Origin of the sequence: Kitasatospora sp. NPDC057595 (genome assembly GCF_042800875.1) — a bacterium.
In the GTDB taxonomy this organism is placed as follows: Bacteria; Actinomycetota; Actinomycetes; order Streptomycetales; family Streptomycetaceae; genus Kitasatospora.
The window spans coordinates 113,225-170,680 of record NZ_JBHVGL010000009.1; the positions used below are offsets into that span (position 1 = coordinate 113,225).

The window sequence follows — 57,456 nt, forward strand, 5'->3', positions numbered from 1 at the left end:
CCTCGTCGTCGTAGGCGGTCGGCGTGCAGTGCGCGGCGATGTCCGGCCCGACGATCTGCGGCCAACGGCCCATCACCCCGCCGACCGCGGCCGAGGACTCCCAGCCCCGCTCGGTCAGCAGCCGGGTCAGCGCCGCCCCCAGCGGCACCGGGTCGCGGCCGTCCGAGCGGGCCCCGCTGCGCAGTCCGTGCCGCTTCGCCTCGCGCTTCTCGCGCACCTGCTCACCGCGCTGGCGGGCCTGCGCCCGGGCCGCCCGCAGCGCCGAGCGCGCCAGGTCGGCACCGGTCGGCTCGGGGTGCTCCGCCGACTCGCTCACGGCGATCTCCTTATCCCCACCCTGTGGACAACGGTGAGCCGTCCAGCGTACGGGAGCCGGGTGGGCGCGCGGCGGCGCGGGTGGGCCACGCCGGGGGTACGGACACGGGGTGTGCGGGCCGCTCCGACGGCGGCCGGGCAGGCGGGGGTCGGGCAGGAACCGGTCGGGCGGGGCCGGGCGGAGGGGCGCCGTCGGGCCGGCGCGGGCGCGGTCAGCCGGTGACGCGCTGGACGGCGCCGTCGGCGACCGCGTACCGGGCGCCGGCCAGCGCCTTCGGCACGTCCTCGGCCACCGCCGCGGTCACCAGCACCTGCTCGCCGCCGGCCACCAGCTCGGCCAGCCGGTCGCGGCGGGCGGCGTCCAGCTCGGCGAAGACGTCGTCCAGGATCAGCACCGGCTCTCCCCCGTCGGCGCGCAGCAGCTCGTAGGACGCCAGCCGCAGCGCCAGCGCGAACGACCAGGACTCGCCGTGGCTGGCGTAGCCCTTGGCGGGCAGCGGGCCGAGCTTGAGCACCAGCTCGTCGCGGTGCGGGCCGACCAGGGTGACGCCGCGGTCGACCTCCTGCTTGCGGGCCGTCCGCAGCGCCTCGATCAGCTGTTCCTCGGCCTGCTCGCGGCTGGTCGGCAGCTCCCCCTCGAAGGAGCTGCGGTACTCCAGCGCGGTCTCCCCGCCGCCCGGCGCGAGCTGTCCGTAGGCGGCCGCGACCAGCGGCTGGAGGGAGGCCACCAGCTGCAGGCGGAACGCGGTGAGTTCGGCGCCGGCCCGGGCCAGGTGACCGTCCCAGACCTCCAGGGTGGAGAGGTCGGCGCCCTTGCCGCCGCTGGCCCGGCGGGCCATCGCGGCGGTCTTCAGCAGGGCGTTGCGCTGCTTGAGCACCCGTTCGTAGTCCTGCCGGACCCCGGCCAGCCGGGGCGCGCGGGCGGTCAGCAGCTCGTCCAGGAAGCGCCGCCGCTCCCCCGGGTCGCCCTTGACCAGGGCGAGGTCCTCGGGGGCGAACAGCACGGTGCGCAGCAGGCCCAGCACGTCGCGCGGGCGGACGTTGTCGGAGCGGTTGATCCGGGCCCGGTTGGCCTTGCCCGGGGTGATCTCCAGCTCGACCAGGGTGGAGCGGCCGCGGTCCACCACCGAGGTGCGGATCACCGCGCGCTCGGCGCCCAGCCGGATCAGCGGGGCGTCGGTGGCGACCCGGTGGCTGCCCAGGGTGGCGACGTAGCCGACCGCCTCGACCAGGTTGGTCTTGCCCTGGCCGTTGGGCCCGACGAAGGCCGTCACGCCCGGGTCGAGGGAGACCTCGGCCCGGGCGTAGGAACGGAAGTCGGCGAGCGACAGGTGCGCGACGTGCATGACGGTGGACTGCGCTCGCCTTCTGGGGTGGGACTGCGGGGACTACTTCGACTCGACCGCGTGGCCGCCGAACTGGTTGCGCAGCGCGGCGATCATCTTCATCTGCGGGGAGTCGTCCTGGCGGGAGGCGAAGCGGGCGAAGAGCGAGGCGGTGATCGCCGGCAGCGGGACGGCGTGGTCGATCGCGGCCTCGACGGTCCAGCGGCCCTCGCCGGAGTCGGCGGCCCAGCCCTTGAGCTTGCCCAGGTGCTCGTCCTCGTCCAGGGCGCGCACGGCCAGGTCGAGCAGCCAGGAGCGGATCACGGTGCCCTCCTGCCAGCTGCGGAAGACCTCGCGGACGTCGGTGACCTCGGGGGCGGCCTCCAGCAGCTCCCAGCCCTCGGCGAAGGCCTGCATCATCGCGTACTCGATGCCGTTGTGGACCATCTTGGCGAAGTGGCCGGCGCCGACCGCGCCCGCGTGCACCGAGCCGAAGTCACCCTCGGGCTTGAGGGCGTCGAAGACCGGCTGGACCTTGGCCACGTGCTCGGCGTCGCCGCCGTACATCAGCGCGTAGCCGTTCTCCAGGCCCCAGACGCCGCCGGAGACGCCGCAGTCGACGAAGCCGATGCCCTTGGCGGCCAGCGCCTCGGCGTGCTTGACGTCGTCGGTCCAGCGGGAGTTGCCGCCGTCGACGACCACGTCACCGGGGGAGAGCAGCTCGGCCAGCTCGTCCACGGTGGCCTGGGTGGCGGCGCCGGCCGGAACCATGACCCAGATGACGCGCGGGCCCTGCAGCTTGGTGACCAGCTCCTGGAGGCTCTCGACGTCGGAGATGTCGGGGTTGCGGTCGTAGCCGATGACGGTGTGGCCGGCGCGGCGGATCCGCTCGCGCATGTTGCCGCCCATCTTGCCGAGACCGATGAGGCCGAGCTCCATAGCCAAATCCTTACCTGTGGTGACGTCCCTGCGGGCGGCGCCGTTGCCGCGCCTCCTTGAGCCTACGTGCTGGAGCGGAAGGGCCTCCTCGCGGTCGGGCCGACCGGGGGAGGGTTCCACAGGTTTGTTCACAGGGCTGTGGACGGAGCCGTGGACAGAAGGCTCCCGGGCCGGACCGGTGGCGGCCGGTCCGGCCCGGGAGCGCAGCCGGCTCAGCCGGAGAGGCGGACCGGCATGATCAGGTACTGGTAGGCCTCGTCGGCCTCCGCGTCCACCGAGGCCTTGCCGCTGAGCAGCGCGGGCTTGGTCGGGGTGGTGAAGCTCAGCTGGGCGTAGGCGGAGTCGATGGCCTTGAGGCCCTCCTCCAGGTAGCCCGGGTTGAACGCGATCGAGATGGCGTCCCCCTCCAGGGAGGCGTCGATCCGCTCGGTGGCCTGGGCGTCGTCGCCGGAGCCGGCCTCCAGGGTGAGCACGCCCTCCTCGAAGTTCAGCCGGACCGGGGTGTTGCGCTCGGCGACCAGCGAGACGCGCTTGAGCGCCTCCAGGAAGGGCTGGGTCTGGATCGCCGCGATCGCGTTGAACTCGGTCGGGAACAGGCTGCGGTACTTCGGGAACTCGCCCTCCAGCAGCCGGGTGGTGGTCCGCCGGCCGGCGCCCTCGAAGCCGATCAGGCCCTCGCCCGCGCCGCCCGAGGAGAGCGCGATGGAGACGTTGTCGCCGCTGCCCAGGGACTTGGCGATGTCCTGCAGGGTCTTGGCCGGGACCAGCGCGACGGCCGAGATGTCGGCCTGCTCGGGCTTCCACAGCAGCTCGCGCACCGCGAAGCGGTAGCGGTCGGTGGCGGCCAGGGTGATCCGGTCGCCCTCGATCTCGACCCGGACACCGGTGAGCACCGGCAGGGTGTCGTCACGGCCGGCGGCCACCGCGGCCTGGCTGACCGCGGAGGCGAAGACGTCGCCGGGGACGGTGCCGGTCGCGGTCGGCATCTGGGGCAGCGCCGGGTACTCGTCCACCGGAAGGGTGGGCAGGGTGAACCGGGAGCTGCCGCAGACCACGCTGACCCGCTGGCCGTCGGTGGAGATCTCCACAGGCCTGTTGGGAAGGTTGCGCGAGATGTCGTTGAGCAGCCGGCCGGAGACCAGCACGGTGCCGGCCTCCTCGATGTCGGCCTCCAGCTCGACCCGGGCCGAGACCTCGTAGTCGAAGCCGGACAGCGCCAGGCTGCCGTCCTGAGCCGTCAGCAGCAGGCCGGCCAGCACCGGCACCGGCGGCCGTGCCGGGAGGCTGCGGGCAGCCCAGGCCACCGCCTCCGCGAGGACGTCACGCTCCACCCGGAACTTCACCGGTAACCGCCTCCTGGATCGAGCGCTCCCGCTCGCACGTCTGGTTCTTCTGATCTTGGTCTTCGGTGCGGCTGTCCGCCGAGCTCCGCCGCTCCGCTTCCAGTCGCCGAGGACAGTCTGACGTACTCCACCGACAGACGGGGCAGACGGGCGGAAGCAACTCGAACGGATGTCGGGCAGCGGTTGTCCACAGATTTCGGCCCCACCTGCTTTTGAACCAGGCGAACGGTCTATAGGTGTAGTGGTAGTAGTAGGGCCTGTGGAAACCGTGGATAACCCTGTTTGCGCAGGTCAGGCCCGGTTTTTTGTCCACAGGACATGTGGATGCGGCCTGTGGACGAACACGGCCCGCTGTGGACGGCGGAGCGTTACCCACAGGGCACGCTGAGTATCCACAGGTTATCCCCAGCGCTGTCCCCAGATCCGGGCCCGGTTATCCACGGGCCCCGGTCAACTTTTCGTGACGGCTTTCACACCTGGGCATGAACGAGGGCAGAAGCTTGTCGAACTGTGGACACGGCTGTGGACAACCTGGGGATAACCTCGCCCGGCCTGGGGACAACCGGTGGACAGCTCGGATGGCCCACTGACGGGCCGACAATTGTCCACACCCTGTGGATAACGGTTGTGCACAAGTCCACAGGCACCTGACCTGCGCGGAAGAGCGTAGCGGCGGCCGCCCTGTGGAGGAATTCTGGATAACTCACGGCGCCCGGGCCTGTGGACGGCGGAGAACCCGTCCGGCCTGTGGATTTCCGCCTCGCGCACCGGTGGCGTTCGAATCCCCGGTCAGATGTTCGGCGTGGGCTGTGGACTGGCGGAGCGTCCGTCACCGGCATCCCTGCCCCGCCGATGCGCGGTGCACACCTGTGGATATGCCGAAAGGGCGCCAGGATCGCTCCTGACGCCCTTTTCCGGCCACCCGGGGCCCGCCCGTCCGCGGGCCCGCCGGCTAGCTCTTGATGCGGTTGGTCAGCTCGGTGACCTGGTTGTAGATCGAGCGGCGCTCGGCCATGAGTGACCGGATCTTGCGGTCGGCGTGCATCACCGTGGTGTGGTCGCGGCCGCCGAACTGCGCGCCGATCTTCGGCAGCGAGAGGTCGGTGAGTTCCCGGCAGAGGTACATGGCGATCTGACGCGCGGTCACCAGCACGCGGCTGCGCGAGGATCCGCAGAGGTCGTCCACCCCGAGCCCGAAGTAGGCGGCGGTCTGCTGCATGATCACCTGGGCGGTGATCTCCGGCCCGGCGTCCTCGTCGCCGCCCGGGATGAGGTCCTTGAGGACGATCCCGGCCAGCTCCAGGTCGACCGGCGCCCGGTTGAGGTTGGCGAAGGCGGTGACCCGGATCAGGGCCCCCTCCAACTCCCGGATGTTCCGGGTGATCCGGGACGCGATGAACTCCAACACATCGGCGGGAGCGTTGAGTTGCTCCTGGATCGCCTTCTTGCGCAGGATCGCGATCCGGGTCTCCAGCTCCGGCGGGGTGACGTCGGTGATCAGTCCCCACTCGAAGCGGTTGCGCAGCCGGTCCTCCAGCGTGGTCAGCAGCTTGGGCGGCCGGTCGGAGGAGAGCACGATCTGCTTGTTGGCGTTGTGCAGGGTGTTGAAGGTGTGGAAGAACTCCTCCTGCGTGGACTCCTTGCTCGCCAGGAACTGCACGTCGTCCACGAGCAGGATGTCCATGTCCCGGTAGCGCTTGCGGAAGGTGTCCGCCTTGCCGTCCCGGATGGAGTTGATGAACTCGTTGGTGAACTCCTCGGAGGACACGTAGCGCACCCGGGTGCCCGGGAAGAGGCTGCGCGAGTAGTGCCCGATGGCGTGCAGCAGGTGGGTCTTGCCCAGCCCGGACTCGCCGTAAATGAAGAGCGGGTTGTAGGCCTTGGCCGGGGCCTCGGCGACCGCCACCGCCGCCGCGTGCGCGAAGCGGTTGCTGGCGCCGATGACGAAGGTGTCGAACAGGTACTTGGGGTTCAGCCGGGCGGCCGGCTCGTCCTTGCGGGAACCGCCGGCCGGGGGCGCGCCGGGCGGGGCGGGCACACCGGGGACCGCCGGGCGGTCGGTGGCGCGCTCGGCGGGGGCCTTGTCCGCCCCGCGGCCGGCGGCCGGGCGGGCCGCGGGGCGGCGGCCGGAGGCGGTCCGCGGGTGCTCGCCCGGACCGGGGCCGTAGGCGCCGCCGAAGAGGTCGCCCTGGGTGGTGGAGGGCGGCGCGGGGACGTGCCGCGGCGCGGGCCGGGGCGCCGGCTCCTCGGGCTCGCGGTAGGCCGGCGGCTGCTCCTGGTAGCCGGGCCAGGCCTGGTTGCCGCCCGCCGGGCCGCCGTACGGCGCGGGGTGCTGCTCGTAGCCGCCGCTCTCGTAGTGCGGCCGCTCGTAGCCCGCCTCGTAGCCCTGCTCGTAGTCCTGTTCGTAGGTCTGCGGGTAGCCCTGGTCGCCGTAGCCGCCGGCGTCCGGCTCGGACGGGTTCGGGTACGGCTCGGCGGGGGCCTGCGGGGCGGGGGTGGTCGGCACGGCGTTGGCGTCGACCATCACGGCGATCCGCACCGGGCGGGCCAGCTCGCGGGAGAGCGCCTCGGTCAGCTGCGGCAGCAGCCGGCCCTCCAGCACCTGCTTGGCCCGCTCGTTGGGGGCCGCCAGCAGGGCGGTGTCGTGCATCATCCACATGGGCTGGGTGCGCTGCACCCACTGCTTGTCCATCTCCCCGACATCCGGGTCGGCGACCAGCCGCTCGACGACCCTCGCCCAGACCGGGACGAGGTCGCTGTTGACATCAGCCACTGGTACACGCTTTCCGATGAACAAACCAGACAAGTCCTGCAACGGTAGTCAGCGAACAGAGCCGGATCAAGTCGTTGTCCACAGGCTGTGGGTAAGCGGCTCCCAGGCGGCTGGTTTGACCCTCGTGCCCCGTCCCGCGTACCGTAACCAGGTCGAGTTGTCGATGGCCGCTGCCGCATGTCCGCGGGTCCACCCGCTCCATAAGGCGCGCAGCACGGGCGCCGTGGATTGCCTCAAACCCCAGCCGAACTGGGGAGATGGGCCGGATTTCCGATACAGGGGAGATCACGCGGACGCACGGTGACGGCCAAGCGACTCCCCGTCATCCTACGATTCACCTCAGGAGCCCCCGAGTGAGCAAGCGCACCTTCCAGCCGAACAACCGTCGCCGCGCGAAGACCCACGGCTTCCGGCTGCGGATGCGTACCCGCGCCGGCCGCGCCATCCTGGCTGCCCGCCGTGGCAAGGGCCGCGCCAGCCTGTCCGCCTGATCCGCACCAGAGTCTGTTGTGCTGCCCTCCGAGAATCGGCTGCGGCGGCGCCAGGACTTCGCGACCGCGGTGAAACGCGGTCGTCGGGCCGGCAGGCCCCTGCTGGTCGTCCATCTCGCCAGAGAGGACGGCCCCGGGGACCGCACCGACCGGACCAGCGACACCCGCCCGCACGTCGCCGAGGGGACTCCTTCGGCGCGTGCGGGTTTCGTCGTGAGCAAGGCCGTCGGCCCGGCGGTCACGCGCAACCTGGTCAAGCGCCGGTTGCGCCATCTCGTACGTGATCGTCTGTCCCGGCTGCCCGCCGGTAGCCTGATAGTGGTGCGTGCGCTGCCCCCGGCCGCGTCCGCCTCGTACCAGGAACTCGAACGCGACCTGGACGCGGCGCTCAAGCGGTTGCTCAAGGCCGAGCACGCCGCCTCGGCGCCGACGGGAGCAGGGCGATGAAGTACCTGCTAATGGGTCTGATCAGGGTCTACCAGTGGACCATCAGCCCACTGCTCGGTCCGGTGTGCCGTTACTACCCGTCCTGCTCGCACTACGGCTTCGAGGCCGTGAAGACGCACGGGGCGGTGAAGGGCGGCGCCCTGACCGCGTGGCGCATCCTGCGCTGCAATCCGTGGACTCCCGGCGGGGTCGATCATGTCCCGCCGCGCAAGCATCCGGTGTGGCACCGCCGGCTGCGGGACCGGCTGAAGGGCCGGTCCGCCGCCGACCAGCCGGTGATCATGCCCCCCGCCGGTCCGGACCCAGAGGGCCCGGCGACCATTGGCCCCATGGGGCCAATCCCAATGTCCAAGGAGCCTGACCGGTGACCTTCTCCTTCCTCAACCCCCTGTACACAGCGGTGTCCTGGATCATCGTCCAGTTCCACTCGCTGTACAGCCACGTCTTCAATCCGGATGGTGGCTGGGCCTGGGGTCTGGCCATCGCCTCGATGGTGGTCGTCATCCGGATCTGCCTGATCCCGCTCTTCGTGAAGCAGATCAAGGCGACCCGGGCCATGCAGGCGATCCAGCCGAAGATGAAGGCCATCCAGGAGCGGTACAAGAACGACCGCCAGCGCCAGTCCGAAGAGATGATGAAGCTGTACAAGGAGGCGGGTACCAACCCGTTCTCCAGCTGCCTTCCCATCCTCGTGCAGGCGCCGTTCTTCACCGCGCTCTACGGCGTGCTGGCCTCGGTCGCCAAGGGCCACGAGATCGGCGTGATCAACGGCGACCTGCTGGTGAGCGCCGGCAAGGCGCACATCTTCGGCGCTCCGCTGTCGGCCACCTTCGTGAGCAGCAGCGAGGTCAGCGTCAAGATCGTCGTCGCCGTGATGATCATCATGATGTCGGCGTCGCAGTTCATCACCCAGCGCCAGCTGATGACGAAGAACGTCGACCTCAGCGTGAAGACGCCGTTCATGCAGCAGCAGAAGATGCTGATGTACGTCTTCCCGATCATGTTCGCCGTGATGGGCATCAACTTCCCGGTCGGTGTCCTGGTCTACTGGCTGACCACCAACGTCTGGTCGATGGGCCAGCAGCTGATCGTCATCCGCAACAACCCGACGCCGGGCAGCAAGGCCTGGGACGAGCGTCAGGTCCGGCTGAAGAAGGCCGGCCGGCTGAACCCGGACGGCTCGGTCATCAAGGGCCCGCTGTTCGGCCTGCTCCCCGCGAAGAAGTCGGCCGTCAGCGCCGAGACCGTGGTCGAGGAGTCGGTGCAGGTGCGCCGGCAGCAGCCGCGGAAGCAGAGCAAGTCGCAGCGCCAGCACACCGGCGGCCAGCCGGCGAGCCTGACCAAGGACGCCCCGGCCGAGCAGCCCGCCGACGCCGCCCCGGCGGACTCCGCGAGCACCGGCACGTCCGGCGGTACCGGTGCGGCCAAGCAGACCGCGGCGCGTCCGGCGGGTGCCAAGTCGGGTCCGGCCCGTCCGCAGGGCGGCCGGCAGCAGCCCAAGCGCGGCGGTCAGCGGCCGAAGAAGAAGTGACCGGTCCGCTCCGGACCGTTCCCGCGGCCCCCTGAACCTCGTTACCGGCCCACCACCCGGGCCCATCTCCGAAGGAGTCCATCAGTGACGGAAGGCATCACCTCCGCCGTCGAGGCCGAGGCCGCCGCCAGCGCCGACGAGAGCCTCATCACCCGCCTGGAGCAGGAGGGCGACATCGCGGCGGACTACCTGGAGGGTCTGCTCGACATCGCCGATCTCGACGGTGACATCGACATGGACGTCGAGGGTGACCGCGCCCTGGTCTCCATCGTCAGCGACGGCAACGACCGCTCCCTGCAGCGGCTGGTCGGCCAGGACGGCGAGGTGCTGGAGGCGCTGCAGGAGCTGACCCGGTTGGCCGTCCACCGGGAGACCGGCGAGCGCAGCCGCCTCATGCTGGACATCGCCGGCTTCCGGGCTCGCAAGCGCTCGGAGCTGGCGACCCTCGGGTCGCAGGCGGCCGATCAGGTGAAGAGCTCGGGGGAGCAGGTCAAGCTGCGTCCGATGACCCCGTTCGAGCGCAAGGTCGTCCATGACGCGGTGGCCGCGGCCGGTCTGCGCAGCGAGTCGGAGGGCGAGGAGCCCCAGCGGTGCGTGGTCGTGCTGCCGGCCTGACGGCAGGGTGACCGTCGGCGGCTTGGGCGGTCGACATGCGACACGAGGACCCGACCCCGTCCGCCACGCGCGGGCGGGGTCGTCGTCCCTTCGCGTCGTCCCTTCGCGGGGCCGTGGCCCGGCGAGAGATGTTTCACGTGAAACGGTGCAGGAGCGGGTCGGTGGATCCGGGGAGCGGAGAGTTCGAGATGGACACGGAGAGCGCGCCTGCCGGCGGGCCGGGGACGGGCGACGGCGGTCCGGGTGCCGAGGACGCGGCCGTCGGCGGGCGTCCGGCGGTCGAGCCGCCGCCCGCGCCGCCGGCCGTCGCACGGGAGGTCTTCGGCGAGCGGTACGACGCCGCGGTCCGTTACACCGAGCTGCTGGCGACCGCGGGGGTGACCCGGGGGCTGATCGGGCCGCGCGAGGTGCCCCGGCTCTGGGACCGCCATGTGCTGAACTGCGCCGTCCTCGCCGAGCTGCTGCCGGCCGGGACCACGCTCTGCGACGTCGGCTCCGGTGCCGGTCTGCCCGGTATCCCGGTGGCGCTGGCGCGGCCGGACGTCTCGGTGACCCTGCTGGAGCCGCTGCTGCGGCGCACCACCTTCCTGGAGGAGGTGGTCCGCGAGCTGGGGCTGGAGAACGTCACCGTGCTGCGCGGCCGGGCCGAGGAGATGGTCGGCAAGCTGGCGGTGGACGTGGTGACCGCGCGCGCGGTGGCGCCGATGGAGCGGCTGGCCGGCTGGGGGCTGCCGCTGCTGCGGCCGCACGGCCAGATGCTGGCGCTCAAGGGCGACAGCGCCGAGCAGGAGCTGGCCGACTCCCGGGCCGGGCTGGCGAAGCTCGGCGCGGTCGAGTGGGCGGTGATCGCGGTCGGCGAGGGCACCCTGGAGACCTCGACCCGGGTGGTCCAGGTCAAGGTGGGGGAGAGCCCGGGCGGCGTGAAGGCGGCGACCCGCCGGGCCAGGGCGGCGGCCAGGGCCGGCCGCTCCGGCGCCCCGGCGCGCGGTGCGGACCGCGGCCGGACGCCCCGGCGGCGCGGCCGCTGAGCCGGACGTGATGCCTGCCACGGGCGGGGAGGTCCTCCGACCTCCCCGCCCGTGGCGTTCCCGGGGATCGACGGCATCCGGGTGACGGGCGGGCGGACGACAGGACGACATCGGACCACCGGAGTGTCGCATCGTCAGAATTCCGACATTGCGGGCATGGTGTTTCACGTGAAACGTCGCTCTCTCCTCTCGGGAATCCTCGCGCGCAGCCGGGCGGCGACTGTTGCCGCTCCGGTTTCACGTGAAACACTGAGCCCCATGCAGGACTCGGAGACCATCGACCAGATCGATGACACGCCCATCGCGCGTGCTGCCCAGGCTGCGGTCCAGGCCATCGGCCGAGCGGGCGAGGGACTGCCCCGCCCCGCGGCCACCCGGGTGATGGTGGTGGCCAACCAGAAGGGCGGGGTGGGCAAGACCACCACCACCGTCAACCTCGCCGCCTCGCTGGCCATGCACGGCCTGCGCGTCCTGGTGATCGACCTCGACCCGCAGGGCAACGCCTCGACCGCGCTCGGCATCGACCACCACGCCGAGGTGCCCTCGATCTACGACGTCCTGGTGGAGGGCAAGCCGCTGGCCGACGTGGTGCAGCCGGTGGTCGAGGTCGAGGGACTGTTCTGCGTCCCCGCCACCATCGACCTGGCCGGCGCCGAGATCGAGCTGGTGTCGCTGGTCGCCCGGGAGAGCCGGCTGCAGCGCGCCATCGCCGCCTACGAGCAGCCGCTGGACTACATCCTGATCGACTGTCCGCCCTCGCTGGGCCTGTTGACGGTCAACGCCCTGGTCGCCGGCCAGGAGGTGCTGATCCCGATCCAGTGCGAGTACTACGCGCTGGAGGGTCTCGGCCAGCTGCTGCGCAACGTGGAGCTGGTCCGGGCACACCTCAACCAGGCGCTGCACGTCTCCACCATCCTGCTCACCATGTACGACGCCAGGACCAGGCTGGCGGCCCAGGTGGCGGAGGAGGTCCGGACGCACTTCCAGCAGGAGGTCCTGCACACCGCGATCCCGCGCTCGGTCCGCATCTCGGAGGCGCCCAGCTACGGTCAGACGGTGCTCACCTACGACCCGGGCTCCACCGGCGCGCTCTCCTACCTGGAGGCCGCCCGGGAGCTGGCGCTGCGGGCGGTGCCCGCGGGGGCCGGCGGCTCGTTGGTGGGGCAGCAGCGGGACGGTTCGGGGCAGGGTGCCCCGGGGGCACAGCACGGTACGACGGAGGGCAATCGGTGAGTGGTGGTCGCAGGGGTCTGGGACGGGGGCTGGGGGCGCTGATCGGCCCCGCCGCCCCGGCGGGCGGTGGAGCCGGGACCGGCACCGCGGCGCAGCCGGCGGCGGCCCCGGTGGTCCCGTCCGGGGCGGTCTCGCCGGCCGCGGTGCCGGTGTTGCCGTCCGGCCGGGGAACGCTGGCGGCCAAGGCGGCCGCGGAGAGCCTGCGGGAGCAGGCCGCCGGGGCGGAACCGGCGGCGCCGGCCGGCGCCTACTTCGCCGAGCTGCCGCTGGACGCGATCACCCCGAACCCGCGCCAGCCGCGCGAGGTGTTCGACGAGGACAAGCTGAGCGAGCTGGTCACCTCGATCAAGGAGGTGGGTCTGCTCCAGCCGGTGGTGGTGCGCCAGGTGGCGCCCGGACGCTTCGAGCTCATCATGGGCGAGCGGCGCTGGCGGGCCTCCCGGGAGGCCGGGCTGGAGCTGATCCCGGCGATCGTCCGGGCCACCGAGGACGACAAGCTGCTGCTGGACGCCCTGCTGGAGAACCTGCACCGGGCCGAGCTGAACGCGCTGGAGGAGGCGGCCGCCTACGACCAGCTGCTGCGGGACTTCTCCTGCACCCACGAGGAGCTGGCCGACCGGATCGGCCGCTCGCGTTCGCACGTGTCCAACACCCTGCGGATGCTGAAGCTCTCGCCGAAGGTGCAGCGCCGGCTGGTCGCCGGGACGATCACGGCCGGGCACGCCCGGGCGATCGTCGGGCTCGCGGTCCCCGAGCAGCAGGAGGAACTCGCCACCCGGGTGATCGCCGAGGGGCTCACCGTCCGGATGACCGAGGAACTCGTCCTGCTGATGAAGAGCGAGGAACCGACGCCCAAGCGCTCGGCCGCGCCCAAGGCGGGCAGGATCCTCTCACCGGCCTTCAACGACCTGGCGAGCCGGCTCTCCGACCGCTTCGACACCCGGGTGAAGGTCGAGGTCTCGCAGCGGGGCGGCAAGCTCGGCAAGGGCAAGGTCGTCCTGGAGTTCGGCTCGGTGGAGGACCTCAACCGGATCCTGGACAGCATGGCGCCCGGCGACGACGGGCTGCGGTTGTCGCAGGGCTGAGCCGGGTCGGCACCGCGGTGGCGATGATGGGTGCATGTTCCGCGTGAGCGCTGTTTCACGTGGAACATGCACCCGTCGGCGTTCGGGGGGAATGCTCGACTGTGGAGTGGACGAGGAGGTGCGGGGCATGGGACGCCGGATCGTTCCGCTGACGCTGGACAACCTCGCGGATCTGCCGTCGACCTGCCGCTCCTGTGTGTTCTGGGAGCTGGACCCGGTCAGTGGCCGGGCGGCGGTCGAGTCCGGCAAGCCCGAGCTGGAGAAGGAGGGGTGGATCTCCGCCGTCCTGCTGGAATGGGGGTCCTGCGGCCGGGTGGTCTACGTGGACGACCAGCCGGCCGGCTTCGTGCTCTACGCCCCGCCGGCGTATGTGCCGCGGGCGCAGTCCTTCCCGACCAGCCCGGTCTCCTCGGACGCCGTTCAGCTGATGGTCAGCCGGGTGCTGCCGGGCTTCCAGCGGCAGGGGATCGGGCGGGTGCTGGTGCAGACGGTGGCCAAGGACCTGCTGGGCCGGGGGTTCCGGGCGATCGAGGCCTTCGGCGCGGTGGGGCGCCGGCCGGTCAGCTGTGTGCTGCCGGCCGAGCACCTGCTGGCGGTGGGCTTCAAGACGGTCCGCCCGCACCACCGCTACCCGCGGCTCCGGCTGGAGGCGCGGACCACGCTCTCCTGGCGGGGGGACGTCGAGGGGGCGCTGGAGCGGCTGCTGGGCGGCGGGCGGAAGGAACCGGCGCTGCGGCCGTTCTGAGCACGGTTCTCCGGGCGAGCGCGGCAACGGACGAGGGCCGGCAACGGACGAGGGCGGGACTCCCGGTGGGGAGTCCCGCCCTCGCGGCGTCCTGGGGAGCGGCCTCAGATCAGGCCGTCCAGCTCGCGCAGCAGCGCGGCCTTCGGACGGGCACCGGTGATCTGCTTCACCGGCTCGCCGTTCTTGAAGAGGATCAGCGTCGGGATGGAGATGACGTTGTACGTCGCGGCGGTCTGCTGGTTGGCGTCGACGTCCAGCTTGGCGATCGTCAGCTTGTCCTTCTCGTCGGCCGCGATCTCCTCCAGGACCGGGGCCACCTGGCGGCACGGGCCGCACCATTCGGCCCAGAAGTCGACGAGGACGGGCTTGTCGCTCTTGAGGACGTCGGCATCGAACGTCGCGTCGGTCACGGTGGTGGTGGCGCCGGCCACGGTCACTCCTAAGGGTCAAACGGGAGGGGGGCTCTGCCAGGTCTACAACACCGCGCGGGGCGGTTCTGTTTCGGCCCGGCGGGGTGGGCGTGTTTCACGTGGAACACACCCACCCGGACGGTGGGGTCGGTGGGGTCAGACCGCGACGGTGGCGGCCTGGGCCTCCAGGTCGGCCAGCGAGGCCAGGTAGCGCTCGGCGTCCAGGGCGGCGGAGCAGCCGGTGCCGGAGGCGGTGATGGCCTGGCGGTAGGTGTGGTCGACGACGTCGCCGGCGGCGAAGACACCCGGGATGTTGGTGCGGGTGGAGGGGGACTCGACCTTGAGGTAGCCCTCGGCGTCGAGGTCCAGCTGGCCCTTGAAGAGCTCGGTGCGCGGGTCGTGGCCGATGGCGATGAACAGGCCGGTGACCGGGAGCTCACGGGTCTCGCCGGTGGTGGTGTCGCGCAGGGTGACACCGGACAGCTTGGGGTCGCCGTGGATGGCCTCGACCGCGCTGTCCCACTCGAAGCTGATCTTCTCGTCGGCGAAGGCGCGCTCCTGCATCGCCTTGGAGGCGCGCAGGGTGTCCCGGCGGTGGATGACCTTGACGCTGCGGGCGAAGCGGGAGAGGAAGGTCGCCTCCTCCAGGGCGGTGTCGCCGCCGCCGACCACCGCGATGTCCTGGTCGCGGAAGAAGAAGCCGTCACAGGTGGCGCACCAGGAGACGCCGCGGCCGGAGAGCGTGTCCTCGTTGGGCAGGCCCAGCTTGCGGTGCTGGGAGCCGGTGGTGACGATCACGGCGCGGGCCTTGTGGACGTTGCCCTCGGAGTCGGTGACGGTCTTGACGTCACCGGTGAGGTCCACGGCGACGATGTCGTCCGGGATCAGCTCGGCACCGAAGCGCTCGGCCTGCGCCCGCATGTTGTCCATCAGCTCCGGGCCCATGATGCCGTCCCGGAAGCCCGGGAAGTTCTCGACCTCGGTGGTGTTCATCAGCGCGCCACCGGCGGTGACGGCACCCTCGAAGACCAGCGGATTGAGGGAGGCACGGGCCGTGTAGAGCGCAGCCGTGTAGCCGGCCGGGCCGGAACCGATGATGATCACGTTACGGACGTCGCTCACTGCATCTCCTGGTTCGCATCGCGACCCGCGTTTGCTGCGGGGAGGGCGGTCCTGCTCCGCCGCCCGGGACAACGACTGACCAGTGTCTCGCATTCCCAGGAGGATCAGTACCAGGTGCCCGCACTCTGGGAGTGTCGCGCGGCCGACGGCATGGATCGCACGGGAACCATCGGTCAGCCGGCCGGGACGGTGCGGTGCAGCAGGAGCCCGCAGTCGGCGGAGCGGAGGTAGACGTCGAGCTGGTCGGAACGGCCGGGCAGGGCGTAGACGAGGAGCTCGGCGGGGGTGCCGGCGTAACTGCCGCGGCCGGTGGCCAGCAGGGCGGCGGTGCTGGGCGGCGGGCAGGCCGGTGCGGAGCGGCCGCCGCCGGACAGGCCCTGGCCGCTCCCGGCGGGCGGGGCGGCGCTCACGTCGGAGCCGCTCGCGGAACCGGCATCGGCGCCGGCGCCGATGGAGGGCTTGGCGGGCAGGACGGGCCGGCCGCCGGCGGTTTCGGCGAGCAGCTCCCGGACCTGTGCGGTGAGCTGCTCCTCCCGGTAGACGGTGCCGTAGGGGGCCGGGTCGGCCTTGGCGGCGGCCGAGGTGCTCGGGGCGGCGGCGTTGGCGGCGACGGTGGAGTCGTGCTTCGGTGAGTGGGCGGAGAGCGACAGGAAGGCGCCGCCGAGGCCGAGGACGAGCAGCGCGGCGGCCGAGCCGAGCAGCAGGGTCCGGCGGCGCCGGGGGCGGGCGGTCCGGCCCGGTCCGGTGGCGGCGGCGGGCCGGGCCGGCGGGGCGGTCGGCGGGGCCGGCAGCGGGGCCGGCAGGGGAGAGGCCGGGGAGGGCACAGCGGCGTCCTGGGCCGCCGCGGCCACGAGGGCGGCGTCGATCCGGGCGGCGACGTCGGCCGGCATGGCCGGGGGCTCGTCCTCGGCGAGCAGCAGTCGCACCTCGGCGAGCGCGGCCAGGGTCTCCCGGCACTCGGCGCAGCCGGTCAGGTGCCCGCGCAGCGCATCGGTGTCGGCGGGCGGGAGCAGGTCCTCGGCGAGGTCGGCCAGCTCGTCGACGGAGGGGTGCGCGTCCGCGGCGGGGTCGGGGGAGGAGAGGGGCGCCGTCATCGCGTGCTCGCGTCTCCTTCCAGAATCGGCCGGGCTGGGTCCGGGACTGTCCCTGTGACGGTACGGGGCCCGGGTGGGTTCCCGGGTGGGCGGCCGGCGCCGGGGGCGGCGGACGTTGTTTCACGTGAAACATCGGCGGCCCGGGCCGCGGCGCCCGACCCGGCGCCGTCCTCGGCGCGCTCTTCCGCGCGCTCCTCGCGCAGGTGCCGGACGAGTGGCAGCAGCCGGGCGCGGCCCCGGGCGCAGCGGCTCTTCACCGTGCCGACCGGTACTCCCAGCAGCGCGGCGGCCTCGGCGACGGGGTAGCCCTGCATGTCGACCAGGACGAGCGCGGCCCGCTGCTCGGCGGGCAGCTCGGCGAGCGCGGCGGACACCTCGCGGTGCACCTCGGCGCGGACCACCGGGGAGTCGGCCGGCTCGGCGGAGCCGACCAGGGCGTCCAGCCGCCGCGGGTCGTCGTCGAGCGGCTTGGTCCTGCGGGTGGCGGTGCGCCGGGCGCGGTCGAGGCAGGCGTTGACCACGATCCGGTGCAGCCAGGTGGTGACGGCCGAGCGGCCCTGGAAGGTGCGGGCGGAGCGGAAGGCCGAGACCAGGGCGTCCTGCAGGGCGTCGGCGGCCTCCTCGCGGTCGCCGAGGGTGCGCAGCGCGACGGCCCAGAGCCGGTCGCGGTGGCGGTTCACCAGGAGGCCGAAGGCCTCCCGGTCGCCCGCGACGTGCCGGGAGAGGAGCGCCGCGTCGTCGTCGCGCCCCGGTCCGTCCTCCGCCACGTCCACCCCTCGCCGTTCGTGCCGCGCCGCCGCTCCGCTCCGCGGGTCAGCCGAAGACCTTCGCGTCCAGGACGTGGGCCTGGTACTTGCCCGCGTCCTTGGTGCCGGACGGGTTCTGGGACAGGCTGGTCAGCCAGACCAGGACGTAGCGGGTGGTGACCGGCTCGTCCAGCTCGTACTCGATGGTGGTGCCGGCCTGCTTGCCGAGGACCGTGAAGTCGCCCGGCCGCGCCGTCGGCGGGTTGGCGACGTTCTTGCCCGGGACCCGGAGCTCGGCCGTGGTGGGGGTGCCGAACTTGAGGGCCACCTTGGAGACCGGCTGCGCCGAGCCGAGGTCGAGCAGCAGCCCGGTGCCTTCCTTCGTCCTCGGGAAGGGGTCGTTGTACCAGTTGGTGATCCACTCGGTGCTCGGGTCCCCGTCGATCGCCTTGGGCAGGCTGGAGGAGCCTTCCGGGCCGTCGCCCAGCGGGTTGAAGGAGATCGCCTCCTTGACCGCGATCGGCACCGGGTCGTGGGTCGCCGCGTGGGCGCTGGGGGTGGCGGTGGTGCTGCTGGGCTGGGGGACCGCGGCGGCGGTGCTCCCCGGGCGCATGCTGTCCACCAGCTGCCAGGAGGCCACGCCGATGGCGCCGAGGGCGACCGTCCAGGCGGTCACCTTGACCACCCGGCGCAGCCGCCGTCCGGCGCGCCGCACCGGGGCCGCCACCGGGGCGGGCGCGGTGCCGGGGGCGGCGACCACCCGGGTCGGGTTGGGCGCGGTCGGCAGGGCGTGGGTGTTGTGCCGCGGCGGGTTGGTGAAGACCGGCAGCTCGGGCTCGGGCTGGCGGATCCGCGGCATCAGCGCGATCGCCCGGGCGAGGGCCTCGGGGGTGGTGATCGGCTCGGCGTGGTGCGGCGGGTGGTCGAGCAGGGCCCGGGCGGCCAGCTCGGACAGGCCCTTGTGGACCCCGGCCCGGACCTGGTCGGGCGCGACCTCGCCGATGTTCCTGGGCAGGCCCTGGAGGTCGTAGCGGTCCTCGGGGTAGGGCCAGCGGTGGGTGAGCGCGGCGAACAGCAGGGCGCCGATGGCCCGGGTGTCGGAGCGCTCGGCGTCCTCGGTGTCCTCGGTGGGCAGGCCGCGCAGGGCGGCGTCCACCGCGATGCCGTTGATCCGGTACTGACCGCTGTCGGTGCGCAGCACGCAGCGCGGGGTGAGCCGCAGGTGGGCCTGGCCGCGCCGGTGGGCGGCGGCCACCGCGTCGGTGACCTGGCGGACCATCTGGTAGGCCTCGTGCGGCTCCATCGGGCCGTCGGCGAGCAGCTTGGCGAGGTCGGAGGCGTGCGGCAGCCACTCGCGCACGACGTAGACCAGCTCGCCCTCTTGGACGGCGTCCAGGACCTGGACGAAGCGCGGGTCGCCGAGCAGGGCGGCGGACTTGGCGGCGGCCAGCACCTTGCGGGCGCGCTGGTGGCCGGCGGCCATCAGGTGGACGCCGACGGCGCGGCGCAGCTTCTCGTCGACCGCGCGCCAGCTGCTGAAGGTCTCGGTGGAGGAGATGCACTCCTCCAGCCGGTAGCGGTGGCCGATGAGGTCGCCGCTGTGCCGCAGCGGGGCGGGCAGGGTCTGCGGGAGGGTGGCGGTGTCCCGGGGGTCGTGGGTGGGCTGCGGGTCCCGGGGCGGGCGCTTGGCGGCGGGGCGGTCGGTGGACCTGGCGGACCCGGCGGATTCGGCGGCCCGGCGGGCGGCGTCACCGGCGGCCAGTTCGGCGGCGATCTCGGTGGCCGAGAGCGGGGCGGTGATCTCCGAGGTCTCCTCGGCGACGGCCGGGGCCTCGGAGGCCGGTCCGCCGTCCTCGGCGGGCTCCTCGGCGTCGGCGGTACCGGCGTCGGCGTCCGTGTCGTGCTCGTCGGCGGGTTCGCCTCCGGACGCGCCCTTCGCGGAGACCGGTGCCTTCCCGGTGGCCGCCGTCTTCCCGGCGCCCGTGGAGGCCTTCCCGGCGCTCTTGGCGGAGCGCTCGTCGGTCGAGGAGCCGGCCGCGGTGGCCCGGGCCGTGCCGTCGGCGAGTTCGTCGATCGCCGCGGCCAGCGCGGCCTCGTCCGCCGCGCCGTCAGCTGCTGACGTGTCGACGACCGCCTTGGTGCCATCAGCCACCGTGGTCCAGCCTCCCCTTGTGTCGCCCCGGGCCTGAGAGAGAGTCGTGCGGAGCGCTTCGGCCGGTGGCCCCGGTGCTCCAGGACAATTGTGCCCACTGTTCTCCACCGGGTACGACCGCCGAAAGGTCTGCGCGGTTGCCTGTTGGTGGAGAGATGTGATGCAGATCGGCATCGGGCCGCCGGGCGCCGGCCCGGGACGGTCCGGGGAGCGCGGCGGCCCGATGCCGGGTCAGCGGCCCAGTCGGCCGCGCACCATACCCAGCATGGCGTTCAGCTCCTCGATCCGCAGCCGCTTGGCGATGAGCACGAAGACGGCCAGCTGGAGGCCGCCGGCCAGCACGACGGTCAGCACGGCCCCGGCCCAGCCACCGACCACCCGGGTGATCGCGAGGCTCGCGCCCAGCCCCACCAGGGCCGCCGGGACGGAGGCCGTGGCGAGCCGGGAGTAGGTCTTGCCGATCCGCTTGGTGTCCAGGCCGCCGATCTTCTTCTTCAGCTTGGGCACCGCGACCGTCACCCCGACGGCGTAGGCGAGGCCGTAGCCGAGCGCCATTCCGGTGACCGTCCACTCGGCGGGCAGCAGCACCCAGCAGAGCAGCGAGAAGCCGGCCTGGCAGGCCGCCACCCAGACGGTGTTGGAGAACGGCGTGCGGGTGTCCTCGTAGGCGTAGAAGCCGCGGAGCATCACGTACTGCGCCGAGTAGGGGATCAGGCCCAGGGCGAAGGCGGAGAGCATCAGGCCCACGTTGCGGGCGTTGTCCAGGGCGGTGTCGCCGCCGCCCACCGCGTAGATGGCCTGGCCGATGGCCGGGCCGAGCGAGAGGAAGAGGAACGCCGCCGGGACGACCGCGACGGCCGTGGTGCGCAGCCCGTAGGAGAGGTCGTCGCGCACGGCGCCGGCGTCCTCGTCGGCGGCCGCGCGGGACAGCCGGGGCAGCACCGCGCTCATGATCGAGACGGTGATGACGGCCTGCGGGAGCTGCCAGATCAGCAGGGCGTTGGAGAAGGCCGCGAGGCCGACGCCGCCGTGGCCGCCCGCCTCGGCGTCACTGCCGGCGGCGGTGGCCAGCTGGGTGATGACCAGGAAGCCGGCCTGGTTGGCGAGCACGAAGAAGAACGTCCACTTGGCCAGCCGGGCCGCCTTGCCCAGACCGTGGCCGCGCCAGTCGAAGCGCGGGCGGAAGGAGAAGCCGGCCGCCCGCAGGTAGGGGATCATCGCCAGCGACTGCACCGCGAGGCCCACCAGGGTGCCGATGCCGAGCAGTCGGACACCCTCGGGGGTGATGGTCTCCGGGGTGACGTGGGTGCCGTCGAAGCCGCCGTAGACCCAGATGTAGGCACTGAAGGTGAAGATCACCACGATGTTGTTGAGGACCGGCGTCCACATCATCGCGCCGAACCGGCCGCGGGCGTTGAGGATCTGGCCCATCACCACGTGGATGCCCATGAAGAAGATGGTCGGCAGGCAGTACCGGGCCAGGGCCACGGTGGTGTCCGCGCGGGCCGGGTCCTCCATCATCGAGTGGGCGATCAGCTGGACGAGCACCGGTGCCCCGAGCACGGCCAGGAAGACCACGCCGGCCAGGCCGACCATCACCAGGGTGAGCAGCCGGTTGGCGTAGGCGGTGCCGCCGTCCGCGTCGTTCTTCATGCTGCGGACCAGCTGCGGCACGAAGACGGCGTTCAGCGCGCCGCCGCCGATCAGGATGTAGAGCAGGGTCGGCAGGGTGTTGGCCGCGTTGTAGGAGTCACCCATCACGGCGATGCCGATCGCGCCGGCGATCACCATGGTGCGCAGGAAGCCGGTGCCCCGGGAGACCAGGGTGCCGGCCGCCATGATCGCACTGGAGTTCAGCAGCGAGGCGACCTTGCCGCCGCCGGAGGTCTTCCCGGCGTCGTCCAGGGGGGCGGCGGGGGCGGACTGCTCCTCGGCCGCGAGGTCGGCGAGCGGCTCCACCGCGGGCGGCAGCTGCACCGCGGCCACCTGCATGGTGGCCTCGTCCTCGGCGAGCGGCGGGTCGAACTCGATCGGCGGGACGAAGGGGCGGTGCCCGTCCGGACCGTGGCCGCCGGGGTGGCCGCCGGGGCCGGGTCCGTACGGGGCCTGCGGTCCGTGCTGCGGTCCGTGCTGCCCCGGGTACGCGCCGGCCGGGGGGAACGGCGCGGGCGGGGCGGGCGGGACCGGCGCGGCGGGCGGCTGGGGGGCCGCCGGCTGCTGGGCGGGGGACTGCTGGGCCGGCGGGCGGGGCGCCTCGGCGGTCACCTGGTTCCCGCCGAACAGCGCGTCCACGCCGACGTACTCGGTCGACTCGGAGTCCCAGGCGGAGTGCGCCGGTCCGGGCTGCCACTGCGGCTCACCGCCCCAGCCGGGGGCCGGAGCACCCGGCGCACCCGGACCCGCGGGAGCGGCCGGACCCGCCGGGGCGGCGTCCCGCGGATGCCCGTCGCGCCAGCCGGCCGGCGCCGGGGTGTCCCAGCCGGGCTGCACCGGCGGCACCGGCGGGGAGAACGGCGTCGGCGGCACCGGCGCCGGGTAGTCACCGCCGTGCGGCGGTAGCTGCGGCGGCACGTCGTACGCGGCCGCCGGCTGCTGCGGCGCGGCGGGCCGGGCGGCCCGCAGGCCGTACGGGTCCTGCTCGCCAGGACCGCCCTGGTACGCGTCGGCCGCGTACGGGTCCTGGGCGTAGGTGTCGGCCACGTACCAGTCGCCGGACGGCGACTCGGCGCCCGGACGGACCTCTCCGCGGCCCGGAGGCCGCTCCTCGCTGCGCCCGGTCATGTCACCTCTTCGCTGTCGTGGGGGAGGCCGCCCCGGGGTCGGGCGGTATCGGCGGTGTCAAGGACCAACCTTCTCATCACTGGTGGCCCGATCCCGGCCATCCGCGCTGCCGTGGTGCGGTGTCCGAGCGGCCGGGCCGGCCCGGTCCGTGGCGGCGCCGGGGCCGTCGTCGCGCTCCGGCCCGTTCTCCGGCCCGTCCGCCGGGTCCTCGTCCGGTCCGTTCCCGGGGCCGTCGCCCGGTCCTCCGGCCGGTCCTTCGCCCGATCCGCCGTCCGGTCCGTCCGCCGGGGCGAGCGGCGCGTCGCCCTCGTCGTCGTGCGCCACCCGGCGCTTGCGCTGGCGCAGGAACCGCACGGCCGCGAGCAGGAGCAGCACCGCGCCGCCGCCGAAGACGTACAGCACGCCGTTGGTGACCGAGGTGACGTCGACCCGGAAGACCACCGGCTCGCCGTACGGCTTCGGGTCGGGCCCGGTGGTGTACAGCTGGGCGGTCATGCTCACCGGCCCGTTGTTCTTCGCCTCGGCCGGGAACCGCAGGGTGACGCTCTGCGAGGCGGGCAGCACCAGTTCCTCCGCCGGCATCTCGACCCGGAGCCGGTTGGGCTGGCCCGGGGTCAGCACCAGCTTGAGGTTGGTGACCGTCTGGGTGAGGTCGTTGCGGACGCTGACCTGGAGCACACCGGTGTCCCCGGCGAAGGTGATGACGCGCTTCGGCGGCACCTTCACCGCTTCGGTGAGTTCCTTGAGGTAGTGCTTCACGCCGGCGCGGTAGACGGTGCCGGCCGGGGCGTCGGCGCGCCACTCGGTCGACAGCGAGCGGACCATGGCCGCGCTGAACGGCCCGCGCACCCGCTGCGGCAGGGTCAGCACCCGCATCAGCGTGTCCAGGTCGGACTGGATCCCGGTCGTGGTGGTCAGGTCGGCGGCGGACAGCTCGGAGTCGCGGATCCGGGCCGGGTAGTCGGCGGGCGTCGGGACGGTGGTGTTGGCCTTGGGGTCGGGCGTCGCCCCGGCGAGCGCGTCCAGCTTCGCCGGCTCCAGCCACTTGCCGTCCTGGGCCGCCTGGAGGGCGTTGGCCAGCACCTTGGCGGTGCCGGCGGTGAGCTCGCGCGGCGGCATGACGAGCAGGCCGCGCGGGTTCTGCGGCTCCTGCCGGGAGATCACGAAGGTCTCGGCGAGGAACCGCTGCATCGCCAGGGTCTGGTTCTGCGGGGTCGCCAGGTCCTCCTCGAACAGCGAGGAGACCAGCTGGTCGGCGACCACCGCGGTCTGCCCGTTGCCGATCGGCCGGGTGGCCGCGGGGGTGTACTTCAGCGCGTCCGACTCGGGCATGCTCGCGCCGTTCACCAGCACCAGGCCGGCGCCGGCGCGCTGGGCGACCGAGGCGATCCGCTGGTCCAGGTAGCCCCGGTAGGGCCAGGCGACGTCGGCCCGGGTGTCCACCGAGAGCCGGCCCTCGACGGTCAGCCGGCCGGCGGTGGCGGCCTTGCCGAGCGCGGCGTCGATGCCCTCCAGCTCGGCGGCGTTGTGCGCGATCGAGGCGAGGTCCGGATCGGCGTAGGGCAGCGCCACCACCTGGGTGCCGGGCTTGGCGACGGCGGCCCGCAGCTTCTCCAGCCAGGCCGTGGCGGCGGCGGTGCCGGTGCCGCGGACCGTGTTGTCGTCCTTGGCCGCGTTGCCCTCGGTGCCGGGCTTCTGCACCCGGTAGTCCTTGGTCATCGCGAACGCGGTGTCCAGCAGGTCCGGGTCGACCACCCAGGTCAGCCCGGTCATCGTGGAGCCCGTCTCGACCAGCGCGTTCAGCCGGCCGCCGGGCGCGAACTCGGCGGCCAGGCTGTCGTCCCGCAGCACCGGGACGGTCTGGTCGTTGTCGGAGAGGGTCTGCGCGGCCAGCACGGGAGCGTGCACCAGCGGCCAGATGGTGGTGACCTTGGACGGCTGCGCCTCGGCCGGGGTCGGGTTGTAGGGCAGGAAGGTGCGGCTGATGCCCAGCGGGCGGTCGCGCGGGTTGTCGGTGGTCGAGCCCCAGACGTCCACCGCCAGCTCGTACACGCCCTCGGTGGTGAGCTGGAGGTCGGAGACGGCCACGCTCAGCGTGTACGGCTGGCTCTGGCCGGGGCCGAGCTCGTTCAGCGCGTACTGCGGGCTGTCCAGCGAGATGCCGTCCGATCCCTGCGGGGTGGTCCGGCTCACCACCCCGGCGAGCTCGCTGCGGGTGGTGAGCGGCTTGCCCGCCCAGGGCTTGCGGACCGTCGCGTGCGCGGACTTGAGGACGGACTTCCCGCCGTTGGTGACGTGCCCGGAGATGGTCACGATGCCGTTGGGGACGGCCACCGGCTTGTTCACCGACTCGATGGTCATCGTCACCGGGTACTCGGCGCTGACCGTCGACTCGGACACCTGGGCCGATCCGCCGGCCGCGGCGACCGGGGCCGCCGCGGCGGCCGGGAGGCCGGGCAGCGCCGTACCGAGCACCAGCGCGGCGCCGAGGGCACCGGCCAGCCGTCGGGCTGCTCGTCGCAGGATCCGCCGGGGGCGGTCGTCCACCCGCTGTTCCGGGTGCCGTGCCGGCTCACTCACGCGGTCCGCCCTCGCTCACGGGTTCGCCCTCGCCGTTCTCGATCGCTGCTGCTGGTGCCGTGCTGCTGCGGATGTTCCGCCGGCGGTGGTGGATGCCGTGAGGATCAGCCGTGAAGAAAACGTGGTCGCCCGTCGCCCGGGCGGCCATGACGGCGCACGGCACCGCGGCCCGCCGTCGGTGCCCCGGACTCGTTCCACCGGCATGGTAACGATGTGGTGAGGGGGGCGGTGTTGCGGGCCGGGGAGTGAGCGGGTGGAAACGCGCGGGCGGCCGGGCCGCCGGGCCACGTACCCTTGTGAGCCGTGTCCACTGCCAATGAGCCCACCGCCCACCCGACCGGCGCCCATCATTCCAGTTCCGCCGTCCAGGTCGTCCCCGGCCTGAGCGAGGCCCAGACCCTGGGGCTGCAGGAACTGCTGCGGGTGTCCCCGGTCGCCGACGAGATCGCCCGCCGGTTCCAGGCGGCCGGTCACCGGCTCGCGCTGGTCGGCGGCTCGGTCCGGGACGCCCTGCTGGGCCGGCTCGGCAACGACCTGGACTTCACCACCGACGCCCGCCCCGAGCAGGTGCTCAAGCTCGTCCGCGGCTGGGCCGACGCGGTCTGGGACGTCGGCATCGCCTTCGGCACGGTCGGCGCGCGCAAGGACACCCCGCAGGGCTCCTTCCTGATCGAGATCACCACCTACCGCTCCGAGGCGTACGACCGCACCTCCCGCAAGCCCGAGGTGACCTACGGCGACACCATCGGGGAGGACCTGGTCCGCCGCGACTTCACGGTCAACGCGATGGCCGTCGACCTGCCCGGCCGCGGCTTCGTCGACCCGCACCACGGCCTGGAGGACCTGGAGGCCCGGGTGCTGCGCACCCCCGCCACGCCCGAGGAGTCCTTCTCCGACGACCCGCTGCGGATGATGCGGGCCGCCCGGTTCGCCGCCCAGCTGGACTTCGACCCGGCCCCCGACGTGGTCGCCGCGATGACCGCGATGGCCGACCGGATCGCCATCGTCTCCGCCGAGCGGGTCCAGGCCGAGCTCAACAAGCTGCTGCTGGCCAAGCACCCGGTCAAGGGCCTGCGGCTGCTGGTCGACACCGGCCTGGCCGGCCACGTGCTGCCCGAGCTGCCCGCGCTGCAGCTGGAGCGCGACGAGCACCACCGGCACAAGGACGTCTACGAGCACTCGCTGACCGTCCTGGAGCAGGCCGTCGACCTGGAGCAGGACGGCCCGGACCTCACCCTGCGGCTGGCCGCGCTGCTGCACGACATCGGCAAGCCGCGCACCCGCCGCTTCGAGTCGGACGGCCGGGTCTCCTTCCACCACCACGAGGTGGTCGGCGCCAAGATGACCCGCAAGCGGATGCGTGACCTGAAGTACTCGAAGGAGCTCACCGAGGACGTCTCGCGCCTGGTGGAGCTGCACCTGCGCTTCCACGGCTACGGCGGCGGCGAGTGGACCGACTCGGCGGTGCGCCGCTACGTCACCGACGCCGGACCGCTGCTGGAGCGGCTGCACAAGCTGACCCGCTCGGACTGCACCACCCGGAACAAGAAGAAGGCCGCCGCGCTCTCCCGCACCTACGACGGACTGGAGGTGCGGATCGGCGAGCTCAAGGCGCAGGAGGAGCTGGACGCCGTCCGCCCGGCGCTGGACGGCAACCAGATCATGGAGCTGCTCGGCCTCAAGCCCGGCCCGATGGTCGGCAAGGCGTACAAGCACATGCTGGAGCTGCGGCTGGAGCACGGCCCGCTGGAGCACGAGGCCGCGGTGGCCGCGCTGCGCTCCTGGTGGGACGCCCAGCAGTAGGCCGTGTCCCGGGCCGCGGAGCGGTCGGCGGGGGCGGTCCCGGGTTCCTCCCGGGGCCGCCCCCGCCGCTTGCCAGGGGCTCAGAGCTTCTTCAGGCAGAGGACGAAGCTGAGCGCCTCGGTGCTGGACTCACGGGTGTAGGTGCTCTCGGTGCCGGTGACGTCGTCGCAGGCCTTCTCGTTGTCGCTGGTCGCGTAGACCTTCTTGAGCACCTTGTACTGGGCCCGGGTGTCGGAGCACGGCAGCATGGTGATCCGCGGGTTGGCGTCGTGGGTGGCCGAGGTGCCGTTCTCGTTGCGCAGGCAGTCGCCGGCCTTGGCGAAGTCGATGTCGCTGGGCACCTTGGAACCGGCCGACGGGGTCGGCAGGGTGATCGTCGGCACCGGCACCGGCGGCACCGAGGGGCTCGGCGCGTGGTTCGGCGAGAAGGTCGGCGCCGGGACGGTCACCGTGGTCGGCGTGGGCAGCACCAGCGGCCGGTACGGGTCGTCGTCGTGCCGGGCGCCGAGGAACGCGCCGGTCGCGATCAGGACGATCGTCGAGCCGATTCCGAGCACCGGCAGCAGCAGCATGAAGATGTGCGGGCGCCGGGTGAGCGGCACGCCCGGGTCGAGCTGCGGTCCGTGGGTGCCGGGCGCGGGCGGCGGCAGCTCCTTGATCCGGTTGTGGGCGGCGAGGTTCCGCAGCAGGGTGACCACGGTGAAGATCCCGGAGAGGTAGCCCCACCAGCCCTGGACCAGGGTGCGGGCCGACATGTCGCGGACCATCGCGGTGCCGCAGGTGCGGCAGTACGGTCCCGGCTGCTTCAGGAACCGCATGATGATGATGATGCCCTGGTGCCCCCGGACGGTGGTGTCGACGGCCGGGAAGCCGCCGCAGAACCGGCAGACCGGTCCGCCCGGGTGGGCGTAGCCGGCCGGCGCCGGATAGCCCCCGGCCTGCGGCGGGTAGCCCGCGGCCTGCGGCGGATAGGCGTAGCCGCCGGGCGGGGCCTGGTGGGGCACGCCGTAGCCGGGCGGCGCGGCCGGTGGCGGGGCGGCGGGGTAGCCGTAGCCGGCCGGCGCGGGGGCGGCCGGCGGCTGCGGGGCCGGGGCGCCGGCGTACGGGTTCCCGGTGGCGTACGGGTTGGCGCCGTCGGCGGGCGGCGTCGAGCCGTACGGCATCTGGGGCGGCGGCGGAACGGACAAGGGGATCCCCCGGAAGGAAGGTCGGGTGGCGGGCGGTCAGGACTTCTTGACCGGCGGGACGCCGGTGAGCGGGCCGAGGCAGAGCACGTACCGCTTCTTGTTCCAGCGGCGGCCGCTCTTGCCCGAGACGGTGCTGGTGGTGCCGGCGGTGCTTCGGCACTTGGTGGTGTCGGTGGTGGACTCGAACGCGGCCAGCACCTTGTAGTTCGCCTTGCTGTCGGTGCACTTGACCACCGAGACGTCGCGCGAGCCGGCGGCCCGGACGCAGTCGCCGGCCTTGGCGCCGCTGACGCTCGGGCCGCTGACGAAGTAGCCGACGATCAGGGTGATCACGCCCAGGACCAGGCCGGCCGCCTTCAGCCGGGCCTTGCCGTGGCCCTTCGCGGCCGGTGCGCCGGCCGGGAGCGGGGCGGCCGGCGGGTAGCCGTGCGGGGAGGGGTGGCCGTAGGGGGCCTGGGGGTACGGCTGGGCCGGGTAGGGCTGGGCCGGGTACTGCGCCGGGTAGGGCTGGGGCGGGTACGGCTGGGACTGGGCCGGGTACGGGGGAGCCGCCTGGGGCGGTCCGTACTGCTGGGGCACGGGCGCGCCGTAGGGCTGCGGGACCGGCGCGGGGCCGTACGGCTGTGGTGGTCCGTACGGATGTGGCGGTGTGCTCATCAGATTGTCCCCCGAGACAGACTGCTGTCGCTCCGACAGATCTGACGTACCTTAGCGACTCGCGCCGACGTCCCCGGGGAGCGGTCCGGTGCGACGGGCGGTGCGCAGGTAGAGCACGGCCGAGGCTCCGTACACCAGGGCCACGCCCAGCACGACCGGCACCGAGCGGCCGGAGAGCGGCAGCACCAGGGCGGTCACCAGGGCGGCGGCCACGAAGGCGACGTTGAAGAGCACGTCGTAGATGGCGAAGACCCGGCCCCGGTAGTCGTCCTCGACCGACTCCTGCACCACCGTGTCGGCGCAGATCTTGGTGCCCTGGGTGACCACGCCGAGCAGCAGCGCCGCGATCAGGCAGGGCACCAGGCGGAAGCCCAGCCCGAGCACGGGCACGAAGAGCACCGGCGCGGCCAGGCAGAGCGTCATCCAGCCGGCCAGCCCGAGCCGCCGGCTGCACCAGGGGCTGATCACCGCGGCGACGAAGAAGCCGGCCGCGGAGAGCCCGACCGCCTGGCCCAGGGTGGCCAGGCCGGCCGCGCTGTCGGTGGGGTCGTTGAAGGTGTAGCGGGCGAGCATCACCACGACCACGATCAGCACGCCGTAGCAGAACCGCGCCGCGGTGACGGCGGCCAGCGCGTGCGCCGCCGGACGGCGGTCGCGCACCAGGTGGGTGACGGCGGCCCGCAGCTCCCGGGCGGCCTGGACCAGCGCCTGGCCGAGCGCGGGGCGGTCCGGGTGGTGGGTGGGACCGAGCAGGTCGCGGTCCATCCGCAGCGCCGCCAGCGCGGCGGTCAGGTAGAGGACGGCGGCGAGGCAGACCAGGGCGGCGTCGGCCTTCGGCCCGGGGGGCATCACCTGGTGCAGCAGGAAGCCCAGCCCGCCGCCGCAGGCCGCCGCGACGGTGCCCAGGGTGGGGGAGAGGGCGTTGGCGGTGACCAGCTGCTCGCCGCGCACCACCCGGGGCAGCGCCGCCGACAGGCCGGCCAGGATGAACCGGTTGAGCGCGGTGACCAGCAGCGCGGAGGCGAAGAAGAGCCAGGTCGGGGCCTGGACCAGGAGCAGTCCGCCGGTGACCAGGCCGAGCCCGAAGCGGGCCAGGTTGCCCAGGTAGAGCACCTGGCGGCGGCGCCAGCGGTCCAGCAGCACACCGGCGAAGGGGCCGATCACCGAGAACGGCAGCAGCATCACGGCCAGCACCGAGGCGATGTCGGCCGGCGAGGACTGCTTCTCCGGGGAGAAGACCACGTAGGCCGCGAGGGAGACCTGGAAGACGCCGTCGGAGAGCTGGGACAGCACCCGGGCCGTCAGCAGCCGGCGGAAGTCACGGCCGCGCAGCAGGTCGAGGAGCGTGGCGCGGTGCGCGGCCCGGTGGGTACTGCCGTTCTCGGTGATCGCCACGTGCCCAGAGTGCCATGGAAGGGGCCGGTGTTTCACGTGAAACATTCGCCGGGAAAAGATGAACGGGCCCACGGCTGTCGACCGTGGGCCCGTTCGGAGTCCGAGCGGACCGGGCTCAGTGCCCGGAGGGGCTCAGATTCAGCGCTCGACCTCGCCGCGGATGAACTTCTCGACGTTCTCGCGGGCCTCGTCGTCGAAGTACTGGACCGGCGGGGACTTCATGAAGTACGAGGAGGCGGAGAGGATCGGGCCGCCGATGCCGCGGTCCTTGGCGATCTTCGCGGCGCGCACGGCGTCGATGATGACACCGGCGGAGTTCGGGGAGTCCCAGACCTCGAGCTTGTACTCCAGGTTCAGCGGGACGTCGCCGAACGCGCGGCCCTCCAGGCGGACGTAGGCCCACTTGCGGTCGTCCAGCCAGGCCACGTAGTCCGAGGGGCCGATGTGGACGTTGTTGGCGCCCAGCTCGCGGTCGCGGATCTGCGAGGTGACGGCCTGGGTCTTGGAGATCTTCTTGGACTCCAGGCGCTCGCGCTCGAGCATGTTCTTGAAGTCCATGTTGCCGCCGACGTTCAGCTGCATGGTGCGCTCGAGGATGACACCGCGGTCCTCGAACAGCTTGGCCATCACGCGGTGCGTGATGGTGGCGCCGACCTGGGACTTGATGTCGTCACCGACGATCGGCACGCCGGCCTCGGTGAACTTGTCCGCCCACTCCTTGGTGCCGGCGATGAACACCGGGAGGGCGTTCACGAAGGCGACCTTGGCGTCGATGGCGCACTGGGCGTAGAACTTGGCGGCCTGCTCGGAACCGACCGGCAGGTAGCAGACCAGGACGTCGACCTGGGCGTCCTTCAGGGCCTGGACGACGTCGACCGGGGCCTCGTCCGACTCCTCGATGGTCTCCCGGTAGTACTTGCCCAGACCGTCGAGGGTGTGGCCGCGCTGGACGGTGATGCCGGTCGGCGGCACGTCGCAGATCTTGATGGTGTTGTTCTCGGACGCCGTGATGGCGTGCGCGAGGTCCTGGCCGACCTTCTTGGCGTCGACGTCGAAGGCGGCGACGAACTCCACGTCACGGACGTGGTAGTCACCGAACTGGACGTGCATCAGCCCGGGGACCTTGCCGGCCGGGTCGGCGTCCTTGTAGTACTCGACACCCTGCACCAGCGACGTGGCGCAGTTGCCCACACCCACGATGGCTACGCGAACCGAACCCATTCCGGTTGCTCCCTGTGATCTCATGAGCGCCGCCGAGGGTCGGCGGGACTCGTCCTGCTTCTTCGATGACTGCTGACGGGCGCGTGACGCGCCCGCTCCTGCCGCGCGGCACAGGGCTGGCGCGGTGTCAGCGCTCCTGGTCGGAGCGCCCCGGGCGGTCGTACGGTGGCCCGGGCGGGTCCACGGACCCGTCCTCCTCGCCTCGGCCGTCCGAAGTCCTGGGTACTGAGGGGCCGGTCGTGCCGGCCGACGGGCCGGTGCGGCCGGTGCGGTTGGCCCGCTCGGTCTCGATCAGCTCGTTGAGCCAGCGGACCTCGCGCTCCACCGACTCCAGTCCGTGCCGCTGCAGCTCGACGGTGTAGTCGTCGAACCGCTCGCGGGCGCGGGCGAGCGAGTTGCGCATCCGCTCCAGGCGCTCCTCCAGCCGGCTGCGGCGGCCCTCCAGCACGCGCATCCGCACGGCCCGGTCGGTCTGGCCGAAGAAGGCGAAGTGCACGCCGAAGTGCTCGTCCTCCCAGGCGTCGGGGCCGGAGTCGGCGAGCAGTTCCTCGAACCGCTGCTTGCCCTCGGCGGAGAGCCGGTAGACGATCTTGGACCGCTTGCCGTTGAGCGCGGTGGCCGGGACGTACTCGACGTCAGGGTTGTCCTCGACCAGGAAACCCTGGGCCACCAGGCTCTTCAGACAGGGATAGAGCGTCCCGTAGGAGAACGCGCGGAACGAGCCGAGCAGGACGTTGAGCCGCTTGCGCAGCTCGTACCCGTGCATCGGGGCGTCGTGGAGCAGTCCGAGAACGGCGAACTCCAGCACTCCTGAGCGCCTGCCCACTGCTGTCGTCCTCCCTTCCCCGGCCGGTCCGCGACCCGCCTGGCTCGGCGGTATGTCGCTCCGATGTATCGGCTCGATATATCGAGAACAGTAAACCTGGCCCTTCGAACCGGCAAGAGGGACGCGCGTGAATGTGATCACAAGGCGACGCGCGGGTGTGCTTGGCAACGGGCGTGTAATGATCTGCTGCCGTTTTGCGGCTATTGGCGATTGATGCCCGATTGGTTCGGATTCCAGGCTGCGTACGCTGTCGCGTGTGCACGAGGACCACCTCCGGGGTTAGGTCGGTTGCGGGCATCGGACGTGGACCCTGCCTTCAGGCTCGACCGGCCTGGCGAGGAGTAGCTGGAACATGAGCGAACGACGGCGCAGGTCGCCAGGTGGCGACGGTCGTCCCCCGGGCGGAGACAACGGGCGAGCGGCGGGCCCCGGGCCCGACGAGCTCGGTTCGGAGGGCCTCGGCCGGCGCAGACCCCAGGGCGGGCGGGACACCGCCCAGCAGCCCCGGATGACCCGCGCCGAGATGCGCAAGGCGGCCCAGAAGGGCGGCCGGCGCGGTGGTGCGGAGGCCGGCGGCGCCGCCGCGGCCGCGGCCGGACGGGGCGCGGCTCCCGGCAAGAAGCGGTTCATCGACTACCCGCGCTTCGGCAAGCGGGGCTTCCGCCGCTGGCTGCCGTCCTGGCGGCAGTGGCTGAGCGGCGTCCTGCTCTTCGCCGCGGCCTGCGTGGGCGGGGTCTTCTACGTCTACCAGACGACCGAGATCCCCAAGCTCAACGCCCTGGTGGACGACCAGAACAACATCTACTACTGGGCCGACGGCACCGAGATGGTCCGCAAGGGTGAGACCAACCGGCAGATCGTCGAACTCGCCGACATCTCGCCCAATCTGCAGAACGCGGTCATCTCGGCGGAGAACTCGACCTTCCGCACCGACAGCGGCATCGACCCCAAGGGCATGATGCGCGCCGTGATCAACATGGCCAAGGGCGGACAGACCCAGGGTGCCTCGACGATCACCCAGCAGTACGTGAAGAACGCCTACCTGACGCAGGAGCAGACGCTCTCCCGCAAGCTCAAGGAGTTCTTCATCACCCTGAAGGTCAATCAGGAGTTCGAGAAGAACGACATCCTCAAGGGCTACCTGAACACCAGCTGGTTCGGCCGCGGCGCGACCGGCGCCCAGGCCGCCGCCCAGGCGTACTACGGCGTCAACGCCAAGGACCTGGACCTGTGCCAGAGCGCCATGCTGGCCGGCCTGCTCAAGGGCGCGTCGTTCTACGACCCGACCATCAAGGGCAACCACGACCGCGCTCAGGAGCGCTGGGCGTGGATCCTCGACCGGATGGTGGAGACCAAGAACACCACCGCCGAGGAACGGGCGAAGTGCACCACCTTCCCCGAGCCGATCAAGCAGGTCCCGCCGGCCAACATGAACGGCCAGATCAGCTACCTGGTCGAGACCGCCAACAAGTACGTCATGGCCAAGGACTCGTCGATCGACCAGCGGGCGATCGACAAGGGCGGCTTCAAGATCTACACGACCTTCCAGAAGGACAAGGTCGACGCCCTGAAGAAGGCCGTGGACGACGTCAAGGGCGAGACCCTCAACCCGCAGAAGCGCCCGGACAACGACAACTTCGTCCAGTTCGGCGCGGCCAGCATCGTGCCCAACGACGGTGCGATCGTCGCCCTCTACGGCGGTGACGGCGTGGAGAACGGCCACCACGACAACAACGCCGACGCCCAGGGCGTCCAGGTCGGCTCGACCTTCAAGCCGTTCGTGCTGGCCACCGCCATGCAGACCGGCGTGATGACCGCGACCGACGACAAGGGCAAGCCGAAGCGGATCAACGCCGACAGCCGCTACCTCTCCGACGACATGTCGGAGATCCGCAAGCCGGACGGCTCGCTGGTGATGGGGGACGACGGCAAGCCCTACCACCAGAAGAACGAGGAGAAGGGCCGACGCGGCTACGTCTCGCTGCGGATGGCCATGCAGTACTCCTACAACGTCCCCTTCGTCCAGCTGAACCAGGACGTCGGCGGCCAGAACGTCATGCAGATCGCCGAGGCGATGGGCATCCGCAAGGAGAACATCGAGAAGGAGTCGAAGACCACGACCTTCCCGCTCGGCGTCTCCACCATCAGCCCGATCCGGATGGCCGACGCCTACGCGACCTTCGCCGCCAGCGGCAAGCAGGCCGACCCGTACTCGGTCACCAAGGTGCTGATGGACGGCAAGGAGCGGCCCGGCTTCGGCAAGCACGAGACCAAGCAGGCGCTGGAGCCGGCCGTCGCCGACAACATCACCGATGTGCTGGTGAACGTGGCGAAGAACGGTACCGGTAAGAAGACCAACACCCTGGGCCGCCCGGTGGCCGGCAAGACCGGTACCACCGACGAGAACAAGTCGGCCTGGTGGGTCGGCTACACCCCGCAGCTGACCACCAGCGTGGCGATGTGGCGCGAGGACGCGGCCCACCCCGGGCGGCTCTCGCTGAACGGCACCGGCGGCAAGGACTCGGTGCACGGTGGTGACGTCCCGGCGGACGTCTTCACCCGGTACATGAAGGCCGCGCTGGCCAACGAGAAGAAGCTGGACTTCCCGACCCCGCAGCCGGTCGGCTCGCAGGTCGACTCCTCGGGTGCGCCCAGCACCGCCAGCGCCATGCCGACGCCGACCACGACCGAGACCGGGCCCACCGCCCCGACGGACCCGAACGCCGGCCAGCCGGTCCAGCCGCCGGCCAGCCAGGAGCCGGTCTGCGTCCCCGGCGTGGACTGCCCCGGCACCGTGCCCACCCAGCCGGCGCCGACCAAGACCAACCCGAACCCGGGCGGTGGCAACAACGGCGGCACCAACGGTGGCGGCACCACCGGCGGAGCCGGGGGCACCGGCGGCACCGGGACCGGTGGTGGCACCGGCGGCGGCACCGGAGGTACCGGCGGTACCAACGGCGGCACCGGTGGTGCGGGCACCGGCGGTGCGGGTGGCACGGGCGGCACCAACCCGTCGCCGAGCTGTCTGCCCGTCATCGGCTGCTCCTCGCCGACCACGCCGCCGACCACCGACCCGGGCGGCGGCGCCGGCGGGGCGACCGGCGGTCCGACCACCAGGCCGCCCAAGCCCAGCGGATCGGCCACGGCACCCCCGAACGGCAACGTGGCGGCCCAGTAGGGGCGCCGTCGGACGGTGACCGGAAACGGCGGTGGGGGGGGGGGGGGGGGCCCCCCCCCCCCCCGGGCCCCGTATGGTGGGGGTGGTGAGGGGGGGCCCGGGGCCCCGGGGCGGGGGCGGGGCGCCGCCCGAGGCCGGCCGCGGCGCCGGCCGGCCACCCGGCCCCCCCCGCCCCGCGCCCGCGCGGGCGCCACGTGGTGGCCGCGGGTGTGCGGGGTCCGCTAGGGGGGGTTGGGGGGCTCCGGGCCCCCCCCCACCGCCGTTTCGCCGTATTCGGAGCGATTCGTGCCGGTACCCCGGTGACCGGTGGCCCGGTCGGCGCCGTCCTGCCGCGGAAAAGGGGCAGGGGCATCCTCGTACGGGCGGGCGGGGTGCGGCAGGATGTCCGCCATGACGTCCAGCGTTCGTGACGAAGAGGCCCCGGCCGCGCCGCCGGTCGGTCCGCAGGCCAACACCGTGGTGGTGCCGGCGGACGAGGATCCGGTCGCGGCGGCCGGCAGCGAGGTGATCGGCGGCCCGCCCGGACGGCGCGCGCTGCTCGGTGTCTCCTGGTGGGTCCCGGCGCGCTTCCTGGCGCTGGTGGTGATCGTGGTCTCGGTGCTGGGCATGGCGCAGAAGCTGCCCTGCTACGACGCCGCCTGGTTCCAGCCCGGCTCGCCGCAGTACGTGCACGCCTGCTACAGCGACATCCCGCACCTGTTCTCCGGGCGCGGTTTCGCGGCCGGCCTGCACCCGTACGTGGACCGGATCCCGGGCACCACCGGTGACCTCCAGTTCCTGGAGTACCCGGTGCTGACCGGCCTGTTCATGCAGATCGCGGCCTGGCTGACGCCCGGCGGCGGGTCCCTGCACGACCAGGAGCGGTGGTTCTGGACGATCAACGCCGGTCTGCTGATGGCCTGCGCGGTGGTCGCCGTGGTCGCGCTCTCCCGCACCCACCGGCGCCGCCCCTGGGACGCGCTGATGTTCGCGCTGGCGCCGACCCTGCTGCTCAACGCCACCGTCAACTGGGACCTGCTGGCCGTCGCGCTGGCCGCCGTCGCACTGGCCTGGTGGTCCGGCTCGCGGCCGGCCTGGGCCGGGGTGTTCATCGGACTGGCCACCGCGGCCAAGCTCTACCCGGTGCTGCTGCTCGGCCCACTGGTGGTGCTCTGCTGGCGGGCCGGCCGCACCCGCGACCTGCGGGCCCTGCTCGGCGGCGCCGTCGGGACCTGGCTGCTGGTCAACCTGCCGATCATGATGGCCAACTGGCAGGGCTGGTCGACCTTCTACGTCTTCAGCAAGCACCGCACCGAGGACTACGGCTCGCTGTGGCTGATCCTCATGCAGAACCGGGGCGTGGGGCTGGCGAACCTCGACACCTTCATCGCCATCCTGATGCTGCTGAGCTGCGCGGGGATAGCGTGGCTCGGCCTCGCGGCGCCCCGCCGGCCGCGGGTGGTCCAGCTGGCCTTCCTGGTGGTGGCCGCCTTCGTGGTGTTCAACAAGGTCTACTCGCCGCAGTACGTGCTCTGGCTGCTGCCGCTCGCGGTGCTGGCCCGGCCGCGCTGGCGGGACATCCTGATCTGGCAGGCCTGCGAGGTGCTCTACACCCTGGGCATCTGGTCCCACCTGGGCTTCGTCACCGGGCCCAAGCAGCACGGCATCGGCGAGTCCTGGTACCACTTCGCGATCGTGCTGCACCTGCTCGGCACGCTCTACCTGGTCGGCATGGTGGTCCGGGACATCCTGCTGCCGGACCGCGACCCGGTGCGCTGGGACGGCAGCGACGACCCGTCCGGCGGGGTGCTGGACGGGGCGGCGGACGTCTTCGTGCTCGGCACCGCCCGCCGGCTGCGCGAGGAGGAGAGCTACGCCGGGTACGCGCCGGCCGGTCCCGAGGCGTGGCTCGACGAGCCGGCCGCCACGGAGCCGCCCGTCGCGGAAGCGGTCGCCGCGGAACCGGCCGCGGCGACGGAGCCGCCCGCCGCGGAACCGGCCGCGAAGGACTGACCGGCCGGACTCAGCGGTCCACCACGCGGTCGAAGTGCGTGGTGGTGTGCCGCACCTGCAGGCCGAGCTCGTCGCCGACCGCCGGCGGCTTGGCCTCGTTGTCCAGGAAGAGCAGCGAGACCTGCATGTGCGGCGGCTCGGCGAACCAGAGCTGCTTGCCGGCCCAGTGGTACGGCGACTTCGTCTTGTTGACGGTCGCCAGGCCGGCCCGGGCGATGCCCTTGGCCCGGGAGGACATGCCCTGCACGTACTTGGGCGCCTCCAGACCGATGCCGTGCGCGGTGCCGCCGGCGACCACCAGCAGGTGGCCGTCGGAGGGCGCCGGGTGCTGGCGGTAGCCGTAGCGGTCGCCCTTCTGGACCGGGGTGACGTCCAGCACCGTCGCCCGGACCTCCAGCGCGCCGTGGTCGCCCAGCCAGAGCCGGGTGCCGATCCGGGCCCGGAAGACGGTCTCCGGGAAGCGCTGGGCCAGCTGCTCCATGCCCGCCGCGCCGAGGTGGCTGACGAACACGGTGTGCACCGGGACGCCGGCGGCCCGGGCGGTCTCCACCCAGTACGCGACCTCGTCGACCGGGTTGGAGCCGTCCGGCCGGTCCATCGGCAGGTGCAGCGCCAGGCCCTCGAAGTGGACGCCCTCCAGCTCGGCGGCGACCGTGGTGAGGTCGGCCGCCGAGACGCCGTGCCGGCGCATGGTGGTCATGCACTCCACCACCACCCGGGCGCCGTGCAGCGCCCGCAGCGCGTCCACGCTCGCCACCGTCCGGATCACCCGGGCGTGCGGCAGCGGCAGCGCCTCCTCGCCCAGCCGGTAGGGGGTGAGCACCAGCAGCTCGCCGCCGTACCAGTCGGCCGCGTCGGCGGCCTCGTAGGCGGTGCCGACCGCCAGCACGCCGGTGCCGAGGAGGGTCGCCTCCTCGGCCAGCCGGTGGTTGCCCAAGCCGTAGCCGTTGCCCTTCGCCACCGGCACCAGGCCGGGGAACTCGGCCAGCACGGAGCGCTGGTGGGTACGCCAGCGTTCGGTGTCGAGGTAGAGCGACAGCGTCATCGGGTCATCTCCCAGGGGGTGTTGGGCACGGCTGCTCGGTGGCTCGGCGAGCGCTGCTCAGCGGCGCGACATGTAGAGGTCGAGGGCCTTGTGCAGCAGCTTGTTGAGCGGGAAGTCCCACTCGCCGAGGTACTCGGCGGCCTGGCCGCCGGTGCCGACCTTGAACTGGATCAGGCCGAACAGGTGGTCGTTCTCGTCCAGGGTGTCGGAGATGCCGCGCAGGTCGTACACCCCGCCGCCGAGGGCGTAGGAGTCGCGCATCATCCGCCACTGGATCGCGTTCGACGGCTTGACCTCGCGCTTGTGGTTGGCCGAGGCGCCGTAGGAGTACCAGACGTGCTCGCCGACGACCAGCATCGTGGTCGCGGCCAGCGGCTCGCCCTCGTGGTAGGCGATGTACAGCCGCATCCGGTTGGGGTCCTCGGCGACGAGGGCCTTCCACATGCGCTGGAAGTAGGCCAGCGGGCGCGGGGTGAACTTGTCGCGCTCGGCGGTCACCAGGTAGAGCTGGTGGAAGACCGGCAGCTCGTCGTAGCCGCCCTGGACCACCTCGACGCCGCTCTTCTCGGCCTTCTTGATGTTGCGGCGCCAGAGCTGGTTGAAGCCCTTCTGGATGTCGTCCAGCGAGCGGTTGGCCAGCGGCACCTGGAAGACGTAGCGCGGCTGGACGTCGCCGAAGCCGGCGCCGCCGTCCTCGCCCTGCAGCCAGCCGGCCTTGCGCAGCCGGTCGGCGACCTCGAAGGCGCGCGGCTCGTACCAGTCGGCCTCGACGTCGCGCAGGCGCTTGGCCTGCTTGGCGGCGATGGCCTCCTTGATGGTCGGGGCGTTCCAGCGGCGGATGACCACCGGCGGGCCCATCTTCACCGAGAAGGCGCCCTGGGACTTCAGGTGCGCCAGCATCGGCTGCAGCCAGCGGTCGAGGTCGCGGTCGAACCAGTCGATCACCGGGCCCTCGGGCAGGTAGGCGAGGTAGCGCTTGAGCTTGGGCAGCTGCCGGTAGAGCACCAGGCCGGCGCCGACGAGCTGGTTGGTCCCGTCGAACCAGCCGATCGACTCGGAGCGCCACTCGGCCTTCACGTCGCCCCAGGACGGCACCTGCATGTGGCTCGCCGAGGCGCGGCTCCTGATGAAGGCGAGGTGCTCCTCGCGGGTGATCGTCCTCAGGCGCAGGCTCATGCTCGGTGCTCCTCGTCGGTCGGGCTGCGGTGGGCCCCGTCTTCTCGGGGTGACCCTATCGTCCGGGGTCCCGTCGGCTTCGGGCACGGCGGCGCCCCCGCCGCGTACCCGTCCGCCTGAAGACAAGTACGCCACGGGGGCGCCCGGGGTTCCTCGGGGTGATGGAGCCAACCCCGTCGTGGGGCCGACCCGTGGTGGGGCTAACCCCACAGACCGCCGCGTGCGATGCCGAGGTAGAAGCCGATCGCCGAGGCGCCGAGCGTGATCATCAGGACGAAGCGCTCGGCCGTGGTGACGGAGACGTACATCCCCAGCAGGCCGGTGACGATCCCGAACAGGCCGGTCCACGAGGTCAGCAGGTGCAGGTTGTGGAAGAACGACGTGATGAAGGCGATCGCGCCCAGGACGGCGGTGAGGCCGACCAGGGTGTTCTCCCGCGGGTGCGGGTGTCCGTCGGTGTTCAGGGTGAGGGCGGGCATGCGGTGGACGGTCTGGGCCATGAGTCCCACCTCCTGGCGTGGAGACGAACGGGCGGGAAACCCGTTCCGTCCAGATTGCGGCGGTTGGACGGGTCTCACAACCCCTATGCGTTTTGTTCGTCCGTCCGGGTGCGGGTAGGGTGTGTCGTCTGCACTGGTGTAGTTGTGCCCTCCTCTGCCCTCTTCCGGGTGAACGGGGACGGGCTGTCCGACCCGGCCGCTACGGTGGCCGTGTCGTCACTGCTCCGGTGCCGACGCTGCACAACCCTCCTGCCACGGAGAGACCGTGGCCGCTGAGTCCAAAGGAGGTGGGTTACTCATGCGTCACTACGAGGTGATGGTGATCCTCGACCCCTCGGTCGAGGAGCGCGCCGTTTCCCCCCTGATCGAGAGCTTCATGGCTGTCGTCCGCAACGCGGGTGGCAAGGTCGAGAAGATCGACACCTGGGGTCGCCGCCGTCTGGCCTACGAGATCAACAAGCAGTCCGAGGGCATCTACTCGGTCATCGACCTGCAGGCCACGCCTGAGGTCGTCAAGGAGCTCGACCGCCAGCTGGGCCTGAGCGAGTCGGTTCTGCGGACCAAGGTCCTGCGCCCGGACACCCACTGAGCCACCTCTGAGGCCTTCGGGTCTCGGGTAGCTCGCGACCGCTGTTTCACGTGAAACAGCGGTGAACGGACATCTTCCCGAGAGGTCATCACCACCATGGCAGGCGAGACCGTCATCACCCTCGTCGGCAATCTCGTCGACGACCCCGAGCTGCGCTTCACCCCGTCGGGTGCGGCGGTCGCGAAGTTCCGCATCGCGTCCACCCCCCGCACCTTCGACCGTCAGACGAACGAGTGGAAGGACGGCGAGAGCCTCTTCCTCACGTGCAACGTCTGGCGGCAGCCGGCGGAGAACGTGGCCGAGTCGCTCCAGCGCGGCATGCGCGTCATCGTGCAGGGCCGGCTGCGCCAGCGGTCTTACGAGACCAAGGAAGGCGAGAAGCGGACGGTCTTCGAGGTCGAGGTCGACGAGGTCGGTCCGAGCCTGCGCTCGGCGACCGCGAAGGTCACCCGGGCCAACCGGTCCGGCGGCCCCCAGGGCGGCGGCTTCGGCGGCGGCCCGCAGGGTGGCGGCCAGGGCGGCGGCTGGGGCGGCGGCGGTGGCGGCCAGCAGGGCGGCGGCTGGGGTGGCAACTCCGGCGGCCAGTCCGGCCCCTCCGACGACCCCTGGGCGTCCAGCGCTCCCTCTGGTGGCAACCAGGGTGGCGGCAGCTGGGGTGCCCCGTCCGGTGGCGGCTTCTCGGAAGAGCCCCCGTTCTAAGAGCTGACAGATTTCGTGCGGCCTGGCCGCGGGCGTCGCGAGACGCCCGCCCGGCCGTGAACCCCAATGGAGCACACAATGGCGAAGCCGCCTGCTCGCAAGCCGAAGAAGAAGGTTTGCGTCTTCTGCAAGGACAAGGTCAACTACGTTGACTACAAGGACACGAACCTGCTGCGGAAGTTCATCTCCGACCGTGGCAAGATCCGTGCCCGCCGGGTCACCGGCAACTGCACCCAGCACCAGCGTGACGTCGCCACGGCCGTGAAGAACAGCCGTGAGATGGCGCTGCTGCCCTACACCAGCACCGCGCGCTAAGAGAGGGTGACCGAACAATGAAGATCATCCTCACCCACGAGGTGCCGGGCCTGGGCTCGGCCGGCGAGGTCGTCGAGGTCAAGGACGGCTACGCCCGCAACTACCTGGTTCCGCGTGGCTACGCCATCCGCTGGACCAAGGGCGGTCAGAAGGACGTCGACGCCATCCGTCGCGCCCGCAAGATCCACGAGATCCAGACCCTTGAGGCCGCCAACGAGGTCAAGGGCAAGCTGGAGGGCGTCCAGGTCAAGCTGGCCGTTCGTTCCGGCGAGGCCGGCCGTCTGTTCGGCTCGGTGACCCAGGCCGACGTCGTCGAGGCCATCAAGGCCGCCGGCGGCCCGTCGGTCGACAAGCGCGCCGTCGCGATCGCCTCGCCGATCAAGACCGTGGGCACCCACAAGGTCTCGGTCAAGCTGCACTCGGACGTCCAGGCCAACCTGGACATCGCCGTCGTCGCCGCCTGAGCCACGACCACGCCTCGGTAGCGTCAGCTCCGCAGCAGTGGCCCGAGGGCCGGTCCCCCTTCGCGGGGGGACCGGCCCTCGGTCGTTCGCCGGGCCGGTCGTTCGCCGGGCCGGTCGTTCGCCGGGCCGGGCCGCTCAGCTCCGCACCGCGCCGGTGACCAGCCACCTGCCGCCGCGGGCCCGCCAGGCCAGGAAGCCGCCGCGGACCAGCATGAAGAGGTTCATCGCCCACCAGAGCCCGGCGAGCCCGGTGCCGCTGGCCGGTACCGCGAGCGCGGCGGGCGCGAAGACCGCCAGCGTGGCGAGCATCGCCCAGGCCAGGAACGGACCGTCCCCGGCGCCCATCAGGACGCCGTCCAGGACGTAGACCAGGCCGGAGACCGGCTGGCAGAGCGCGAGCAGCAGCAGGACGGTGTTCAGCTGCTGCTGCACCGCCGGGTCGGGGGTGAACAGCGGGACGTACAGCGGCCGGGCGAGCACCACCAGCAGGCCCAGCAGCACGCCGGAGCCGATGCCCCACTCGATCATCCGCCGGGTGGCGGCCCTGGTGCCCGGGACGTCCCCGGCGCCCAGGTAGCGGCCGATGATCGCCTGGCCGGCGATCGCGATGGCGTCCAGCGCGAAGGCGATGAACAGGAAGACCGTCATGGCGATCTGGTGCGCGGCGATCTGGTCGTCGCCGAGCCCGGCGGCCACCGCGGTGGCGATCATCAGGATGGCGCGCAGGCTCAGGGTGCGAACCATCAGCGGGCCGCCGGCCCGGGCGCTCGCCCGTATCCCGGCCGGGTCCGGCCGCAGCGAGGCCCGCTCCCGGCGGGCGCCGCGGACCACCACGAAGACGTAGACGGCGGCCATGCCGGTCTGGGCGGCGACCGTTCCCCAGGCCGAGCCGGCCACCCCGAGCCCGGCGCCGTACACCAGGGCGGCGTTCAGCCCGAGGTTGGCGGCGAAGCCGGCGACGGCCACGTACAGCGGCGTCCGGGTGTCCTGGAGGCCGCGCAGCACGCCGGTGGAGGCCATCACCATCAGGATCGCCGGGATGCCGAGCGCGCTGATCCGCAGGTACGTCACGGCGTACGGGGCGGCCGTCGGCGAGGCGCCCAGCGCGTCCGCCAGCAGTGGGGCGAGCAGCAGGGTCAGCGCGACCACTCCGACGGAGAGGGCCAGCGCCAGCCAGATGCCGTCGATGCCCTGCTGGACGGCGGCCCGGCGGTCCCCGGCGCCGATCCGGCGGGCGACCGCGGCGGTGGTGGCGTAGGCGAGGAAGACGAACACCCCGGTGGCGGTGGTGAGCGCGGCGGAGGCGACGCCGACGCCGGCCAGCTGGGCGGTGCCGAGGTGGCCGACGATCGCCGAGTCGGCCATCAGGAACAGCGGCTCGGCGACCAGGGCGCCGAAGGCGGGGACGGCGAGGGCGAGGATCTCGCGGTCGTGCCGGCGGCGGTCGGTGGTGAGGGTCATGGGAACCAGGCTACTCATCCACAGGTAAGTGACAAAAGGCCATCCGGGCACTTACTCGTACGAGCGAGCGACCGGGTCGTCCGGATGTGTGTCCACCGCCACCCGGCTGCGTGTGAAGAATTTCTCATGCACAGGCCCGGGACGGGGGAAGCGCAGGTCAGCGGGTTGACGGTGGATCGATCGTCTGGTTATCCACAGGGCTTTCCACAGGGGCGTCCACAGGTTTGCGGCACTTCTCCACAGTCATCGGCCACTCGTCCACACCCCCTGTGGATAACCGCCTTGGCTGAAGGCCGTCCGGCGCCTTAGCGTGGGCCCTCCGTCCGACACTCCCACCCGCCCCGGCGTCCGATTTGTCGGTGCGGTGGCGTAGAAAATGCGGTGGCGCGGAGTCGGGTTCCGCACCATCCCAGCCACCGGCAAGGCCCGCTCCAACTCGCACCACTCGCTGAACGGGGAACACGCGTGACCGGCCCCCAGTACGACGACCACGACGCCCCGCCGCCGGAGGACGACTGGCAGGGCGCCGACGACCCCTTCCCGGTCGGCGCCTTCGCCGACGCCCCCTTCCCGGACGGCCCCGGCGACCGCCTGCCGGTCTCGCGCGGCCGCGGCCAGGGCCAGGGCCAGGGCCAGGGCGGCGGCTTCCAGAAGGGCGGCAAGGGCGGGTCCGGCGGCTTCCAGCGGGACGGCGGCAAGCGGCGCCAGGGCGGCGAGGACGACCGCGGCGAGGGCGGCCTGGACGGCTTCGAGCGCGTCCCCCCGCAGGACCTCGCGGCCGAGCAGTCCGTCCTCGGCGGCATGCTGCTCTCCAAGGACGCCATCGCCGACGTGGTCGAGGTGCTCAAGCCGGCCGACTACTACCGGCCCGCGCACGAGCTGATCCACGGCGCGATCCTCGACCTGTACGCGCGCGGCGAGCCGGCCGACCCGATCACCGTGGCCGGCGAGCTGACCAAGCGCGGCGAGCTCCAGCGGGTCGGCGGCCCGGGCTACCTGCACACCCTGGTCAACTCCGTCCCGACCGCCGCCAATGCCGAGTACTACGCGCAGATCGTGCACGAGCGCGCGGTGCTGCGCCGGCTGGTCGAGGCCGGCACCCGGATCGCCGGCATGGGCTACGCCGCCGAGGGCGACGTCGACGAGATCGTCAACGCGGCGCAGGCCGAGATCTACGCCGTCACCGAGCAGCGCACCAACGAGGACTACGCCCCGCTCGCCGACATCATGGAGGGCGCCCTCGACGAGATCGAGTCGATCGGCTCCCGCAACGGCCAGATGTCCGGCGTCCCGACCGGATTCGCCGACTTCGACGCACTCACCAACGGGCTGCACCCCGGCCAGATGATCGTCATCGCGGCCCGCCCCGCGATGGGCAAGTCCACCCTGGCGCTGGACTTCGCCCGGGCCTGCTCGATCCACAACAAGCTGCCGAGCGTGATCTTCTCGCTCGAAATGGGCCGCAACGAGATCGCCATGCGCCTGCTCTCCGCCGAGGCCAGGGTGGCGCTGCACCACATGCGCTCCGGCTCCATGACGGACGACGACTGGACCAGGGTGGCCCGGCGGATGCCGGACGTCAGCGAGGCCCCGCTGTTCATCGACGACTCCCCGAACCTGTCGATGATGGAGATCCGCGCCAAGTGCCGCCGGCTCAAGCAGCGTAACGACATCAAACTGGTCGTCATCGACTACCTCCAGCTGATGCAGTCCGGCGGCTCCCGCCGGGCCGAGAACCGCCAGCAGGAGGTCTCCGACATGTCGCGAAACCTGAAGCTGCTGGCCAAGGAGCTGGAGGTGCCGGTGATCGCGCTCTCCCAGCTGAACCGTGGTCCCGAACAGCGCACCGACAAGCGTCCGATGGTCTCCGACCTGCGTGAGTCCGGCTCGATCGAGCAGGACGCCGACATGGTCATCCTGCTGCACCGCGAGGACGCCTACGAGAAGGAGTCCCCGCGCGCGGGCGAGGCCGACCTCATCGTCGCCAAGCACCGAAACGGCCCGACCGCCACCATCACCGTGGCCTTCCAGGGCCACTACTCCCGCTTCGTCGACATGACCCGCGACTGACCTCCGGCCGGAGGGGACGGCGCCCCGTCCGGAGGCGGTGCGGAACTCCCGCAAAGGCCGTTCACGAAGGGGTGGTGCGGAGTCGGCCCCGGACATGGACTAGCCTCCGGCGCGTGATGACACTCATATCCCGCTCTCGGCGAGAGGCCACCGGAGCAACCGGCGCCGGATCCGCGCCCCCCTCGTCGAACCGGCTCGGCTGGCTGGACGCGCTGCGCGGCATCGCGGCGCTCGCCGTCGCGGCCCATCACTTCGAGATCCTGAGGATCGTCCCGTTCGGCGGCGAGATCGCCGGCCACTTCGACCTCGGCTTCTACGGGGTCATCGTGTTCTTCATCGTCAGCGGCTACATCATCCCGGCCTCGCTGGAGCGCCGTGGTGACGTCCGGGCGTTCTGGATCGGCCGGATCTTCCGGATCTACCCGGCGCTGATCGTGGCGATGCTGCTGTCCGAGTTCATCCTGCCGCCCGCCTACCAGGTCCTGACCTTCGACAGCTACCACCACGACAAGCTCTGGCTGGTGGGCAACGGCCTGATGCTGACCGACATGCTGGGCGTGTGGAACGGCTTCGGCGTGAGCTGGACGCTCACGTACGAGATGCTCTTCTACTTCCTCGTCAGCAGCCTCTTCGCGTTCGGCTGGCACCGGCGCAGCACGCCGATCGCGGTCGGGGCGGGGGCGGTCGCGCTGGTGATGGGCGTCTGGATCCCGTCGCACAGCCTGCAGAACAGCAACCAGGAGGTCTACAACCTCGTGACCGCCGCCCTGGCCGTCGTGGTCATGGGCGTGCTCTGCATGCTCAGCGGCAACGCGTCGCTGGCCCGGACCGGCGGTCTGCTGCTGGGCGGGCTCAGCCTGTACCTGGTGTGCACCAACGGCCGGGTGCCCGCGTTCGAGACCTTCACCATCCTCGCGACGATGTTCGCGGGCACGGTGATCTACCGGGCGCAGCACGGGCAGATCGAGCGCATCGAGGCCTGGCTGGCCATCGGCTTCGTGGCGGCGGCGGGCGCCCTGGTGGGGTGGATGTTCAACCGGGGCCCGATGGCCGACGCGACCTCGACCTTCACCTGGCAGGCGTGGACCTACGCCTACCTGGGGGCGTGGGCGTCGTTCGGCCTCTTCTTCCTGCTGCGCAAGCGGCGGATGCCGCGCGCGATGGTCTGGCTGGGCGCGGTGAGCTTCTCGCTCTACCTGCTGCACTGGCCGGTGAAGAGGTTCCTGCTGTGGCGGTTCGGCTGGGACCCCAAGTACTACTGGGCCAAGCTGCAGGAGCTGCCGTTCGCCGAGCGGTGGGCGTGGGTGGCCATGTACCTGGCGGTGCTGCTGGTGGTCTGCTGGGTGGTGTACCGGCTGGTGGAGATGCCCTTCCAGAACCTCGGCCGCAAGCTGACGAAGGCGATGAACCGGCGGTGGCCGCCGCAGTCCCTGGAGGCCCCTGCGGCGGTGGCCGCGGTCCCGGTGCCGGCCGCGGGAGCGGCGGAGCCGGTTCTGGTGGGCGCGGGCACCACCGGCGCCGGGGGCCCGGCGAAGACGGACTGACCGGCGCCGCCGTGTGCGGCCGGGGTCAGAGGGTGACGGTCGCGCGGAAGAGCGTGGCGTCGGCGCCGTCCAGGCGGGTCGCGGTACCGGTGGCGGGGAGGAAGGCCGCCTCGCCCCGGGCCAGCCCCAGGACGGCGCCGTCCGCCGCGGTCAGCCGGACGGTGCCGGCGGTGCAGAGCAGGATCTGCGGGGCGTCGCCGGCCACCTCCCGCGCGCGGTCGTCCAGCACGAAGCGGGAGAGCCGGAACTCGTCGATCGGCACGGGGTACAGCTCCTCGCCGGGCGTCCCGTCGACGGTGACCGGCAGCAGCGGTTCCGGCGAGCAGGCGGCGAACTCGACCACCCGGAGCAGCTCCGGCACGTCGATGTGCTTGGGGGTGAGCCCGGCCCGCAGCACGTTGTCGGAGTTGGCCTGGAGCTCCACGCACAGGCCGTGCAGGTAGGCGTGCGGGACGCCGGCGCCCAGGTAGAGCGCCTCGCCGGCGCGCAGCAGGACGTGGTTGAGCAGCAGCCCGGCGATCAGCCCGACGTCCCCGGGGAAGTCCCGGGCGATCCGGGTGTACGGCGCGTACGGGCCCTCCGGGTCCTCGGCGGCGGCCTTGCCGAGCGCCTCGGCGGTGTCCCGGACCGCCTCCGCGGCCTCCGGCCCGGACAGGGTGAGCACGGCGGCCAGCGCGGTGCTGAGCGCTTCGGACTCGTCCTCGGCGCCCAGCAGGGCGATCACCGGCGCCAGCGCGGGCACCCCGAGGCCGGCCAGCAGCGCGGCCGCCTCGGCGGGCCGGCGGAAGCCGCAGAGGCCGTCGAAGTCGCCGAGCGCGCAGATGAGTTCGGGCTTGTGGTTGGCGTCCCGATAGTTCCGGTGCGGCGCGTCCAGCGGGATCCCCAGGGCGTTCTCGGCGGCGTACCCGGCGCGGGCCTGGTCGAGCGAGGGGTGGGCCTGGATGGAGATCGGGATGCCCGGGGCGAGGATCTTGAGCAGGAACGGCAGGGTGGGTCCGAACCGGGCGACCGAGGCGGCGCCCAGCTCGCCCTGCGGGTCGGCGGCGATCAACTCGTCGAGTCGGCGCGGCCCCTCGCCCCGGTCCGCCCGCGACGGGTCCCCGGGGTGGGCGCCCATCCACAGCTCGGCCTGCGGTTCGCCGGTCGGCTCCTGCCCGAGCAGCTCGGGGAGCGCGGTGACCGAACCCCAGGCGTACGGGCGGACGGTGTTGACGAGCTTGTCCATGGGCGCGGTCCTGCTCCTTGCTGCAGTGGCTGGTGGGCCTCGCCGCCGTCAGGCGGCCGCGGGCGGGGGGCGGACGGGTTCGGGCATCCGGGCAAAGGCCGGGCATCGACCCTAGCCGACCTGCACCTCCGCCGGTGAAACGGCGGGCGCCGGTCGGGAGTGCCTCGGGAGGAAGGTCGGCCCGAGGGCGCGGTAGTAGGATGCCAGGACCCAGTGTTTTCCACGGTGTCGTCCGGGCCGGCGGGGTGTCGGCCGGGACTGTGTCTTCCGATGAGTGCGGGCAATGGTGACCGGCACGTCCCGCCACCGGCCGAGAGGTTAGTACGTGACCGTCAACCAGCAGGGCTTCGCCGATCTCGGCCGGGTGCTGGTGATCATCCCCACCTACAACGAGGCGGAGAACGTCGAGCTCATCGTCGGCCGGGTACGTGCCGCGGTGCCCGAGGTGCACGTCCTCGTCGCCGACGACAACAGCCCCGACGGCACCGGTGAGCTGGCCGACAAGCTGGCCGCCGAGGACCCCCAGGTGCACGTCATGCACCGCCGGGGCAAGGAGGGGCTGGGCGCCGCCTACCTGGCCGGGTTCCGCTGGGGCATCGACGAGGGCTACGACGTGCTCGTCGAGATGGACGCCGACGGCTCCCACCGGCCCGAGGAGCTGGACCGGCTGCTCACCGCGCTGCGCGGTGCCGACCTGGTGCTGGGTTCGCGCTGGGTCCCCGGCGGCCGGGTGGTGAACTGGCCGAAGTCCCGGCTGCTGCTCTCGCGCGGCGGCTCGACCTACTCGCGGCTGATGCTGGGCGTGCCGATCCGGGACGTCACCGGCGGCTACCGGGCGTTCCGCAAGGAGACCCTGCTCGGCCTGGGCATGGACCAGGTCGCCTCGGCCGGCTACTGCTTCCAGGTCGACCTGGCCTGGCGCACGGTGAAGGCCGGCTTCAAGGTCGCCGAGGTGCCGATCACCTTCGTCGAGCGGGAGCTGGGCGCGTCCAAGATGAGCCGGCAGATCGTGGTCGAGGCGCTCTGGCGGGTCACCTCCTGGGGCGTCGCCGACCGCGTCGCCAAGCTCACCGGCCGCAAGGGCTGACCACCGCGGCGAAGGGTCACCGTCCGGACACGTGATCGGGAAGGCGCGCCCCCGCCGGGCGCGCCTTCCGCGTTTTCCGTGCGCCGTACTCCCATGCTGTAGGGCGCGAGGTCCGGCCGCCCGGTACGGTCCCCGGCCGGGCGGCTCCCGCCGTCACCGCCGTGCGCACCACCGACACCGAGCCGGAACGGGACCGGGACCGCCGAAGCAGAGGGAGCAGCCAGTGACGTCGTCCCCGTCCGAGGAGAACGCCGGCGCGGACCCGGTCGACGGGGCGCCCGCCGCCGGGGCGCCGGTCCGGCCGCTGGAGGTCGAGGTCTTCACCGGCCCCGAGTCGGCCTTCTTCGCCACCTCCACCCTGATCCTCGGCGAGCACACGGCGATCCTGGTCGACGCCCAGCTCACCCGCAGCGCCGGCCGCGAGCTGGCCGAGTGGGTGGCGGGCAAGGGCCGGCGGCTGCTCGCCATCGTGGTCACCCACCAGCACCCCGACCACTACTTCGGCGCCGAGGAGGTGCTGCGGCTCTTCCCCGAGGCGCAGCTGCTGGCCGCGCCGCCGGTGGTCGACGGCATCCTGCGCACCGCCGCGGCGAAGGTCGCCCAGTGGAAGCCGGTGTTCGGCGACGACATCCCGGACCATCCGCTGGTCCCGGCCCCGCTGCTGCCCCAGCCGCTGATGATCGACCGGCAGGTGATCCCGGTGCTGCTGCTCGGACAGGCCGACTGCGACGGTTCCACGGTGGTGCACGTGCCGAGCGTCCGCACCGTGGTGGCCGGCGACTTCGTGTACAACGGCACCCACGTCTGGACCGCCGACACCACGCCGGAGCAGCGCGCCGACTGGGTCCGCAATCTGGGCCGGATCGCCGAGCTGGGCGCGGACCGGGTGATCGCCGGGCACCGGGCGCCGGAACAGGGCGACGACGCGGCCCGGGTGCTGGCCTTCACCGGGGAGTACCTGCAGGACTTCGACCGGCTGCTGGCCGAGCACCCGGACGACCCGGAGGCGCTGGTCGCGGCGGTGAACCGGCGGTACGGGGAGCTGACCCTGCCGGTCGTGCTGGAGCTGAGCGCCGCCGCCAACACGGCTGCCGCCGGGACCGGTGCTGCGGCCGGGGCGCCGGCCGAGCCCGGCGACGAGCCCGAGCCCGGGGCGGAGGCCGAACCGGACGCCGGGACCGAGGCGGAGGCCGAACCGGACGCCGGGACCGAGGCGGAGGCCGAACCGGACGCCGGGACCGGGGCCGGACCGGACGTCGAAGCGCCCGCCGAGCGGGAGCCCGAGGACGGCGGGTCCACCGCCTGAGCGTCCGGCGGATACTGGCGGCATGACGCCGTACGACGTGATCGTCCCGGCCGGTGGCGCCGCCCGGCGGCTGGGCGGGGCGGACAAGCCCGGTCTGACCGTCGGTGGGACCACCCTGCTGGACCGGGTGCTCGCCGCCTGCGCGGAGGCCCGGACCACCGTGGTGGTCGGCCCGGCCCGGCCCACCGCCCGGCCCGGGGTCCGCTGGACCCGCGAGCGCCCGCCCGGCGGCGGGCCGGTGGCCGCCGTCGCGGCCGGTCTCGCCGAGGTGAGCGCCGATCTGGTGCTGCTGTTCGCCGCCGATCTGCCGTTCCTCGACCGGCGCACCGTCCACCGGCTGGTCGCCGCCCTCGACGGGGCCGGGCCGGAGACCGCGGCGGCCGTGCTGGTCGACGCCGCCGGCCGTGACCAGCCGCTCGCCGCCGCCTACCGCACCGCCGCCCTGCGCGCCGCGCTGGCCGCCGCCGGCGACCCCGCCGGGCTCCCGCTGCGCCGGCTGACCGGCGCCCTGCCCACCCTGCGGCTGGCCGACACCGACGACGTCACCTACGACTGCGACACCTGGGAGGACCTGGAGCAGGCCCGCGAACGCGGCGGCGGCGCGGGCTGATCCCGGCCGGACCGGCCGGCTCACGGGGCGGGGGCCCGGACGTGAGCGAAACGACGCGCGCCGCTCACCGGACAAACATCCCGGGTCCACCACCGATCGGGCAGCATGTTCGCATGGAGCGCACGCTGGATGACTGGATCGCCGAGGTCCGTGCCGAGCTGGACATCGACCTGGAGGTCGACGTCCGCGGCCTGCTCGACCTGGCCCGGGTGGTCGCGCACGGGGTGGACCGCCCCGCGGCCCCGCTGACCGCCTTTCTGATCGGCTACGCGGCCGCGCGTCGCGGCGGCGGCCCGGAGGCGGTCGCCGAGGCGTCCCGGCGCACCGAGGCGCTCGCCGAGCGCTGGGCGGCGGCCCGGACGGACGACCCGGGACAGCCGTGAGCGTGATCGAGGAACGCACCGCCGTCGCCCCGGCCCGCCCGGCCGGCTGGGCGGCGGCCCGCGAGACCGCCCGCCGGGCCGGCCGCCCCGTGCTGCCGTCGCTGAGCCTGCCGCTGGACGGCGCGCTCGGCCGCACCCTGGCCGAGCCGCTGATCGCGCTCAGCGACCTGCCGGCCTTCGACACCTCGGCGATGGACGGCTGGGCGGTCGCCGGCCCCGGCCCCTGGAAGGTGGCCGGCCGGCTGCTCGCCGGGCACCCCGCCGACGGTCCATTGGCCGACGGCGCCGCCGTGGAGATCGCCACCGGCGCCCAACTGCCGCCCGGTGCCACCGCGGTGCTCCGCCGTGAGCACGGTGAGCCGGGTGCGACGCTGCTGTCCGAGCGGATCCCCGGTGCGCTGACCACCGGCCAGGACGTGCGGCCGCGCGGCCAGGAGTGCCGGCGCGGCGAGGTGCTGCTGCCGGCCGGGACCGAGGTCGGACCGGCGGTGCTCGGCCTGGCCGCCGCCTGCGGCCACGACCGGCTGGCCGTCCACCGTCCCCCGGTGGTGGAGCTGCTGGTGCTCGGCGACGAACTGCTCGGCTCCGGCCTGCCCCGGCCCGGCCTGGTCCGGGACGCGCTCGGCCCGCTGCTGCCGCCGTGGCTGCGCGCGGCCGGCGCCGAGACCGGTGAACCGCGTGCCGTCCGGGACGACTTCGGCCTGCTCCGGGACGCCCTGCGGCACTCCGTCGCGGACGTGGTGGTCACCACCGGCGGGACGGCGGCCGGCCCGGTGGACTTCCTGCACCGGGCGCTCGCCGAGTGCGGCGCCCGGCTGCTGGTGGACGGGGTCGCCGTCCGCCCCGGCCACCCGATGGTGCTGGCCGAACTCCCCGGCGGCCGGCACCTGGTGGGCCTGCCCGGCAATCCGCTGGCCGCGGTCGCGGGCACGGTGACGCTCGCCCTGCCGCTGCTGCGCGCGCTGGCCGGGCGGAGCAGCGGCGAGCCGGTGCTGGCCGCCGCCGTCGACCCGCTGCCCGGCCACCCGGTGGACACCCGGCTGCTGCCGGTCCGCCGGACCGCCCGCGGGGTGGTCCGACTCCGCCACGACGGCCCGGCGATGCTCCGCGGCCTGGCCCGGGCCGAGGCGCTGGCGGTGGTGCCGCCGGGCGGCGCGGCGGCCGGTGACGAGATCGAACTGCTGGAGGTGCCATGAGTGTCCGACGCGTCCGCGAGCGGCTGGCCGGACCGACCACACCCGGTACCGAGCCCTGGGCCGACTCCGGGATCGTGCTGCCGGCCCGGCGCACCGCGCCGGCGGTGCGGCAGGTCGGCTCCCGGTTGCTGCTGGCGCTGGGCGTCCTGGTGGCCACCACGATGATCGTCTGGCTGGACCGCGAGGGCTACAACGACAACGCCGGCGGCGGGCTGAGCTTCCTGGACTCGGCGTACTACGCCACGGTGACGCTCTCCACCACCGGGTACGGCGACATCACCCCGTTCAGCGACAGCGCCCGGCTCACCAACATCTTCGTGATCACTCCGCTGCGGGTGCTCTTCCTGATCATCCTGGTCGGCACCACCCTCGAAGTGCTCACCGAACGCACCCGTCAGCAGTGGCGGTTGAACCGCTGGAGGTCCACCGTGCGCGAGCACACCGTCGTGATCGGCTTCGGCACCAAGGGCCGCAGCGCCATCGACACCCTGCTCGGGCAGGGCGCCCGCAAGGACGAGATCGTGGTGGTCGACCCGCAGCGCCGGGTGGTCGACCAGGCCGCCCAGCAGGGCCTGGTGGGCGTGGTCGGCGACGCCACCCGGACCGACACCCTGCTGCGCGCCGGACTGCCCACCGCCGCCCGGGTGGTGGTCGCCCCCGAACGGGACGACACCGCCGCGCTGATCACCCTGACCGCCCGCCAGCTGACCCGCTCGGCGACCATCGTCGCGGCGGTGCGGGAGGACGAGAACGCCCCGCTGCTGCGGCAGAGCGGTGCCGACGTGGTGGTCACCAGCTCCAGTTCGGCGGGCCGGCTGCTCGGCATGTCGATGCTCAGCCCGCACGCGGGAGCGGTGATGGAGGACCTGCTCACCTACGGCAACGGCCTGGACGTGGTCGAGCGCCCGGTCACCCGGGCCGAGGCCGGGCACAGCCCGCGCGAACTCGACGACCTGGTGGTGGCGGTGGTGCGCGGCCGGCGGGTGATCAACTACACCGAGCCGGAGGCGCGGACGCTGCAGATCACCGACCGGGTGATCGTCATCAAGTCGGCGGAGGGCGCGTAGGGTTGCCGCCATGACCGGTCAACCGCAGCTCCCGTTCGGCAGTTTCGACTTCTTCGCCCCCGCGCTGGAGGTGGCCGACCGGCTGGTCGCCCCGGTGGCCGAGGCGCTGGCGGGCTGGGAGGACCGGGAGGCCGCCCGGTCCGTGCTGTACGTCGAGACCGATCCGGAGAAGGCCGACACCGCGGTCTTCTGCGAGACCTACGACGTGCCGCTCGACGCCTCGGCGAACTGCGTGGTGGTCGCCGCCAAGCGCGGCGGGGAGACCACCCTGGCCGCCTGCCTGGCGCTGGCGACCACCCGGGTCGACGTCAACCGCACGGTCCGCAAGCACCTGGAGGCGCGCAAGGCCTCGTTCGCGCCGATGGACACCGCCGTCGAGGCGACCGGCATGGAGTACGGCGGGATCACCGTGGTCGGCCTGCCGGCCGGCTGGCCGCTGCTGGTCGACGAGGCGGTGGCGGCCGCCCCCTTCGTCCTGGTGGGCAGCGGGCGGCGGCGCGGCAAGCTGATCCTGCCCGGAGCGGTGCTGGCCGCGCTGCCCGGCGCCGTGCTGCTGCCCGACCTGGCCGGCTGACGGCGCGGGTCGCCCGCCCGCGGGGCGGCCGGCGGGCAGTAGCGTCGGGCCATGCATGCGATGACGATTCCTGAACCCGGCGGGCCCGAGGCGCTGGTCTGGGCGGAGGTGCCGGACCCGGTGCCCGGGGAGGGCGAGGTCCTGGTCGAGGTGGCCGCCACCGCCGTCAACCGCGCCGACCTGCTCCAGCGGCAGGGCTTCTACGATCCGCCGCCCGGCAGCCCGCGCCACCCCGGCCTGGAGTGCGCGGGCCGGATCACCGCGCTGGGCCCCGGGGTGTCCGGCTGGGCGGTCGGCGACGAGGTCTGCGCGCTGCTGGTCGGCGGCGGCTACGCGGAGCGGGTCGCGGTGCCGGTCGGCCAACTGCTGCCGGTGCCGCCCGGGCTGACCCCGGAGCAGGCCGCCGCGCTGCCGGAGGTGGTCTGCACGGTGTGGTCCAACGTCTTCCTCACCGCGCACCTGCGGCCGGGCGAGACGGTGCTGGTGCACGGTGGCGCCAGCGGCATCGGGACGATGGCGATCCAGCTGGCCAAGGCGATCGGCGCCCGGGTGGCGGTGACGGCGGGCGGCCCGGAGAAGCTGGCCCGCTGTGCGGAGCTGGGTGCCGACGTGCTGATCGACTACCGCACGCAGGACTTCGTCGAGGTGCTCCGGGAGGCCACCGGCGGCGCCGGGGCGGACGTGATCCTCGACATCATGGGCGCCAAGTACCTGCAGCGGAACGTGGACGCGCTGGCGGTCAACGGGCGGCTGGTGATCATCGGGCTGCAGGGCGGGGTGAACGGCGAGCTGAACCTCAACACCCTGCTGCGCAAGCGCGGCGCGGTGATCGCTACCAATCTGCGCGGGCGGCCGCTGGCCGAGAAGTCGGCGATCGTGGCGGCGGTGCGCGAGCACGTCTGGCCGCTGGTCGCCTCCGGGGTGGTGAAGCCGGTGGTCGACCGGGTGCTGCCGCTGACGGAGGCCGCCGAGGCGCACCGGGTGCTGGAGGCCGGTACGCAGGTCGGCAAGGTGGTGCTGCGGGTCTGAGCCCGGGTGCGGCCGGCGGGGTGGCGGCTCCGGGGGATCCGTGCTCCGCCGGTCCGGGCCGTCCGACATGCCCGGAATGCGGGTGTGTGTGAGTCTGGACGGGAGCTGTCCCGCCGCCGATCCCGCCCCGCGCGATCGGCCGTCGCGGAAGGACCTCGACCGTGCCCGCACCTTCGTCCGCGTTCCTCGGGCCGCTGCCCGCAGCATCACCGTCGTCCCCCTCCCGCCGGTCGCCCGGGTGCGTCCGGGGCCGGGTCCGTCCGGGTGCCCGCCGGGCCGGGTGGCGGGCCCGGCTGCTGCTGGTGGCGGCGCTCGGTCTGGCCGTGCCGCTGGCGGTCGGCCCGGCGGCGGTGGCCCTGCCGGGCGACCGGCCGTCCCCGGCGGCGTCCGTGACGCCCGAGCCGTCCGCCGCCGCGGCGGAGCCCGCAACGGAGCCCGGAGCGGAGGCCGGAGCGGGATCCGAGGCGGAGCCCGCCGATGAGCCCTCCGCCGGGCCCTCCTCCTCCGTCGCCCCGGTGCCCGAGGCCGCCGACCCGTCGGTGATCGCCGCCGCCGCCACCGCGTCCGCGTCCTCGTCCGCTGTCGTCCCGGCCGGTGCGCCCGGGTGGCAGCGGGCCGGGCATCCGCGCTCCGGCGCCTCCCAGGCCGGATGGCAGCAGCGCCGGCAGCGGCACCATCCCGGATCGGCGCCCGAGCGCGCCGGGCAGGTGCCCGAGCAGGTGCCCGAGCAGGCCGTCGAGCAGAGTCCGGACCAGCCGGTCGAGCAGCCGCCGGAGCAGCCCGCGGCCACCGCGGCCGACCCCGCCCCGGACGCCCCGGCCCCGGCCGAGCCCGCCGACGGCTCCGGGAGCGAGGCGCTGGCACTCGGCCTGCCCGGTCCGCAGACGGTCGCGGCCGGACCGGTCGTGCTGCCCACCCGCTGGGACGACGCCTCCACCCGGCAGTTCCCGCTCGGCGCCGGCCTCGGCCTGATCGGCTGCGGACTGGGCCTGATCGGCCTGCGGCTGCGACGCGGCTGACCCGCGCGCCCCGCCGCGCGCCCGCCCCGGTACCCGGGCGGACTGAGTATCCGTACGGATACCGGCCCCCGCGTCCGGGGCGTAGCGTCGTTCCCGGGTGGCCGGGGCCCTCCACCCGGGCAATCCCAGTGAGGGAGAATGTGGTTCATGACGAATCCGATGAACGAGCGCTCGTCCCACGAGTTCCACCAGGCCATGGGCGGGCAGTCGCAGGACGGCCAGAAGGTGCTGATCGTCGGACCGGACGGGCTGCCGGTGGGCCAGGGGGCGATCGGCATGGCGGGCGGTGACGAGGGGGACGGCCCGCGTGAGCTGCCGGTGACCGAGATGGTCGAGCAGCCCGCCAAGGTCATGCGGATCGGCAGCATGATCAAGCAGCTGCTGGAGGAGGTCCGGGCGGCTCCTCTCGACGAGGCCAGCCGGGCCCGGCTGAAGGACATCCACGCCAGCTCGATCAAGGAGCTGGAGCTCGGCCTGGCCCCCGAGCTGGTCGCCGAGCTGGAGCGGCTCTCGCTGCCGTTCACCGAGGACTCGATCCCGACCGAGGCCGAGCTGCGGATCGCGCAGGCGCAGCTGGTGGGCTGGCTGGAGGGGCTGTTCCACGGCATCCAGACCGCGCTGTTCGCCCAGCAGATGGCGGCCCGGGCGCAGCTGGAGCAGATGCGCCGGGCGCTGCCGCCGGGCCTGCAGGGCGGGGAGCCGGAGGGCGACGAGCCGGGCGAGGGCCGCGGCATCCGCTCCGGCCCGTACCTGTAGGCCGTACCCGTACCGCCACGGCCCCGTGTCGGGGCCGTGGGGCACCGGGCGCCGCACGGCGTGCCGGTGCCGGACGCACCACCGGCCGGTGCCCGGTCGCGACCTGGACACAGTGTCGGCCCTGGGCCGGTCGGCCTCGTCGTGAGCCGATACCCTGGGCCCCTGTCGCAGGCCGGGCGAGCGCCGCGACAGGGGGCGGGCGGGCCAGCGGGCCGGGCCCGCACACGCACGGACGAGACCGAACGTCACGGTCGCGGCGGCAGTGCCGCACCGAGGGGGAGCAGAGGACCATGAGCGAGCACGGCAACGCGGCGGTCGAGGGCTACT

At 72.9% G+C, this 57,456-nt stretch carries 50 protein-coding genes and 1 pseudogene (2 of these 51 only partly in view); 29 read left to right on the forward strand and 22 right to left on the reverse strand.

Features of this window, described 5'->3' with window-relative positions:
- The 5 genes from ACFU9E_RS16225 to dnaA all read right to left on the reverse strand — a co-directional run.
- Positions 1–316, reverse strand: the 5' portion of a protein-coding gene (locus tag ACFU9E_RS16225) for a DciA family protein (RefSeq protein ID WP_355362490.1). Its footprint begins 206 nt before the window's first position; 316 of the gene's 522 nt are visible here — the first part of the coding sequence; it begins with the start codon at positions 314–316; its stop codon lies off the left edge, out of view.
- A 211-nt stretch (positions 317–527) separates the two neighbouring features.
- Positions 528–1,661 (reverse strand): DNA replication/repair protein RecF, encoded by a 1,134-nt coding sequence (recF, locus tag ACFU9E_RS16230; protein ID WP_380684281.1) that lies wholly within the window; start codon positions 1,659–1,661, stop codon positions 528–530.
- A 42-nt stretch (positions 1,662–1,703) separates the two neighbouring features.
- The gene (gene gnd, locus ACFU9E_RS16235) at positions 1,704–2,699 is read right to left on the reverse strand and encodes a phosphogluconate dehydrogenase (NAD(+)-dependent, decarboxylating) (protein WP_380684280.1); all 996 of its coding nucleotides are present in this window, start codon (positions 2,697–2,699) and stop codon (positions 1,704–1,706) included.
- Between the two features lie 92 nt (positions 2,700–2,791).
- Complete coding sequence (dnaN, locus tag ACFU9E_RS16240; RefSeq protein ID WP_380684279.1) at positions 2,792–3,922, reverse strand: DNA polymerase III subunit beta; 1,131 nt, start codon at positions 3,920–3,922, stop codon at positions 2,792–2,794.
- A gap of 952 nt (positions 3,923–4,874) precedes the next feature.
- Positions 4,875–6,695, reverse strand: a complete 1,821-nt coding sequence (gene dnaA, locus ACFU9E_RS16245; protein WP_380715081.1) for a chromosomal replication initiator protein DnaA — start codon at positions 6,693–6,695, stop codon at positions 4,875–4,877.
- Positions 6,696–7,048: 353 nt separating this feature from the next.
- Here dnaA and rpmH point away from each other — a divergent pair, with 353 nt between their 5' ends.
- From rpmH to ACFU9E_RS16290, 9 genes are all read left to right on the forward strand, one after another.
- Positions 7,049–7,186: a 50S ribosomal protein L34 gene (gene rpmH, locus ACFU9E_RS16250; RefSeq protein WP_030059672.1), complete on the forward strand. Its 138-nt coding sequence runs from the start codon at positions 7,049–7,051 to the stop codon at positions 7,184–7,186.
- 18 nt (positions 7,187–7,204) lie between these two features.
- Entirely contained in the window at positions 7,205–7,633 is a 429-nt protein-coding gene (gene rnpA / locus ACFU9E_RS16255) for a ribonuclease P protein component (protein WP_380689181.1), read from the forward strand.
- Complete coding sequence (yidD, locus tag ACFU9E_RS16260; protein ID WP_380689184.1) at positions 7,630–8,001, forward strand: membrane protein insertion efficiency factor YidD; 372 nt, start codon at positions 7,630–7,632, stop codon at positions 7,999–8,001. The genes rnpA and yidD overlap by 4 nt, the downstream gene beginning before the upstream one ends.
- Complete coding sequence (gene yidC / locus ACFU9E_RS16265) at positions 7,998–9,164, forward strand: membrane protein insertase YidC (protein WP_380689187.1); 1,167 nt, start codon at positions 7,998–8,000, stop codon at positions 9,162–9,164. The genes yidD and yidC overlap by 4 nt, the downstream gene beginning before the upstream one ends.
- 84 nt (positions 9,165–9,248) lie before the next feature.
- Complete coding sequence (locus tag ACFU9E_RS16270) at positions 9,249–9,779, forward strand: protein jag (protein ID WP_380689189.1); 531 nt, start codon at positions 9,249–9,251, stop codon at positions 9,777–9,779.
- Positions 9,780–9,967: 188 nt separating this feature from the next.
- Positions 9,968–10,807 (forward strand): 16S rRNA (guanine(527)-N(7))-methyltransferase RsmG, encoded by an 840-nt coding sequence (gene rsmG, locus ACFU9E_RS16275; RefSeq protein ID WP_380715083.1) that lies wholly within the window; start codon positions 9,968–9,970, stop codon positions 10,805–10,807.
- 258 nt (positions 10,808–11,065) lie between these two features.
- The gene (locus tag ACFU9E_RS16280; protein WP_380689705.1) at positions 11,066–12,040 is read left to right on the forward strand and encodes a ParA family protein; all 975 of its coding nucleotides are present in this window, start codon (positions 11,066–11,068) and stop codon (positions 12,038–12,040) included.
- Positions 12,037–13,125 (forward strand): ParB/RepB/Spo0J family partition protein, encoded by a 1,089-nt coding sequence (locus ACFU9E_RS16285; protein ID WP_380689703.1) that lies wholly within the window; start codon positions 12,037–12,039, stop codon positions 13,123–13,125. Before ACFU9E_RS16280 ends, ACFU9E_RS16285 begins: the two co-directional genes overlap by 4 nt.
- A gap of 127 nt (positions 13,126–13,252) precedes the next feature.
- Positions 13,253–13,870 carry a GNAT family N-acetyltransferase gene (locus ACFU9E_RS16290; RefSeq protein WP_380689701.1) on the forward strand — a complete coding sequence of 206 codons (618 nt, stop codon included), beginning with the start codon at positions 13,253–13,255 and terminating at the stop codon, positions 13,868–13,870.
- 104 nt (positions 13,871–13,974) lie between these two features.
- Here the strand turns inward: ACFU9E_RS16290 and trxA are convergent, their stop codons facing one another.
- The 7 genes from trxA to ACFU9E_RS16325 form a co-directional block, all read right to left on the reverse strand.
- On the reverse strand, positions 13,975–14,301 hold the full coding sequence (gene trxA, locus ACFU9E_RS16295; RefSeq protein ID WP_380684532.1) for a thioredoxin: 327 nt from the start codon (positions 14,299–14,301) through the stop codon (positions 13,975–13,977).
- Positions 14,302–14,436: 135 nt separating this feature from the next.
- Positions 14,437–15,402, reverse strand: coding sequence for a thioredoxin-disulfide reductase (gene trxB, locus ACFU9E_RS16300; RefSeq protein WP_355362515.1), 966 nt, complete (start codon positions 15,400–15,402; stop codon positions 14,437–14,439).
- Between the two features lie 173 nt (positions 15,403–15,575).
- Positions 15,576–16,496: a hypothetical protein gene (locus ACFU9E_RS16305; protein ID WP_380684533.1), complete on the reverse strand. Its 921-nt coding sequence runs from the start codon at positions 16,494–16,496 to the stop codon at positions 15,576–15,578.
- Complete coding sequence (gene sigM, locus ACFU9E_RS16310; RefSeq protein WP_380684534.1) at positions 16,493–17,263, reverse strand: RNA polymerase sigma factor SigM; 771 nt, start codon at positions 17,261–17,263, stop codon at positions 16,493–16,495. Before sigM ends, ACFU9E_RS16305 begins: the two co-directional genes overlap by 4 nt.
- 46 nt (positions 17,264–17,309) lie before the next feature.
- On the reverse strand, positions 17,310–19,394 hold the full coding sequence (locus ACFU9E_RS16315; protein ID WP_380684535.1) for a serine/threonine protein kinase: 2,085 nt from the start codon (positions 19,392–19,394) through the stop codon (positions 17,310–17,312).
- 231 nt (positions 19,395–19,625) lie between these two features.
- Complete coding sequence (gene murJ / locus ACFU9E_RS16320; RefSeq protein WP_380684536.1) at positions 19,626–22,175, reverse strand: murein biosynthesis integral membrane protein MurJ; 2,550 nt, start codon at positions 22,173–22,175, stop codon at positions 19,626–19,628.
- A gap of 57 nt (positions 22,176–22,232) precedes the next feature.
- Positions 22,233–24,755, reverse strand: coding sequence for a DUF6049 family protein (locus ACFU9E_RS16325; protein WP_380684537.1), 2,523 nt, complete (start codon positions 24,753–24,755; stop codon positions 22,233–22,235).
- A 381-nt stretch (positions 24,756–25,136) separates the two neighbouring features.
- On the opposite strand from ACFU9E_RS16325, the gene ACFU9E_RS16330 reads away from it, so the two are divergent.
- Positions 25,137–26,558 (forward strand): CCA tRNA nucleotidyltransferase, encoded by a 1,422-nt coding sequence (locus ACFU9E_RS16330; protein WP_380684538.1) that lies wholly within the window; start codon positions 25,137–25,139, stop codon positions 26,556–26,558.
- 80 nt (positions 26,559–26,638) lie between these two features.
- Here ACFU9E_RS16330 and ACFU9E_RS16335 read toward each other — a convergent pair whose 3' ends face one another.
- The 5 genes from ACFU9E_RS16335 to ACFU9E_RS16355 all read right to left on the reverse strand — a co-directional run bounded on the left by ACFU9E_RS16335 (position 26,639) and on the right by ACFU9E_RS16355 (position 31,844).
- On the reverse strand, positions 26,639–27,745 hold the full coding sequence (locus ACFU9E_RS16335; protein ID WP_380686379.1) for a hypothetical protein: 1,107 nt from the start codon (positions 27,743–27,745) through the stop codon (positions 26,639–26,641).
- A 36-nt stretch (positions 27,746–27,781) separates the two neighbouring features.
- Entirely contained in the window at positions 27,782–28,402 is a 621-nt protein-coding gene (locus ACFU9E_RS16340; RefSeq protein WP_380686380.1) for a hypothetical protein, read from the reverse strand.
- A 51-nt stretch (positions 28,403–28,453) separates the two neighbouring features.
- The gene (locus tag ACFU9E_RS16345) at positions 28,454–29,797 is read right to left on the reverse strand and encodes an MFS transporter (RefSeq protein WP_380686382.1); all 1,344 of its coding nucleotides are present in this window, start codon (positions 29,795–29,797) and stop codon (positions 28,454–28,456) included.
- 138 nt (positions 29,798–29,935) lie between these two features.
- On the reverse strand, positions 29,936–31,018 hold the full coding sequence (locus tag ACFU9E_RS16350) for an inositol-3-phosphate synthase (protein ID WP_355362533.1): 1,083 nt from the start codon (positions 31,016–31,018) through the stop codon (positions 29,936–29,938).
- A gap of 127 nt (positions 31,019–31,145) precedes the next feature.
- Entirely contained in the window at positions 31,146–31,844 is a 699-nt protein-coding gene (locus tag ACFU9E_RS16355) for a helix-turn-helix transcriptional regulator (RefSeq protein ID WP_380686384.1), read from the reverse strand.
- 508 nt (positions 31,845–32,352) lie between these two features.
- On the opposite strand from ACFU9E_RS16355, the gene ACFU9E_RS16360 reads away from it, so the two are divergent.
- The gene (locus tag ACFU9E_RS16360; RefSeq protein ID WP_380686386.1) at positions 32,353–35,022 is read left to right on the forward strand and encodes a transglycosylase domain-containing protein; all 2,670 of its coding nucleotides are present in this window, start codon (positions 32,353–32,355) and stop codon (positions 35,020–35,022) included.
- Between the two features lie 390 nt (positions 35,023–35,412).
- A complete protein-coding gene (locus tag ACFU9E_RS16365; protein ID WP_380687620.1) occupies positions 35,413–37,014 on the forward strand; it encodes a glycosyltransferase family 87 protein in 1,602 nt (533 codons plus the stop codon).
- A gap of 10 nt (positions 37,015–37,024) precedes the next feature.
- Here the strand turns inward: ACFU9E_RS16365 and ACFU9E_RS16370 are convergent, their stop codons facing one another.
- The 3 genes from ACFU9E_RS16370 to ACFU9E_RS16380 form a co-directional block, all read right to left on the reverse strand.
- The gene (locus ACFU9E_RS16370; RefSeq protein WP_380687622.1) at positions 37,025–38,059 is read right to left on the reverse strand and encodes an alanine racemase; all 1,035 of its coding nucleotides are present in this window, start codon (positions 38,057–38,059) and stop codon (positions 37,025–37,027) included.
- A gap of 57 nt (positions 38,060–38,116) precedes the next feature.
- Positions 38,117–39,235, reverse strand: a complete 1,119-nt coding sequence (locus tag ACFU9E_RS16375; protein WP_380687624.1) for a lipid II:glycine glycyltransferase FemX — start codon at positions 39,233–39,235, stop codon at positions 38,117–38,119.
- Between the two features lie 200 nt (positions 39,236–39,435).
- A complete protein-coding gene (locus tag ACFU9E_RS16380) occupies positions 39,436–39,735 on the reverse strand; it encodes a hypothetical protein (protein ID WP_030304540.1) in 300 nt (99 codons plus the stop codon).
- Between the two features lie 298 nt (positions 39,736–40,033).
- On the opposite strand from ACFU9E_RS16380, the gene rpsF reads away from it, so the two are divergent.
- The 4 genes from rpsF to rplI all read left to right on the forward strand — a co-directional run bounded on the left by rpsF (position 40,034) and on the right by rplI (position 41,802).
- Positions 40,034–40,324 (forward strand): 30S ribosomal protein S6, encoded by a 291-nt coding sequence (gene rpsF, locus ACFU9E_RS16385; protein ID WP_350570360.1) that lies wholly within the window; start codon positions 40,034–40,036, stop codon positions 40,322–40,324.
- A 96-nt stretch (positions 40,325–40,420) separates the two neighbouring features.
- A complete protein-coding gene (locus ACFU9E_RS16390; RefSeq protein WP_380687625.1) occupies positions 40,421–41,023 on the forward strand; it encodes a single-stranded DNA-binding protein in 603 nt (200 codons plus the stop codon).
- A 78-nt stretch (positions 41,024–41,101) separates the two neighbouring features.
- Positions 41,102–41,338 (forward strand): 30S ribosomal protein S18, encoded by a 237-nt coding sequence (gene rpsR / locus ACFU9E_RS16395; RefSeq protein WP_030304537.1) that lies wholly within the window; start codon positions 41,102–41,104, stop codon positions 41,336–41,338.
- A 17-nt stretch (positions 41,339–41,355) separates the two neighbouring features.
- Positions 41,356–41,802, forward strand: a complete 447-nt coding sequence (gene rplI, locus ACFU9E_RS16400) for a 50S ribosomal protein L9 (protein WP_355362547.1) — start codon at positions 41,356–41,358, stop codon at positions 41,800–41,802.
- Positions 41,803–41,937: 135 nt separating this feature from the next.
- Here rplI and ACFU9E_RS16405 read toward each other — a convergent pair whose 3' ends face one another.
- Positions 41,938–43,263, reverse strand: coding sequence for an MATE family efflux transporter (locus ACFU9E_RS16405; protein ID WP_380683309.1), 1,326 nt, complete (start codon positions 43,261–43,263; stop codon positions 41,938–41,940).
- A gap of 591 nt (positions 43,264–43,854) precedes the next feature.
- Here ACFU9E_RS16405 and dnaB point away from each other — a divergent pair.
- Both dnaB and ACFU9E_RS16415 read left to right on the forward strand, forming a co-directional pair.
- The gene (dnaB, locus tag ACFU9E_RS16410; RefSeq protein WP_380683323.1) at positions 43,855–45,333 is read left to right on the forward strand and encodes a replicative DNA helicase; all 1,479 of its coding nucleotides are present in this window, start codon (positions 43,855–43,857) and stop codon (positions 45,331–45,333) included.
- Positions 45,334–45,449: 116 nt separating this feature from the next.
- Positions 45,450–46,877 (forward strand): acyltransferase family protein, encoded by a 1,428-nt coding sequence (locus ACFU9E_RS16415; protein ID WP_380683310.1) that lies wholly within the window; start codon positions 45,450–45,452, stop codon positions 46,875–46,877.
- A gap of 25 nt (positions 46,878–46,902) precedes the next feature.
- On the opposite strand, the gene manA is transcribed toward ACFU9E_RS16415, so the two are convergent.
- Positions 46,903–48,102, reverse strand: coding sequence for a mannose-6-phosphate isomerase, class I (gene manA, locus ACFU9E_RS16420; RefSeq protein WP_380683311.1), 1,200 nt, complete (start codon positions 48,100–48,102; stop codon positions 46,903–46,905).
- A gap of 325 nt (positions 48,103–48,427) precedes the next feature.
- Between manA and ACFU9E_RS16425 the strand changes: the two genes are divergently transcribed.
- From ACFU9E_RS16425 to ACFU9E_RS16475, 11 genes and pseudogenes are all read left to right on the forward strand, one after another.
- Positions 48,428–49,189, forward strand: coding sequence for a polyprenol monophosphomannose synthase (locus ACFU9E_RS16425; RefSeq protein WP_380683312.1), 762 nt, complete (start codon positions 48,428–48,430; stop codon positions 49,187–49,189).
- Between the two features lie 223 nt (positions 49,190–49,412).
- Positions 49,413–50,495, forward strand: a complete 1,083-nt coding sequence (locus ACFU9E_RS16430) for an MBL fold metallo-hydrolase (RefSeq protein WP_380683313.1) — start codon at positions 49,413–49,415, stop codon at positions 50,493–50,495.
- 22 nt (positions 50,496–50,517) lie between these two features.
- A complete protein-coding gene (locus tag ACFU9E_RS16435; RefSeq protein WP_380683314.1) occupies positions 50,518–51,105 on the forward strand; it encodes a molybdenum cofactor guanylyltransferase in 588 nt (195 codons plus the stop codon).
- A 125-nt stretch (positions 51,106–51,230) separates the two neighbouring features.
- A pseudogene (locus tag ACFU9E_RS16440) lies at positions 51,231–51,488 on the forward strand (DUF6457 domain-containing protein); the annotation flags it as partial.
- Complete coding sequence (locus ACFU9E_RS16445; RefSeq protein ID WP_380715086.1) at positions 51,485–52,684, forward strand: molybdopterin molybdotransferase MoeA; 1,200 nt, start codon at positions 51,485–51,487, stop codon at positions 52,682–52,684. The pseudogene ACFU9E_RS16440 and the gene ACFU9E_RS16445, both read left to right, overlap by 4 nt.
- Entirely contained in the window at positions 52,681–53,751 is a 1,071-nt protein-coding gene (locus ACFU9E_RS16450; RefSeq protein WP_380683316.1) for a potassium channel family protein, read from the forward strand. Before ACFU9E_RS16445 ends, ACFU9E_RS16450 begins: the two co-directional genes overlap by 4 nt.
- Positions 53,752–53,761: 10 nt before the next feature.
- A complete protein-coding gene (locus ACFU9E_RS16455; protein WP_380683317.1) occupies positions 53,762–54,325 on the forward strand; it encodes a YbaK/EbsC family protein in 564 nt (187 codons plus the stop codon).
- Between the two features lie 51 nt (positions 54,326–54,376).
- Positions 54,377–55,354, forward strand: a complete 978-nt coding sequence (locus tag ACFU9E_RS16460) for an NAD(P)H-quinone oxidoreductase (RefSeq protein WP_380683318.1) — start codon at positions 54,377–54,379, stop codon at positions 55,352–55,354.
- 161 nt (positions 55,355–55,515) lie between these two features.
- The gene (locus ACFU9E_RS16465) at positions 55,516–56,373 is read left to right on the forward strand and encodes a hypothetical protein (RefSeq protein ID WP_380683319.1); all 858 of its coding nucleotides are present in this window, start codon (positions 55,516–55,518) and stop codon (positions 56,371–56,373) included.
- A gap of 147 nt (positions 56,374–56,520) precedes the next feature.
- A complete protein-coding gene (locus ACFU9E_RS16470) occupies positions 56,521–57,129 on the forward strand; it encodes a bacterial proteasome activator family protein (protein WP_380683320.1) in 609 nt (202 codons plus the stop codon).
- Positions 57,130–57,419: 290 nt separating this feature from the next.
- Positions 57,420–57,456, forward strand: the start of a protein-coding gene (locus tag ACFU9E_RS16475) for a protein kinase (RefSeq protein ID WP_380683321.1). The gene runs 1,358 nt beyond the window's last position; only the first 37 of its 1,395 coding nucleotides appear in the window; it begins with the start codon at positions 57,420–57,422; its stop codon lies off the right edge, out of view.

Excerpts from the sequence above, each read along its gene's own strand:
- recF (WP_380684281.1), bottom strand. The coding sequence starts at position 1,661 with ATGCACGTCGCGCACCTGTCGCTCGCCGACTTCCGTTCCTACGCCCGG.
- yidD (WP_380689184.1), top strand. The coding sequence starts at position 7,630 with ATGAAGTACCTGCTAATGGGTCTGATCAGGGTCTACCAGTGGACCATC.
- rsmG (WP_380715083.1), top strand. The coding sequence starts at position 9,968 with ATGGACACGGAGAGCGCGCCTGCCGGCGGGCCGGGGACGGGCGACGGC.
- ACFU9E_RS16280 (WP_380689705.1), top strand. The coding sequence starts at position 11,066 with ATGCAGGACTCGGAGACCATCGACCAGATCGATGACACGCCCATCGCG.
- ACFU9E_RS16290 (WP_380689701.1), top strand. The coding sequence starts at position 13,253 with ATGGGACGCCGGATCGTTCCGCTGACGCTGGACAACCTCGCGGATCTG.
- ACFU9E_RS16305 (WP_380684533.1), bottom strand. The coding sequence starts at position 16,496 with ATGACGGCGCCCCTCTCCTCCCCCGACCCCGCCGCGGACGCGCACCCC.
- murJ (WP_380684536.1), bottom strand. The coding sequence starts at position 22,175 with ATGACCGGGCGCAGCGAGGAGCGGCCTCCGGGCCGCGGAGAGGTCCGT.
- ACFU9E_RS16340 (WP_380686380.1), bottom strand. The coding sequence starts at position 28,402 with ATGAGCACACCGCCACATCCGTACGGACCACCACAGCCGTACGGCCCC.
- ACFU9E_RS16350 (WP_355362533.1), bottom strand. The coding sequence starts at position 31,018 with ATGGGTTCGGTTCGCGTAGCCATCGTGGGTGTGGGCAACTGCGCCACG.
- ACFU9E_RS16360 (WP_380686386.1), top strand. The coding sequence starts at position 32,353 with ATGACCCGCGCCGAGATGCGCAAGGCGGCCCAGAAGGGCGGCCGGCGC.
- ACFU9E_RS16365 (WP_380687620.1), top strand. The coding sequence starts at position 35,413 with ATGACGTCCAGCGTTCGTGACGAAGAGGCCCCGGCCGCGCCGCCGGTC.
- ACFU9E_RS16370 (WP_380687622.1), bottom strand. The coding sequence starts at position 38,059 with ATGACGCTGTCGCTCTACCTCGACACCGAACGCTGGCGTACCCACCAG.
- ACFU9E_RS16375 (WP_380687624.1), bottom strand. The coding sequence starts at position 39,235 with ATGAGCCTGCGCCTGAGGACGATCACCCGCGAGGAGCACCTCGCCTTC.
- ACFU9E_RS16380 (WP_030304540.1), bottom strand. The coding sequence starts at position 39,735 with ATGGCCCAGACCGTCCACCGCATGCCCGCCCTCACCCTGAACACCGAC.
- rpsF (WP_350570360.1), top strand. The coding sequence starts at position 40,034 with ATGCGTCACTACGAGGTGATGGTGATCCTCGACCCCTCGGTCGAGGAG.
- ACFU9E_RS16390 (WP_380687625.1), top strand. The coding sequence starts at position 40,421 with ATGGCAGGCGAGACCGTCATCACCCTCGTCGGCAATCTCGTCGACGAC.
- rpsR (WP_030304537.1), top strand. The coding sequence starts at position 41,102 with ATGGCGAAGCCGCCTGCTCGCAAGCCGAAGAAGAAGGTTTGCGTCTTC.
- rplI (WP_355362547.1), top strand. The coding sequence starts at position 41,356 with ATGAAGATCATCCTCACCCACGAGGTGCCGGGCCTGGGCTCGGCCGGC.
- ACFU9E_RS16405 (WP_380683309.1), bottom strand. The coding sequence starts at position 43,263 with ATGACCCTCACCACCGACCGCCGCCGGCACGACCGCGAGATCCTCGCC.
- ACFU9E_RS16415 (WP_380683310.1), top strand. The coding sequence starts at position 45,450 with ATGACACTCATATCCCGCTCTCGGCGAGAGGCCACCGGAGCAACCGGC.
- manA (WP_380683311.1), bottom strand. The coding sequence starts at position 48,102 with ATGGACAAGCTCGTCAACACCGTCCGCCCGTACGCCTGGGGTTCGGTC.
- ACFU9E_RS16435 (WP_380683314.1), top strand. The coding sequence starts at position 50,518 with ATGACGCCGTACGACGTGATCGTCCCGGCCGGTGGCGCCGCCCGGCGG.
- ACFU9E_RS16450 (WP_380683316.1), top strand. The coding sequence starts at position 52,681 with ATGAGTGTCCGACGCGTCCGCGAGCGGCTGGCCGGACCGACCACACCC.
- ACFU9E_RS16455 (WP_380683317.1), top strand. The coding sequence starts at position 53,762 with ATGACCGGTCAACCGCAGCTCCCGTTCGGCAGTTTCGACTTCTTCGCC.
- ACFU9E_RS16460 (WP_380683318.1), top strand. The coding sequence starts at position 54,377 with ATGCATGCGATGACGATTCCTGAACCCGGCGGGCCCGAGGCGCTGGTC.
- ACFU9E_RS16470 (WP_380683320.1), top strand. The coding sequence starts at position 56,521 with ATGACGAATCCGATGAACGAGCGCTCGTCCCACGAGTTCCACCAGGCC.